Here is a 57,671-nt window from a genome sequence, read left to right as displayed (position 1 = left end):
AGTTTATACAGTCTCATTTATATCGGCAGCTCCGTAATGTAATGATTAAAAATTTTTTATTACAATTAAAAGACTAAGCGATTACAATTTACGGACATAAGCGGTTGGATTCTCTTTTTTTGATATGATACTGTTAACAACAAAGATAGATAGGGTGAACGTGATGATTGGTAATCGAGTCAAAGCATTAAGACAAGAGAAAAAAATGTCTTTATCAGAGCTTGCAGATCAAGCAGGAGTAGCTAAATCCTACTTAAGCTCATTAGAGAGAAATTTACAAACGAACCCTTCCATTCAATTCCTCGAAAAAATCGCAGCTGTACTCAATGTACCTGTTGATCACCTTATCCATGATCAAATTAATAAAGAAGAATTAGATACTGATTGGATAAATATAGTCAAAGAAGCGATGGAATCTGGGGTTTCAAAAGAAGAATTTCGGGAGTTTCTCGACTTTAATAAGTGGAAGACTAGAAATAAATAAGACAAGCTTACAAACGAATCTATAAAGATAAAAAGAGATATGAATGAAACCTCCGATAATCTTCGCGTTTATCGGAGGTTTTTTTCTTCTTATATTTTTTTTATTCCATTTTAACCATAATCTTGTAAGCTCATTAATTCGGAGGCCTCAATGTCATGTTATTCCTCTTCTTTAGCTTGTAGAAAAATTCTCACCTCTTCTTTATTTAAACCTAATTGTTTTGCTTCTTCAATAAGGGCAAGCCATTCTTCATCTAGTGTTTCTATAACTAAAGACCTTTCCAAATTAAATCCCCCTTTAGACTTGAAGCATATTCTCAATTAGTCCTATTTTGCAATAAATCCCGCTTTATTTTCAGACTATTGTAGATATTTACATTTTACTACTAGTTCATTCTAAAATCTGCTAATTTTTTTCTTCATTTTCAATCAAAAAACGACAAGTGTATAATGAAACTTGTAGAATAGAGGAAAAAATCGGAACTTTTGAGTCAAAAAATACCTACAAATAAAAAAACCGAACATCAATTCCTCCTTTAAAAGTTTGATTGATGTTCAGCTTCCTCTTTGATTTTTAAAATTGGATACTTTTATATCTTGAATTATAATTGCATAGCAAGTTTTGCCCCAATTTCGGCATTATGCTTAACTAATGCAATATTGGCTGCCAAGCTCTTACCACCGGTTAATTCTTTAATCATAGATAAGAGGAATGGTGTTATCTCTTTCCCTGAGATACCTTCTTCTTCTGCATGAACAAGAGCTTGATCAATCATCTCATTCATTTCCAGTTCATTCATAGCATCTGCTTCTGGTATTGGATTAGCAATAACTAGCCCTCCATTTAAGCCTAGTCCCCACTTTACCTTCATCATTTCAGCAATCTCTTTTATCTCATCTACACGAATATTGACATTATACGGGCTCTTTCTCGTATAAAAAGCGGGTATCTTATCTGTACGGTAACCGATGATTGGGACACCATATGTTTCTAGATATTCAGCTGTTAATTTAATATCCAGAATCGATTTAGCACCGGCACAAACGACAGCGACATTTGTCTTTGCTAATTCCTGCAAATCGGCTGATATATCCATTGTTTCACTTGCCCCTCTGTGGACACCACCAATACCACCTGTTACAAAAACTTCAATCCCAGCTAGTTCTGCACAAATCATCGTGGCAGCAACAGTTGTCGCTCCATGTTTCTTCGCTGCAATGACATAGGGAAAATCTCTTCTGCTAACTTTCATAATTGAATCGTTCGTTGCAAGTAGTTCAAGTTCTGCGTCTGATAGTCCGATTTTAATTCTACCTTCTATAATAGCAATGGTTGCTGGGATTGCCCCATTCTCCCTGATAATCATTTCAACTTCTTTGGCTGTTTGTACATTTTGAGGGTAAGGCATACCGTGAGAGATGATTGTTGATTCTAGTGCGACAATTGGTTTTAACTGTTTTTTTGCTTCGATCACCTCATCAGAGTAATCTAACCAATCTTTTCTCATTTGTAACAACTCCTCTAAAAATATTCTTGAAAGGCATGTTGTAGTTTCTTTGGGTTTAATTGTGGATGAACCGTTTCCTTACTTGTAAGCGTTACACTTGCACAGATAATTCCTATTTTACAAGCATCTTCTATATGCATTCCTTTATGATGTGCATAAATAATTCCTGATGCTAAGGCATCTCCAGCACCTGTTACATCAACGACATGAACAAAAGGGGGCATAATAGCTCCTGCCTCTCCATCTTGTGTGGCGAAAACAAGGCCATTTTCCCCTCTCGTTATTATCACTCTTTCTACACCTTTTGCTAAAATGATTTCACATGCTTTAAAGTAATCTCCTTCACTTGTAAGTTTTACTCCTGAAAGCAAACTTGCCTCATCTTTATTGGCAATAAGAAAACTCACACCTAATAGTTGAGCAGGGAGTCTTTTTATTTTCGATGTAGATACTGTTGTAATACATAATGGTGTGTTGAATTGTTTACATTTTTCTATTACTCTTGTCAATATAACACTTGGGAAATTCGTATCTAGAACAACCATTTTAGCCGAAGTAAAATACCCCCATCGTGATTCAATTATCTCCACATCGAGGTCATCGTTAATTCCCATATCAGATAATGCTAATTTCATTTCTCCCTTTTTATCCAACACTGCTGTATAAGTTCCTGTTCGGCAAGTAGGTATAATTATCGAAGGTGTTGTATCTACTAGTGGCTTTAGGCGATCTAACAACCATATACCTTCGTGATCTTCACCAATAGCAGATAATAAAGAAACGGACATTTCAAGTCTAGCCAAATTCTCCGCGATATTCCTTGCTACCCCTCCTCCTGATTGTTCAGTTTTCGCAGAATTCGATGTCCCTTCCTCTAAGCCGTCCACAGCTTGCAATTTTCTATCAATATTGGCAGCGCCCACACATAAAATAGATGGTTGCTTTGGTAAAATATAAGCCCTACCTAATATATAGCCATTTTTTGTAAGAGAGGAAATATAGCCTGCGACGGTAGAACGAGAAATGCTTAAGCTGTCTGCTAGCTCAGACTGTGAAATATAAGGATTATCTTTTATGGAATTTAAAATTTGCTGCTCTTTTTCATTCAATGGCTCCCCCTCCTGAGAACATTTGTCTATATTATAAACAATAGTTTGATATTTCTGCAAATTCTAATTATAGCTATACTATTTCTCATAAAAAAACAGATAAACTTTCTCAAAGTTTATCTGTTGGTTGTCAGTTCTCTCGGAAGTATTAAAATTTCTACTCTACGATTTCTTTCTCTTCCCGTAACCGTTTCATTCGATTCTTTAGGTTTATATTCACCAAACCCTTTGGCGCTAAACCATTCAGGATTAAGCTCTGGATTATGTAAAAGCACTTTCATGAAATTGACAGCTCTCATTACACTTAGTTCCCAGTTTGACTCAAAATTAGCATTTCGTATCGGTATATTATCCGTATGGCCACTAATAATAATATTTCTTGGAGGGTTCATCACAAGTAGATCAGAGATTTCTTCTGCTGTTTGTATATCTCTAGTTCTCACTTCTGCACTACCTGAAGAGAATAATACACTATCTCGAATCGTCACAAGCAGGCCTTCAGTTGTAAGCTCCGTTTCAAACTTATCAGTAATATCATTACTTATAATATAGTGATCAACTTTGGCTTTTAACTTTTTAAGTTCCTCAGTATCTTGTTCTTCATCAGATAGACCAGACAATTGACTAGCTGACACACTTTCTTTTTTTTGAGGGGCCATACTTCCTTCTGGCATTGGGCTAGGAAAATCAATTACACCATTACCTCCAGAAAAAACTTCATTAAAAGCTGTGGACATTTTTTGGAACTTTTGAACATCGATTGCACTAGAAGCAAATAAGACGATAAATAAAGCAACTAATAATGTAAGTAAATCCGCATAAGGCAGTAACCAGGATTCATCAACATGCTCATCTTCGTGACTCTTCTTCTTCCTTCTAGTCATGATTCTTTGCTTCCTTCATCTAGAAATTCTTTTCTTTCTTTTCCTGGTAAGTAGGAAGATAGTTTTTGTTCAATCACACGTGGAGATTCTCCCTCCAAAATAGATAAAATCCCCTCTATCATCATCCTCTTATGTTTAGCTTCTATTTTAGATTTCCTCTTTAACTTATTTGCGAATGGATGCCACAATACATATCCCGTAAAGATACCTAACATCGTTGCCACAAATGCAGCACTTATTGCTTCACCTAAAGCGTTAATATCGCTCATATTTCCTAATGCCGCAATTAATCCAATTACTGCACCTAATACACCTAGTGAGGGGGCATATGTTCCTGCTTGAGAAAATATTTGCGCTGCCGATTGATGGCGCTCTTCCATTGCATCAATTTCTTCATTTAATACGTCTCTAATATAATCGGCACTCTGTCCATCCACTGCTAGTGATAAACCATTCTTCAAAAAGGGATCATTGATTTCATTTATTCTTACTTCTAATGATAACAACCCCTCTTTTCGTGCAAGCTGAGCCCAATCAGCAAATTGGCTAATAATTTGAGACATCGGTAATGTCTCTCTTTCTTTGAATATGACGCTCATTATTTTAGGTATTCTTTTCACTTCAGAGACTGGAAAAGCGATTAAAACAGACGCTACTGTTCCAACGATAATAATCATAACGGCAGCGGGATTTACTAATACACCCAGTCCTACTCCTTTTAGAAACATACCTAACACAACTGCAATAATTCCTAATATGACACCTATCCAAGTTGTTTTATCCATCCTTATCACACCTACTTCAAAAAATACTTACTTCAAAACTTTTTACTCATTACTTTTTTATCAGATACTGGTTTCTTTGTTTTATTTCGACATATTTCTATGTAATTGAAGTAACTTAATAAGGTCTTTTATCCTATTTGTCTTTTTGTGTTTATATACATAAAAAAACCACACAAAATGAATGAATAGCATCATTTTTGTATGGTTATTTAAAAAGCTTGTTTTCGATTTTCTGTTCATAATTTTTGAAAATTTGTGTGTTTGTTGCCACTTTTCTTTCTGATAACAATGCTTGAAATTTTAACCTCTTTTCATTCAGCTCTTTTTTTAGTTCTCCTTCTTTCTCTTCATTCTCACAACTTGCAATTAATTGTTCAATTGTTAGCATCTCTTTCCTAAGATCAATTTCTTTTGTTGTATATCCTGCATTTTTCATTATTTTATAAGACATTCTTAGAGATTCTGGTACCCCGCTTAGTTCATCTTTCGGTAAAGGCTTACCATGCCCTTTTAAATGAGCAAACTCTCCCTGTCTTTGCGCTTGTTTGATTTTCTCTTCTGCTAAAATTGAGAATAAATCCATTAAATTATCACCTCATCTTCATCTTATTATACTCCATGCAGTTACATATCCCTAACGAATGAAGGGAAATATAAAATGGAAAGGAGCGATTCACTATGTCAAGAGGTAAACATTTTAATCATAAGAACAAACAGCATCCAGGTGCGTTTAATGAACAATATCAAAAAGAAAAATCAACTGAAGCTCAAGAAGACGAGGAGTTTTTAGTCGTTCAAGAAGCCTTTAAAAATCGCATTGAACAAAGTGAAAACCGTTAATATTTTTATTAGGCTGTAACCTTAGGGCTTACAGCCTTTTTTATAAAAAAAGTTAATGATAAGCTTTAATTTTTAGCCACTCTGTGCAATTTTCGATATCGTTAGAAAAAATACGATCCTGGTTAATTGTTGGTACAATTGTTCGACCTTGTTCATATAGTGAGCGGGTATGATTAGCCATTTTATCTATTCCCTTAAATTCAACCGCTTGCATAGCACAAATCAATTCAATTGCGATAACTTTATTTACATTTTTTATGATTTGATAGGCATGCCTTGCACCAATCGTTCCCATACTTACGTGATCCTCTTGATTAGCAGAAGAAGGAATAGAATCAACACTAGCAGGATGAGCCAGTGTCTTGTTCTCTGACACGAGTGAAGCTGCACAATATTGCATAATCATGGCACCTGATTGCAGCCCCGGTTCTGGGCTAAGAAAAGCGGGCAATTGATTGAGTTGTGGATTAACTAACCTTTCTATTCTTCTTTCAGATATATTCGCTAACTCAGCAACCGCAATTTTCAAAAAATCCATAGCTAACGCAATTGGTTGACCATGAAAATTCCCGCCTGAAATTACTTTTTCTCCATCATCAAAGATTAAAGGGTTATCTGTTGCAGCATTCATTTCAATTTCGAGCTTTTCTTTCACATAGTTAAGTGCTTGCCAAGTAGCACCGTGCACTTGCGGAATACATCTTATAGAGTAGGCATCCTGGACCCTCATTTCTCCTTGAACAGTAGTTAACTTACTACCACTTAAGTATGACCTCATTCGTTTTGCTGTTGCGATTTGTTCAGGATAACCACGAGCTTCATGTACTTTATGATCAAATGCATCGATTATTCCATTTAATGCTTCTACCGATATAGCTGCAATCTTTTCGCTTTCAAAAGCTAAGTTTTCTGCTTCAATATAGGCGATAACTCCTTGAGCGGTCATAGCTTGCGTACCGTTAATCAACGCAAGACCTTCTTTTGCTTCTAAAGTCAGCGGAGTAAGATCACATGCCTGTAGTACTTCTGCGCTCTTTTGTTTTTGTCCATTGAAAAAGACTTCACCTTCACCAACTAGTGTAAGTGCTAAATGGGATAGTGGTGCTAAATCACCACTCGCACCTAAGGATCCTTGCTGAGGAACGACAGGATGAATACGTTGATTAAGGTAAGTAAGTAGTCTATTAATTAATGCAAGACGAACCCCTGAATGCCCTTTTATAAGCGCATTAGCCCTTAACAATAACATTGCCCGAGAGACCTCCTCTGAGAACTCCTCACCCACTCCACATGCATGAGAGCGTATTAAATGGATCTGCAACTCCTCTACATGTTTGCGATCAATATGAACATCACTAAACTTTCCGAAACCAGTCGTAATCCCATATACAGTTTTACCTTCCGCAACTATTCTCTTTACAGCCATATGACTTCTTTCTACATTTTCTATACTCATACGGGCAATATTAACTTCTTCTCCGTGAAAGACCACCGCTTTCACTTGCTCTATCGTCAGGTGTTCCCCTGTTAATTCAATCATCTTATTACCTCCTTATCACATTAGCAAAATAAAGAAAAGACCCGAGTATCACCGAAATGATACTTGGGTCTTTTTATTAAAATAAAATTATTCTTATTTACGTTCATGATACTTCACCTATTTGATCTGTCTTATATCTATATTATAAAGCGGTGCTTACTCATGTCAATTGATTTTTACCATATTCTACCTGGTTACCATGTTAGCAAAATAAAGCACTAGAGCAACCCATATAAATTCATTCCATTTTCCGCTATAATAATTAACGACCCTTTAGTTTAGGAGATTGTTTTTTTTGGAAGGGAGAAAATATGAAATCATTAGTATTAGCCGAAAAACCAAGTGTCGGCAGAGAAATAGCCAGAGTATTAGGATGCAATCAGTCGCATAAAAACTATATAGAAGGCAAGCATTATATTGTTACATGGGCGCTTGGTCACTTAATAGAACTCAAGATGCCCGAACATTACGATAGCAAATACAAACAATGGAAACTAGAAGACCTGCCAATTATTCCTGATAAAATGGGCATCAAGGTAATGAAGCAAACAAGTCATCAATTTAAAACGGTCGAGCATCTTTCCAAGCGAAATGATGTAGGAGACTTTATTATCGCAACCGATGCTGGGCGTGAAGGTGAGTTAGTTGCTAGATGGATTTTAGAGAAGATTAAATGGAAAAAGCCAATCCACCGCCTCTGGATCTCATCTGTCACCGATCGAGCAATACAACAAGGATTTAAAAACCTTAAACCAGGGAAAGACTTTTTAAATTTATATGATTCTGCTGTTTGCAGAGCTGAAGCAGATTGGCTCATCGGATTAAATATTTCACGTGCATTAACAACGAAGTATCAAGAACCTCTTTCTGCTGGTAGAGTGCAAACTCCAACGCTTTCCCTTATTATGGATCGTGAGAAACAAATCCAGAAATTCACCCCACAGGATTATTGGATGATTCATGCAAAAGTGGGCGTATTAGAAACAGAATGGGAAAACAATGGTGAGAAACGAATCTTTAATAGTGATCAAGCTGAAACGATTAAAAAACAAACAGCAAAAGCAAAAGCAACAGTGCAATCGATTACTCGGAAAGAAAGAAGTGAAGCACAACCACTTCCATATGATTTAACTGAGCTACAACGCGATGCCAATAAAAAATTCGGCTTCTCAGCTAAAAAAACATCATCTGTACTGCAAAAATTATACGAACAACATAAAATCGTAACGTATCCACGTACAGACTCTCGTTATTTAACAAGCGATATGGAAAGTACAATGATGGAAAGATTAGAGGCAATTGCTGGTTCTTATAGTACAGAAGTAAAACCTTTGCTTGCGAAAAAGGGTAAGGTACTAGCCAAAAAGGTATTTAATAATAGTAAAGTGACGGATCATCATGCTATCATACCAACGGAACAAAGAGTACATCTCAGTGATTTATCAACAGATGAGAAAAAATTATTTGATATCATTGCTAAGCGATTCCTTGCTTTATTTTATCCGCCATATCAATATGAAAGTGTACTATTAAAGTTAGATATAGCTGGTGAAACGTTCGTAGCTAAAGAAACCCATATCATTGACTTAGGGTTTAAAACGCTCCATTCATCTACGAATGAACAAAATTCAAAGACTGCGTTGAATCAGTTACAACAAGGGAAACAGCTGCAAGTTCATACAGTCGAGACGATAAAAAAATTAACAGAGCCCCCTGCTCGCTTAAGTGAAGCCGATCTGTTACAAGGGATGGAGAAATTTGGTTTAGGTACACCTGCAACGCGTGCCGAAATTATCGAAAGACTTATCTCATCAGAAGTAGTAGAAAGACAAAACGGGCGCTTTCATTCCACCCAAAAAGGGAAGCAGTTAATGGATCTTGTAAATGATGAATTAACATCCCCAGCATTAACAGCTAAGTGGGAAAAAGAACTTGAAGCCATCGCACATGGAAAAGCAAAACGTGATGACTTTCTAAAGAAAATTAGACAACAAACGAAGCAAATAGTATCCGAAGTAAAGAAAAGTGATAAATCTTACCGCGCCCATAACTTAACCGGATCGAAATGTCCTGAATGCGGCTCTTTCTTAAAAGAACGGAATACGAAAGATGGGAAAATCCTCGTTTGTTCGAGTCTGGATTGTAACTTCAGAAAAAGAAAAGATCCAAAGCTTTCTAATCGTCGTTGTCCTCAATGTCATAAAAAGATGGAAGTTCACAACGGGAAAGCTGGAACATACTTCCAATGTCGCAAATGTAATGTGGTTGAAAAAGCGGCAGATAAGAAACAAAAAGTCAATAAACGTGAAGAAAGAAAGCTTGTTCAGAAATACTCTGCTAAAAATGATCAATTCGGTACGAGCCTTGGTGACTTGTTAAAACAAGCAATGGAAGATAAAGAGTAAACATACACTGTCAATCCAGTAAGAATCTTGCTGTTTTGGCAGTTTTTTTGTTATATCATGAACAACTTCTTGCTTATGTTTTACCATGTAAACCGTGTAGTTCTTCCCTCTATCTTGTCATAAAGATAAAAAGTTTCTTTTTTCCTATAGAAAAGTTACAATAAGTAAGAAGTTTTTGACAAAGGGAGTGTACATAGTATGAGTACTTTTGAAGAAAAGCTCGACAAATATGCAGAATTAGCAGTTAGAGTGGGTGTCAATATTCAAAAAGGTCAATCATTAGTCATCAATACTTCTATTGATTCTGCCCAATTGGTTCGAAAAATTGTAAAAAATGCTTATGAAGCTGGTGCTGATCAAGTTATTGTGAACTGGAATGATGATATTGTTTCTCGTACAAAGTATGAATTAGCACCGATTGATTCCTTTAAAGAGTATCCGAAATGGCGTGCGCGTGAAACGGAAGAATTAGCAGAAAACGGAGCAGCTTTTATTGCGATTGTCTCTTCTAGCCCTGACTTACTGAAAGGAATTGACCCTGAGAAAATCAGCACATTCCAAAAAGCATCAGGTCAAGCATTAGCAAAATATCGTAAAGCTGTGCAAACAGATAAAGTAAGTTGGACAGTAATATCCGCACCTTCTCAAGCTTGGGCGAATATGGTGTTCCCTGACGCAAAAGAAGAGGAACGAGTCAACTTACTATGGGATGCTATCTTTAAAGCAACACGAACTGATTTAGATGATCCTATCCAAGCATGGAAAGATCATGATCAAACATTACATGAAAAAGTAGAATACTTAAACGAAAAACGTTATAAAAAATTACATTACACCGCACCAGGAACAGATTTGACGATTGAATTACCAGAAAAACATTTATGGGTTGGTGCTGGAAGCGTCAATGAAAACGGTCATGAATTCATGGCAAACATGCCAACAGAGGAAGTGTTCACAGTGCCACATAAATATGGTGTAAATGGCACTGTCGCAAGCACAAAACCACTTAGTTATGGTGGTAACATTATTGACCGCTTCTCCATTACTTTTAAAGATGGAAGAATAGTTGATTATAAAGCTGAGGAAGGCGAAGCTATTTTAAAACAACTAGTTGAGACAGATGAGGGCTCTCATTATCTTGGTGAAGTCGCGCTTGTACCATTTCAATCACCAATTTCTCAATCAAACCTTCTTTTCTATAACACATTATTTGATGAAAATGCATCGAATCACCTCGCTATCGGCAGCGCCTACGCCTTCTGTGTAGAAGGTGGCAAAAAAATGAATAGTGAAGAGCTAGAAACAAACGGATTAAACGAAAGTATCACCCATGTAGACTTTATGGTCGGTTCCTCTGAAATGGATATTGACGGTATCCTTGAAGATGGTACAACTGAGCCTGTATTCCGTAAAGGAGATTGGGCATTTTAACAAAGAAATATTGCGTGAGCACTCTTCAGACCCAAACGCTAGCGTTTGGGTCTACTTTTCGTGATTTTTTGGGGATACAATATCTTTTGTGAATGAGCAAGCACGCCCCCTGAGCATTCTGTTTTTTGTGAATCATACTTTATTGTTATTCCTACTACTCTAAGTAATATTGCTATTTGAGGAACAGATTATTGCGGAGCGCTCATGCTCTGGTTTCTCTCTGAGTGACTTGCTAATCCCTTTTGCGTGGCGCTCAGTTCTTATTTTCTTGCTGAGTGACTTGCTGTTCCCTTTTGCGCGGCGCTCAGTTCTTGTTTTCTTGCTGAGTGATCTGCAAACTCCTTTTGCAAAGCGCTCACTCTCTAGTTTCTCTCTGGGTGACTTGCTAATCCCTTTTGCGAAGCGCTCATGTTCTGGTTTCTTTCTGAGTGACTTACTGTTCCCTTTTGCGCGGCGCTCAGTTCTAGTTTTCTTTCTGAGTCACCTGCAAACTCCTTTTACTAAGCGCTCACTCTCTCTTTTCTTTCTGAGTGACTTGCTGATCCCTTTTGCGTGGCACTCAGTTCTTGTTTTCTTGTTGAGTGACCTGCTAACTCTTTTTGCGAAGCGCTCACTCTCTCTTTTCTCTCTAAGTGACTTGCTAATCCCTTTTGCGTGGCGCTCAGTTCTAGTTTCCTTGCTGAGTGACCTGCATACTCCTTTTGCAAAGCACTCACTCTCTGCTTTCTCTCTGAGTGACTTGCTAATCCCTTTTGTGCGGCGCTCAGTTCTTGTTTTCTTGCTGAGTGACCTGCAATCTCCTTTTGCGAAGCGCTCATGCTCTGGTTTCTCTCTGAGTGACTTGCTAATCCCTTTTGCGTGGCGCTCAGTTCTTGTTTTCTTGCTGAGTGACCTGCTAACTCCTTTTGCAAAGCGCTCACTCTCTACTTTCTCTCTGAGTGACTTGCTGATCCCTTTTGCATGGCGCTCAGTTCTTGTTTTCTTGCTGAGTGACCTGCTAACTCCTTTTGCAAAGCGCTCATGCTCTAGTTTCTTTCTGAGTGACTTGCTGTTCCCTTTTGCGTGGCGCTCAGTTCTTGTTTTCTTGCTGAGTGACCTGCTAACTCCTTTTACTAAGCGCTCACTCTCTTTATTCTCTCTGAGTGACTTGCTAATCCCTTTTTCAAAGCGCTCCGTTCTTATTTTCTTGCTGAGTGACCTGCAAACTCTTTTTGCGAAGCGCTCACTCTCTCTTTTCTCTCTAAATGACTTGCTAATCCATTTTACAAAGCGCTCACTCTCTGCTTTCTCTCTGAGTGACTTGCTACACCCTTTTGCAAAGCGCTCAGTTCTGTTTTTCTTTCTGAGTGACTTACCATGCCAGAATCCTTTGAATTTAGGCAGCACAAATAGGCTGCTACTATCTTGTTTTTAAAAATTTCGCAGCCTACCTATGATCAAAATATAATGTTTTATTGCTTACTTAATGAGATTTGCTTGATCTCTCCTGATTCATCCGTATAGGTTTTAAGAACATATTTATCAGCAAGAAATTCAGAATAGATTAAACCGTTCTCCTCTTCTTGTCTAACTGGATCTCCTAATAACTTCTTGAGATCTGCTAATGAAGATTGTAATCTTTCCCCTGGGATGGCAACTGTAGATACAGCCCCATCTTCTCTGTTATAGTAGTAGATTGTTTCTGGATACATTAAATACTGTTGACCATGAAGTATTCCCTCTTGAATGTAATAAGGGTTAGATTTTTTAATGTCTTCTATGTTCGTACCAATTGGATAAGGGCCACCCATAGGTATACCCATTTTCGCTCTTTCAATTACTTCTTTAGTCAACTCAATATTTTCATAAGGATAAAACACTTCTTCCGTCTCGCTCCAAATATCCATCCAAGACTGATCTAATAATGATTGATAAGCACCAGAATCTTCAGTTACCGTTGCTTCATCATGGAGTGAAAGGACTAATGGATCATTTTGTAATTCCCAGCTGAGAAAAATCGATTCATTTTGATTAACCGGATAGGCCGATTGAAGGACATTTTGACTTAAGGATTTAAGTTTTCTATCTGTTAAGTTAAGCAATTCTCCACCTTCAATCGGTACCTCTCTTAATATCCCTTGGTCCATTGAAATAACTCGAAGTGACGATACTTCCTCACTCTTTTCAAGTGATAATATAATAAGAGTTTGTTTATTTGTATTCAGTGAATAGATATTATTTTTATTGAATTTCTCATAGGCAAGCTCTTGGCTATATGCCATTTTGCCGTTCTCTTCAGCAACAAAAAATGAATATTGATTGCTATCATCTTGATTTGAGGAAATATATACTTCATAACTTTTTTCCCCATCCACCATTGTTGTTTCGTAAATGGCATTTTCTTTAAGGACTGCCACCTGTTGTTTTTCTACTTCATCCGCTTCATGAGCAACAGTTGAACTTGGCTCCATTTCTTGTTTATTCACCTTTGACTCATTCATGCAACCAGACATGAGAGTAGTTAACATTAATATATATAAATATTTCTTCATTTAAATCTCCCTATCAACAAAAATCACTTGGCCCTTGCCAAGTGCTTAATATTCTAAGTAAAGTCCTTTTTATGAAAGACTAGTCGTCAATTCTATTTTTAAGCTATCATACATTTCTTTATTGACATTCTAAATTGTAACAAATCTGAAACAATACTACAAACAGAATAAATAATCGTAAAGTAAACTTAATGTCCTGATTTCTCCCGTTTACTATGTTTAAATATTTATATACAATGTTTCTTAAAGAATTCAACATAAGAACTACTTTTTGATTTGGAGGGATTTTTTGCTATGTTACAAGAATTTAAGAAATTTGCTATGAAAGGAAATGTGTTAGACCTGGCAATCGGGGTCATTATAGGGGCAGCTTTTGGAAAAATTGTTACTTCTCTAGTGAATGATCTGATTATGCCTATTCTTGGAATCTTTATCGGTGGAGTCGATTTCACAAAACTCTCTTATTCCCCTCCATTTGGGGAATCTGTTATACTATATGGACAATTTATTCAAACCGTTTTCGACTTTTTGATTGTCGCTTTTTCCATTTTTCTTTTTGTCCAATTTATGAATAAAAGAATTAGGAAGAAAGAAGAAGAGAGTACGCCTGAACCGCCAGAAAAAGATGCAAAAGAAGAATTACTAATCGAAATTCGTGACTTGTTGCAAAAACAAGAGCAGAACTCACTTGATATAACAAAAAAACAAAATCATGAGTCCTAAATAAAATCTAGGAATATTTATATGAGTGGCAAAAAGAACAAATGATAGACATCTCATCATATCATTTGTTCTTTTTCCTATTTGCCACATAAATGCTCATGCATCTATTCACACAGCTAATCTTATATAGAAAGAAGTGGTCCAATGCCATCATCTATTCAAAAACAATATTTTCGTCGTGTTATTATTATTTTTATGATTTCTCTTGCTATTGCCACTATTGGGGTCTTTCTTGGTACAGTTGTTCCAAGCCAGTATTTTCTACCGATCAAGATAATTGAAGTAATTATGTTAATCATCGCTTTTTTTCTTAGACGAAAAAAGGGGATTTCCTACTTTTTCTTATTCTTATTTACCTTTATATCTGGCTTGTCTATTTATCCAATTCTACATCAATATGTGTCTTCAATAGGTATGCAAACGATACTAATGACGCTCATAGCAACAACTATCATTTTTATTTTTATTGCGAGCTATGCCACTATTACAAAGAAAGATTTTAGTTTTTTAGGCGGTATATTATCAATTGCATTACTTGCCTTTATCATTATTGCTATCATACGAATCTTTTGGCCATTAGATGACACTTCACTACTCATATATTCATTTATAGGTGTTCTCATATTCAGTGGCTATATTCTATATGACTTTAACCGTTTGAAAAAATACGGTATTAAAAAAAGTCAAATCCCTACTTACACTTTGAATTTGTATTTAGATTTTATTAATCTCTTCTTAAACTTACTTAGACTAATTGGTTTACTGAAAGATAGAAAATAACAAGTAACATTATAAAAACGAAGAACGACAATGACAGATTACTTTCTGTCGTTTTTTTTATGCCCAAAAATGAATAAATCTGGATAATCGGAACACTTTATAAACATAATACGAAAAAAGGAGGTTTTTTTTCCAATGGCAGAACAACACTCTGAAAAGAAAATGTCAAGAAGACGCTTTATTAGAAACTCTGGATACGTAGCAGGTGGACTTGTCGGTGGAGGAATTATCGGTGGGCTCATTGGTGCCAATATGAATGATGAGCAAGAAGGTACAAATACACAAGGGGAACATCAAGGAACCAGCTATCTACAAGCACCTCTTTATTTTACAAACCCTGAAATGTTTGCCGTTTTAGTCGCTGCTTCTGAAAGAATTTTCCCAAGTGATGATAACGGTCCAGGAGCTGATGAATTAGGCGTTGCCTATTATATAGATCACTCGCTCGCTGGTTCTTGGGGGAACAATGCTCGTGAATATATGCAAGGACCATTCTTTCCAGGCTCTAACTTCCAAGGTTATCAATCCCCTCTTAAGAGACATGAAGTATTTGATACCGGGATAAAGGCACTGCAAAAAGTGGCTAATGAAAAACACGATAAGAATTTCCCTGACTTGGAAGGCGAACAACAAGATGCTATCTTAACTTCCTTCCAAAATGATGAGGTTGAGCTCAAAGGAGTAACATCCAAAACCTTTTTTAATATTCTCAGAGCAGCCACGATTGAAGGTGTATATGCTGACCCTGCATATGGAGGAAATATTAATATGGAAGGCTGGAAAATGAAAAACTATCCTGGGCATCAAATGAGTTATTACGACAAAATTGAATCAGATGAATTTATGGAAATTGAACCACAAGCCCTACATTCTTATACAAAATAAGTGGATTGAATAGGAGGAAATACAATGGCTGAAAAATTACCTAAAACCGATGTCGTCATCGTCGGTATGGGCTGGGCTGGTAGCATTATTGCTGCCGAGCTTGGTAAGGAAGGATTAAAGGTTGTTGGATTAGAACGAGGTAAAGAAAGAGGCTTGAAAGATTATTATGTCGTACACGATGAGCTTCGTTATGCTATTCGTTATGAATTAATGCAAGATTTATCAAAGGAAAGTTTAACTTTCCGTAATAACCAAAAGGAAAGGGCCCTTCCCATGCGTCAACTTGGTTCTTTCCTATTAGGTGAGGGTTCTGGTGGTTCTGGTGTTCATTGGAACGGCCAATCCTTCCGTTTTTTGCCTTATGATTTTGAAATACGATCAAAAACAATTGAAAAATATGGTGAAAGTAAAATCAAAGGATTACAAATTCAGGATTGGGGCATTACATACGACGAATTGGAACCATATTTTGATAAATATGAGAAGGTCGCTGGTATTAGTGGTGAAGAGGCTCATTTTGGACCGGAACGATCCAATCCATATCCAACACCACCGATGAAAGAGACACCATTAACCAAACGGTTTAAAGATGCAACAACCTCATTAGGTATGCATCCATACCATATGCCTTCAGCTAATTTAAGTGAACCATATGAGAACATGTACGGTGCAAAGATTGCTAACTGTCAATATTGCGCATTTTGTGAACGTTTTGGTTGCGAATACGGTGCAAAGGCAGACCCAACTGTTGCCGTCATTCCTTATGCTATGGAAACAGGCAATGTAGATATACGCAATTTTGCTAATGTAACTGAAATCATACATGAAGGTGGAAAAGCAACAGGTGTGAAATTCGTAGATGTATTAACGAAAGAAGAATTCATTCAACCGGCTGATACAGTCGTTCTTACGAGCTATGTCATGAATAATACGAAACTACTTCTACATTCAAAAATAGGCAAAGCCTATAACCCGGAAAACGGGACTGGTGTGATTGGTAAGAACTATTGTTATCAGATTCTCCCTGGCTCTACAGGCTTTTTTGAAGAAGAACGCTTTAACACTTTTATGGGAGCAGGAGCATTAGGTGCAACAATTGATGATTATAATGGTGATAACTTCGATCACTCAGATCTAAACTTTATCCATGGTGGCTCTATCTCCATTAATCAATCAGGTAAACGACCGATTGGCTCAAATACCGTTCCATCTGGTACACCAAACTGGGGAGCTGAGTTTAAAGCACAATCTATCAAGTATTTTACAAGATCACTCAATATTGGAACACAAGGGGCTTCCATGCCTGTACAACATAACTTTATGGACCTTGATCCGACGTACAAAGACGCTTATGGTTTACCATTGCTTCGCTTAACTTACGACTTTACAAAACAAGATAAAGAGCTTTATAACTATATCGGCAAAATTGCAGATCAAATTATGCTTGAAATGGGCGCAGATAAAGTAAATGAACGTTCGAATCTTGAAAGTTATGATATTGTGCCATATCAAACAACTCATAATACAGGTGGTGTTATTATGGGCGCTGAACCGGAAACATCTGCTGTTAATAATTATCTGCAAATGTGGGATGCTGAGAATGTATTTGTTGTAGGTGCCTCTGCTTTTGCACATAATGGGGGCTATAACCCAACGGCAACTGTCGGTGCACTCGCATTCAGAGCAGCAGAAGGTATCCTCAAATATAGCAAAGAAGGTGGCATGCTCGCCTAATTAGTAGGAAAGGGGTTGATTTGTAATGGGTTTAACAAATATCGGAATACCAGGTTTAATCATTATCCTTGTCATCACCTTGATTATATTTGGACCAAAAAAACTACCTGAAATTGGCTCAGCTTTCGGAAAAACATTAGCTGAATTTAAAAGATCGACAAGAGAAATTATGGACGATAGCGACAAGGAAACATTAACAGTGGCTGCTAAAAATGAAGAGGAATCTAAATAACATCTGTGATGGAGGCGTAAAGATGGAGAATAATGACCAAACACTAGTGGAGCATTTAACTGATTTAAGAAAAGTGCTCATTCGATCGATTGTCTTCTTTACCTTTTGTTTTATCCTTTGCTTAGTGTTTATTAACCACCTTATTCCCATTCTAGCTAATGACTATGATCTCGTCATGCTAGGGCCATTAGATGTAATTAGACTATACACAGGGATTGCCGGTAGCATTAGCCTCGGCATTTCCCTTCCCTTCATTGCGTTTCAAGCATGGCTATTTATTAGACCTGCATTGAATGATAAAGAAGCAAAAATCTCGATCATGTTCATTCCAGGAATTATTTGTAGTTTCGCCATTGGCTTATCATTTGGTTTATTCATTGTATTCCCAACCATTTATGGCTTTCTCATGCACCTTGGCGAAAGTAATTTTTCTATGATGATTACTGCTCGAGAATATTTCTCATTTTTATTGATTTCTACTATTCCGTTTGGATTTCTATTTGAAGTTCCATTATTACTAGTTTTTCTCACAAATATCGGGGTCGTATCCCCTGAAATGCTAAAGTCAGTAAGAAAATACGCATATGTGGTGCTTGCTGTCGTTTCTGCACTCATTACGCCACCAGACTTTTTCTCACAAATACTCGTACTCTTTCCATTAATTGGACTATATGAACTTGGACTGTTTCTTTCAAAGATTAGCTATAGAAAACGATTGGTCATGGAAGCAGAGTTAAATAAAGGGTAGTTTATTGATAAGTGAAAACGTTAGTATTCTCGTGGACATTTTTAAAATAGGTAAATGAAGGAATAATCTCTAATAAGGAACAAGGATTGTATGAAGAGGAATCCAATCTTAGTTATTTTTTAATTAGATTTCGATATTGCTCTATAAAATGCTTAGGTACATCTTTCATATAAAAAGGATATACACCACGATTAGTATGTAAATACAATGTACCTAGCTTTTTTTTCGATTCTCTAAATGAAATATCAAAAACAGCTTGAATATCTATTTCGTCTTCACTCCATATAATTTTCTCATCGAAAAGTTTGATTTCACTTTCTATTTCCTCATACTTTTGGACATTCCAATCAATTTTACGCACAACTTTTATATAAGTAAGACTAGCTATAAGTTCCAATGGCGAACCCCCAATATTTAATATCTCCATTCTATTGGATTGTTAGTGAAAACGATAATAATTTGCTTAAAAGTAAAGAAACCATTTTAGCAACGTTAAAAATGTTACTATTTATTGTTTCAATTCGAGCTGATACCTACTCCCCTATGTAACTTCTCAAATAAATCTTAACTGTATTCTAGCCAGTTAAACTTAATATCAAAAGCAAAGAAAGAATGGATGCTCTTCTTTTTGCATTTAAGAACCAGCTTCCGATTCTTTCATTTGATTACGAACAGTTCAAAACAATGTTCCGAATTAAAGTACACCAGAAAATAATCTCGCAAATGACTCTTTTGTTCTTTCTAATAATCCTCTTTTGTAAAACTGTACCGGACTTATTTTAAAACTATCTTTCATATCATCTTCATAATGAGCAACTAAATCTCTAATAGAACTTGTCCCGTAAAGAAAAACATTCACCTCGAAGTTCAAATGGAAACTTCTCATATCCATATTAGCAGTACCAATACTGGCTAAATTCCCATCAATAATAATTATTTTTTGATGAAGAAAACCTTTTTTATATGAATAGATCTCTACTCCATAGCGAAGAAGTTCAGAAAAATAAGAACGGCTAGCATATTGCGTAAAAAAACTATCATTGATTTCAGGGACGAGAATTCTCACTTCAATCCCTTTTGCCGCAGCTACTCTTAATGCCGTACGAATGGCTTCATCTGGTACAAAGTAAGGGGTAGCAATCCAAATGGAATAATCAGCAGACGAAATCATCGAATAATAAAAATCCCCCATAATACCCTGTTGCGTATCTGGTCCACTGGCAACGACCTGAAGCGCTCCGTCTACCACATCATCTTTTTTATGTATAGGCTTCCTATCATTACGATATTTATCCAACACCTCTTCATTAGCAACATATTCCCAATCTAATAAAAATATCGTGTGTAGTATATAGACAGCTTCACCCTTTAATAAAAGATGGGTATCTCGCCAAAATCCAATTTGCTTATCTTCACCCAAATATTCATTTCCAACATTCAATCCACCCGTAAAGCCGATTTCTCCATCAATGATGATAATCTTACGGTGATTTCTAAAATTAAATTTCTGATTAAAAAAACCATACTTTAAAGGCGAGAATGGTTTTACTCGGATGCCAGCATCTAACATCTGGTTGATATCTTCCGCATGCAGTGTTAAGCTCCCAGCTGCATCGTAAATAAATAACACCTCTACTCCTTGCTTGGCTTTATCCATCAATATCTTCATTATTTCTTTTCCTAAGCGATCAGAACGAAAAATGTAATATTCCATATGAATGAATTTTTTTGCCTGTAACAGCCTTCTCTTAATTTCAAAAAAAGTTTCATCACCGTTTTTTAAAATGGTTGCTTTAGACTTCGTACTTATCGGAGTTAATGATGAATGATTAGCAAATTCCGCAAATCGAAGCTGGCCATCTTGGAGGAATGATATGTCTTGTTCTTCTTCTCTATGCATTAAGCGTTTCCATTCATCTCTATCTCTGCTACGTTTACTTTTAAATAAATACCCTTTCATATATAATTGCCCTGAAAATAAATAAAATAAATATCCAAACACCGGAAAGAATACGATTACATACATCCATAATAATGTATGCTGTGGGGTTCGATCTTCCAGCATAATGGAATAGCATATCACTAATATTGCCAAACTATAAAATACAAGGCACATTATCGTAGTCATTATACTTGTTGCCATAAAAAGTCCGATATATAATGTAACCATCAGAATGAATACAAATAAAAACTCTACTCTTCTTCTACCTTTCATTACCATGCCCCATCCCGTAAGTTGCTGTTATTATTAGTACCCTAATTTTCATTTAAAGAAACGAGCTCTATCATAATTTTTATAAACGTTGAGGAGAATAAAATGAAAGTCATACCTTTACATAAAGAACATGCCGAAAGTTTCAAACAAATACGTCTCATTGGACTTAAAGAACATCCAGAAAGTTTCGCCTCTAGTTTTGAAGAAGAAGTACAGCAATCATTACTAGATATCGAAAAGAAATTGCTCTCTAGTCAAGCAATCACTTACGGTGCTTTTCATGAAGGTAAATTAGGCGGCATCATCACTTTGTTATATGAAAGTAAATTAAAAATGCGCCATAAAGCACATATCGTTGGTTTATTTGTACGAGAGGAATTTAGAGGGCTTGGGATGGCAAAACAATTAATGAACACGGTCATAGAAAAAGCACAAGGTAGTACGACTATTGAACAATTACATTTAACTGTCATGGCTGATAATCAACCTGCAATAAAATTATACAAAAAACTAGGATTTCGCTCATATGCTCATGAACCTCGTGCTTTAAAAGTGGTCGGACATTATTATGATGAAATTCATATGGTCTTACAATTAAAATGAGTTTGAGGCAGGTGTTTACTTGAACGCCTGCCTTAAACATTACCTCTTATAAAGATTGATATTTTTTTAATATTTCCTGAAGCTTCAATGCTAACCCAACATTACCTTCAACCTTTAAACCACCTGTCATAAACGCTACCGTCGTGTTTAAATCACCTTTTAATAGACTAGAAAAGTGACTATCACTCATTCTTAATTTAACCGCAGGATCGTCAGCTTCCCCTTCAATTACACTTACCTTTCCATCGCATAAAACAATTTGAATGGGGCCACTTTCTTTTAAATCCACTTGAAACACTCTATTTTTTTCATTTACAATATACTCTGGTTGATTATTCATTTTATCCGTCATTTCTTCAAGTTCAAGTAATACAGACATGTTAAGCCTCCCTTTTATCAATAAAATACCTTAAGCTGTAGCAAGGACATGGAAATGCAAACATAAAATAGAAAGAAATTCGTTACTCTAAAATTCACATGATTTTTCAATAGGATTACAGTATAGCGGTAATGATTTCAGTATCTAATTGTCCTCGAAATCTTTCATTTCATCGCAGTAACTTTATTAATATTCTATGTGGTAAATGAATCTTCCTGCCTAAAATGAATAATTATTCATTTTTCTTATTTTACATGAGGAAGTTCTTTTCAAATAAAAAATAACTCGCCAATTGGCAAGCTATTTTTAGTACTCATTCATATAACCCGTGTTATTACACTAAAGAAAGGAATCTATTCTCTCCACGGTAGTTCTGTTCCAAAGCTTTGTGCCCTTTTTTCGCTATCCTTCCTTCTACGCTTTCTATGTTCCGCTCTTTCTTTTGCACTTTCATATAAACTCATTTCTTCGTCAGTCACTGGTACAATTTTAGGAATCGGTGCTGGTTTCCCATCTTCACCAAGTGCTACCATTGTAAGGAAAGATAGTGCACAAATATTTCTATCTCCTGTTAAGAGATCTTCTGAAATAACCTTTACAAATATCTCCATTGAGGACCTGCCTGTATATGTAACAAATGCTTCTAAACAAACCGCATTACCAGCGTAAATAGGATGTAAAAAATCAACTGAATCAGTTGACGCTGTTACAACCGCTTTTCTTGAATGCCTCATAGCTGCAATCCCAGCAATATCATCTATATAAGCCATTAACTTCCCACCAAACAGCGTCCCATGTCCATTTGTATCTGGTGGTTGAACAATACTTGTTTTTACAACATATGATTCTTTACAAAACTTTGATTCACTCACACTATTTTCTCCCTTCATAAAAGTATCAAAGGATACCTTTATATATCATACCTCATTACCGTTATTTAAAAAATGAATTCTTCTTTTTTGGCCTGAGTGTGTCCCCTGTCCATCCTTTTTTCACCAGCAACATATAAACAGCTACAGTAGATAGAATAATAACGATTAATGCACCTGCGTAACCCCATTTCTCATCTAATTCCGGCATAAATGTGAAATTCATACCCCAAAGAGCTCCCCATGCACTAATTGGTGTAAATAGTGTCGTAATAACTGTTAAAGTTTTTATGACTTCATTTCCCCTATGGGAGGATACCATTTCTTCAAAATGTACAAGATGATCAATTTCTTCAATATACTCTTTCGTTAACATACTTCCTCTCTCTAATCTTTTTCTCATATTTTTATAATGCTTTGTCTCAACAATTTCTCTTGAAAATGCTTCTTCCAAACCAAACGATAATTCTATAATTGGAATCATAAAGTTTTTCCAAACTAACACTTCATGCCTTAACTGAAAAATTTCTTCTAATCGATCAATACTGTTCTTTTGTTTGATTTCCCAAAGTAAATCGTTTAATTTCAGCTCAAAATCATCAATTCTTTTAATACTATTCTTTAATATCTCAGCTAAAAGAATAGAGAAACCAGCAACTGCATTTTCAGCTTCCATCATATCATCATTAATATGACTATCCTGTTCAAATTCACTCGTTATCAATACATGTTCTGTTAGAAAATAATGGAGAAGTTTATATTCATTTTGTTGATTAAGCTTTTGTTCATAAATGAGCGATCCACAAATGTAGCTTTTCCCTTCCGTTGAACGCAAATGGAGATGATTTGATTCTTGCGAGGAAATATGCTCAATCCACATTTCTATCTCTTCTTTATAAAAAGGGAATACTAGATGTTTGTTTGCTTCTGGTTCAAAAAAATTAAGCCATCGCCAATTATTCATCTCTTTTGTATCCATTCATTCTCACCCTCCTACTTTAACATTCCCTGAAAATGAACATAACAAAACCATATGTTTATATATAAATAAAACGGGTAATTATATTACATGCAAGAAATAAACTTTCCATAAAATGAAGGAGGAGTTAATATGAAATCTCGTCCAAAGAACTTTATTATTGCAGGAGTTGGCGTAACAAGTTTACTATTACTTGCTAAGAAGGAAAATCGTGAAAAGTTACAGACACTCACACATAAAATGAAAAGTTATCTTCCAACTAATAGTGAGAATCAATATGAAATGAAAGCCGGACATCCCGATCCACAAGACACCCGCGATAATGAAATGGTCAGTGAAGGTGCTATGACTTCCGTTAATTATTATAATAATCAACAAGAAGAAAAATAACCTAGGGATTTCTCCTTAGGTTATTTTTCTTCTACAATCATTGGGTGAAGTTTTGCCTTCCCCCTCCTCAACCTTGTCTTAATTGTCGAGAGAGGTAGCTTTGTTGCTTCACTTATTTCCTTTAATGACATTTGTTCGAAGTAATAAAGATATAGTGGTTCTTTATATTTTTCAGGTAGACAAAAGATAATCCTCTCTACTTCTTCTCGATTACTTTTTTTAACAAACAATTCATCGGCCCCTGGAGATTTGGCTTCCTCATATAGAGCAGGTAGCCTCTCTTCTAAAAATTGTCGTTCACTTTGTTGTTTTCTCCATTGATCCCTACATTTGTTTAATGCAATTTTATATAGCCAATTTTTAATATTTGTTTCTTCTTTCAAGGAAGGGAAAGCTAAATAAGCTGAAATTAAGGCTTCTTGGAGTAAATCCTCCGCTCTTTGGGGATGTTTAATTAAAGAATAAATGTATCTGTATAATGATTGAGCATACTCGCTCACATAATTTTCGAATGTGTAGTTAATTGTTGCTTCCATACTTCATCTGGGTCTATTACCCTTTCCTCCTTTATTTCTTTTCTTACCCTAATAGACGAATGATAGATCTTCTTCCCCTACAGTGTTTTTTATTTTTTTAAGAAAAACTTGTTTGTTTTGTAAGAAACCAAGTAACACCAATCTTCTTACATATCGTCATGTAATGCATGAACATTAATAAAATGGCTCCCATATTTATGCCTAAAATTACGCCATGCATTTGCAGACTTTCCATCGAACCAAATACATACATCGCAACAAAAGATATAAGTGTTGACCACACAGCATGATAAAAGGCATCTTTCATAAGCCCCAAACCGATAAGAAATGCTTGCATAGGGAAAATAAAAAAGTGTAACAGAAAGAATGGCCACAGTAATTGCACATATATACTTGCTTCTATCGAATGGAAAAATGTACTAGTTAAAGGTTCGGCAAAGAAATAAAAAATGGTAACAGAAGGAACGCCATACAAGAAGGTGATAAAAAATACTTGTTGAAGTAACCGCCGTAAGTAATTATGCTTCTCTTCAGCATATGCTCTTGAAACAGTAGGAATGAGCATAACCATAAAGGAATGAGCAATAAAAGCGGGAAACATTCCAATTGTCATTGCTACACCTGCAACCATCCCAAAATGTTCAGTGGCAATATCCGTACTGATTCCAGACTTTAGCAATGCTGCTTTTATTAAAAATGGTTGGATCGCATGGGTTAAAGCATGAAATATCCGTAGACCTGTTGTAGGGATAGACACCCCCATCAAGTTTTTCCACACACTCATACCAGACATCGGCTCAAACGGCAATTTCTTCATCCTTTGATACTGGATGACAAATAAATGAATGAAGTAAGCAAAAATCGCTATTTCACTGCCAACAAATGTACAAACAGCTATAAAAACTGCCGTTTCCGTTTCAAAGCGAAACAAATGAAAAAGTAATACCAGCAATGAAAGCTGAATGAATTTTCTCAAAAAATTGGCAGAAGCAATCTTCCCCATTTGTTCGTTGCCCATAAAATAACCTCTAGCAATAGAAGAAAATGAAATAATCGGTATGAGAATAATAGCCATCCACCTTAATAGTGGATGATAATCATCAAAAACAGTAATAAATGGGAGAATCGCTGATGCTAACGGGATTAATATAAGTGAAAAGATAACCGTCATTCTAATCACATGATTGAGCATACTATAGTGATATTTTCTATCCTTTTCTGCAATAAATTTAGAGATGGAAACAGGCATTTCAAAACTAGCTAATAAAACAATCAAAAAAATGGTTGGAAGAATAGACATATAAAGCCCTAAACCATGTTCACCTAACTGCCTAGCAAGCACCATATTAATCAGAAATTCAATACATTCACCTGCAAAAGCCGCTAGAATTAATAAAAGCAATCCCTTGAAGAACTTGTTCATTTCGCCTCTCCTTTTTGTTCCCACAAATAAATAATCTCTTCTATCCTATGAGACAACCCTTAAAATTATTAACCTAGTTGAATATTTGTTTGCTGATCACTTCACTCTATTTTTGTTTTTTTCTAACCTAAAAAAGGGACATACATATGGAACAATGAATGGTAGATAAAGTCGATATAGCCACTGCAGGGGCGGTTCACTTGCATTTGCTAGAGAAGGGATATTTTTGTCTTTCATCAAATATTAATGAAGAAAAAGGGTAAGAAACCTCATGGATAATTCTGTAAATTGAACACTTCATTTTTAGTATCTTTGTCCTATACGAAGGCTTTGAAAAGAGTAAAAGGGTTGCTCAAAAGTCGAAGAAGTGACTTTTTGGACAACCCTTTTTAATGTGATATTCTGTTTGCTAATCCATCAACTGCCTACACACCATAAATGGACAATGGATGTGTGGCGATGTTTCTTACATCAACACTTTTTGCTGATTTTTATCCATATACACAGGTATAGTCAGTCTGATTTCCAATCTTCAGCTTGCATGCTACCCATGTATAACTGGCACAGATAGTACCGACCTTTCTATCTATTCTTCCAATAAAGATGCTGACCACTTCTTATATAAGTAATCCAGTTCTATTTGACATTGTTCCTTCTCATATTGTAAGTCTTGCAACATGCTCAAGGCTTCACCAGTCATCATCTTTCTTTCTATTATCTGTAATCTTTCTTCTAGCTTTTCCAATTCCTCTTCTATATCATCTGTTTGATGAATATTTTGTTTTACTGTACTTTCCCTTTCAACCTTTTTTATCGCTCCCTTAATTGGAGGTGCCAACTGTTGAATTTGGTTGCACCACTTTTCCCATGCATATGTGAATGAACCATTAAAATAGGAAAGCCTTCTCTGATTCAATATATACGTTTGGTTGAATAATAGCTCGATGAAATAACGATCATGAGAAACAGCTAAAATGGTTCCTTGAAATTCCTGCAGTGCCTGTTCAAGTACTTCTCTCGATTCAATATCGAGATGATTTGTGGGTTCATCAAGGATAAGAAAATTCACATTTTGATACATGAGTTGTGCTAAACGCAGTCGCATGCGCTCACCACCACTTAACTGTTTCACCTTCTTATGAACGGCATAACCATAGAAAAGAAAATTTGCGAGAATCCCTCTCGCTTCTCCCTCCGCTACAGCATGTATTTCCCTGAACAATTGTAGTACGGTTTTTTCTTGGTTTTCTCTCTCTGTAAATATTTGTTGAGCTAAGTAGCCAATTTTACAATTACTACCTACTCGCACTTCTCCTTCATCTGGAAGTAAACGTTGTAAAATTAATTTTATTAATGTAGTTTTACCGCTGCCGTTTTCTCCAACAAGCACTGCACGATCTTGAAAGCGTAAATGCATGTCAATACTTTCTAACACAATCTCTCCACTAAAAGACTTTGTCATATTTTCTATAACTAACGTGTCTTTCCCACTTCTCTCTTCTGCTGCCAAATGCAAATGTAGTTTGCGATGAGAAACGGGTTTTTTTATCTTTTCCATCCGATTTAGTGCCTTTTCCATACTACTTGCTTTTTTATGGAGCCCGGCATTAGGTGGGTTGGCTTGATTTGCCCACTCTCTTAACCTTTTTATCGATTCTTTCATCTTTTTTATTTTCTTCTGTTGATCTTCATACTTTTGAAATTCCTGTAATAGTCGACTTTCCTTTTCTTTTACATAATCAGAATAATTGGTATGATAATTCGTTAATTCTTCATCTTCTAAATCCATAATCATCTTCACAGTTTGATCGAGAAAGTACCGATCATGTGAAACCATAACAATTGTCCCCTCATAATCTTTAATAAAACTTGTTAACCAATCAACAGCTTGGAGATCAAGATGATTTGTCGGTTCATCCAATAATAATAAATCTGGTTTCTTAAGTAGCTCTTTGGCTAAGCAAACTTTTGTTTTCTCTCCACCACTAAGCATTTGAAACTTTTTCTCCATTAATGTTTCTATACCAAGTCCATTAATGACTACTTTTATTTTTCCTTCTATTTCATAGCCGCCGTCATTCATAAAATAATCTTGTAACTTCCCATATTCATTGAGTAGTTGTTCAACCCCATTCGAGGTGTGTGATTGAGCTAATTTTTGTTCCATATCTGTTAGTTTTCTTTTTACCCCAAGTAAATTAGAAAAGGCTTCCTCCACTACATCCAAAGCAATAACTGATTCATTATATTCTGGTATTTGATGTAAATAGCCAATCACAATATGTTTACGCCAATGTATTTGACCTTGGTCAGGTTGTTCTACCCCAGCCATGATTTTTAATAACGTAGACTTTCCACTACCATTTCTCCCAACAATACCTACTCGCGAGTGGTTCCGTATGTCAAAACTAATATTAGTGAAGACTGTATCACCACCGTACAATTTCGTTATATTTTGTCCGCTCGTTATCATTTCATTTTCCTCCATATTAAGAATAGCTCATTTCGTCACTTGTCAGCGTTAAAGCTCATTTTTTCCTACCACCGTAAGCAACATGAGCTAGACAGAAATTTGATTAAATGAAAAGAAGGGCCACAGAGAATAAACTTCTCCTGTGACCCTTTTCTCATTTAAATATAAATACTCACCTGTATCCATACAAGAAAATATTCAGTATTATGATTGTGCTCTTTGACGGGTGTAAAGAGATGTTTCACTGCTTATTTTAGCTATGCAATTGTTATAAAAGGACAGACGTATCCCGTTAGCAGTCATTGCGCCAAAAATTGCACAGAAAATAGTTAAATGTTCAAGCCATTTTCCACGCGTTAAAACAGTTCCTCTCATCTCTTCTACACCTCCTTTTTCCATTCAGTTACTACTAGTTTAAATGAAATATTCTAAAATAACAATCATTTTCAAACATATATTTTATCGATTTTTTGATTTTCTGTGCTGTGGGAAAAGGCTAATATACCCATCTACATTGGCTACTTTCAAATTTATAAATATCATGATCATCTACTCACTGTTATGAATGTAGGCTTGGTTAAGTACCCTTGCTCGTTTATTCTGAGTAAAATTTTCTAAGTTAACTATCCTATTAAAAATCCCCAGTAAATAGCAGTGCAAAAGCTAGCTCAATATCCCTTTCCCTTTATTAATTGACTAAAAGGACATCAACATTTGACTTAGAGTTAAGATAAATGCATCTCTACACCAATCAGGTTAAGACCAAAAAAAGAGAGCTTCATCACAAAACTCTCTCTAAACTATTCTTTCACTATATGATTCTTAAATGCATAGATTACGGCTTGAGTGCGATCTTGGACATCAAGTTTACTTAAGATATTACTTACATGTGTTTTAACCGTTTTTAAAGCAATGTATAGTTCATCAGCAATCTCTTGATTAGTTTTTCCTTGCGTCATATGAAGTAGAATTTCCATTTCTCTACTGGTTAATTCTTCATGGAGAGGTTGTTCTTTTTTTCCTCTCATCTTTAACATCATTTTTCCAGTGACCTCAGGTTCTAAAACAGATTCTCCTTGTTGTGTTCTGCGAATCGCGTGAGCAATTTCACTTGCTTTTGATGTTTTTAACATATAGCTAGTAGCTCCTGCCTCAAGTGCTGGATAAACCTTTTCATCATCTAAGAAGCTCGTTACAATTATTATTTTTGCTTCTGGCCATTGCTCAACAATTTGCTTTGTCGCTTCAATCCCATCCATTTCTTTCATCACTAGATCCATTAGAATAATATCTGGTCGTAATTCCATTGCCAGCTCGATCGCTTGTTTACCGTTATCCGCCTCGCCAATTACTTCTATATCAGGTTGAGCTGATAAATAAGCGGTCACACCAATCCTCACCATCTCATGGTCATCTACAAATAATACGCGTATCATTTTTCATCGCCCCCTCCACCTTCAATAATTGGTACTTTTACTTCTAATCTTGTTCCTTTATTAGGAAGGCTGATCATTTTTAATGTACCACCAATCTCTAGTGCTCTTTCATACATATTTTGAATACCGTATGAACCTGCTTTTGCCTTATCTACATTAAAACCGATGCCATCATCAATAATACGTAGAATAGCAAATCCGTCACGTTGAATAAGTAATACATCTAAGGTGTCTGCTTTTGCATGACGCAAAGTATTGGAAACAGATTCTTGTAGAATGCGAAAAAGGTGATCCTCAATCCCTTTATCTAAATAAAAGTCCTCTGCTCTCCATTTGATATTCATTGTGACTTTTTGTTTTAACTCAAGCAGCAGTTCCTCGATACCTTCTATTAGCTTTTTTCCTTTTAAGGCAACAGGGCGTAGGTGAAGCAATAAAGCACGCATTTCTAGCTGGGATTGGTGAATCATCCCTTCTACTAACTGCAATTGCTTAACCTCATTGGCCGATTTTTCCTCTGTTTGTTCCATAATCGCTGACATTAACATAGATGCAGCAAATAACTGTTGACTGACTGAATCGTGTAATTCTCTTGCCAAACGATTTCTTTCTTCATATATAATTTCTTGCATACGATTATCAATATCTTTCGCTTTTTCATTTGCGAGCCGTTGCGTATACTTTGCCTGTTCTGATATTTGCTTCTGTATTTTAATCATTCTTTGATATATGTTTTGAACATCAGCACTTACTTCCTCATGATTAACCGTGAGTACTCTTCCTTCTTCTACCTCATGAAGCCAGCCTTCCATCTCTTTCAGTTGCTTCTGCCATCTATAACCAGATAATAACCCATAAAAAACACCTAATAAGATGCTTATCATTGGTGCAAACAATGCAAAGGGAATATCAACTACTTTAAAATGCCAGAAATCAATCAGGCGAATAGGGAAAATAAAATAAAACGACAACATCATGCTGATAAGTAATAGTAATGAAAGAAGCACTCCATATAAGATCTGACGTTGAGCCATATTCATGAGCGCTTCACCTCTATATCACCCACAATTAAAGAGGTGACGATTTTCACCTTTTGTTCAGTTTGGTTATAATTTTCCGTCTCAAAAATATAATTGCGGTTAAAAGCTCTTTTCTCTACCAAATCGAAAATTTGGCTAGAGCCAACAATAACAGAATGATTGATTGACACCTCTACATCATAAGGAATATATATGCGTACATTTCCAATAAGGTTTTTGATAAATATGATATTCTCTTGATTAGGTAATACCGTATAGCTCAAATCAATTTCAGTATCCCCTAAGCCACATTGGATATTTATATCTCCCCATTCATATACCTCTTCAGAAGTATTTTGATGCCCACTGATTTTATTCGTTAATAAGTTCTTCTTCTGAACCACAGCCTCTTTTCGCTCATCTGCTTTCCGCTGTTCTGCTCTAGGCTGAACCTTCTTTGGTTTCTTTTTCGTTAAGTAAAATTGATAACCAAAATGAACAATAAGTGCAAGGATTAACAACTTGAATGCCATCATATTAAAAATAGTAATCGCAAAAAGTAAAATCCCTAGCCAAAAAAGGACCTTGCCCCTAGTCTTCGGCATCCATTTACGACCAATATAGATCATACCAATTTCAATGATAATTGAGAAGATCAGCCCATGATTAAAAAAGAACATTTCTAAAATAATCATTGCCAAGGCAATGAATATCCACATTTTATAGTCCTCATTCCATTTTTCAAACATGTGACATCCCTCCTAATCATGTTGTTTAAAAGGCGCAAGTCGGCCTTACGCCTTTCAATGCTTGTTTCTCGGTCAATTATCTTTAGCATACCATGTTTTTATGACTGCAAGGAATCATCCTTTTTCATTTTCAATTCTAAATCAGCAATTTTTTTATCAATATGATTATGGAAGTATTGATTTTGCACTTTTTGTTCTAACTCTGAAATATATTTCTCCATATCATTAAACTTATCATAAGCAGTTTGCTGGGAGTGTTCTTCTCCTAATACTTTATTCATTTTTACTTGGGCACGGGTTACATTTTCTCTCCCCATTAATTGCATCCGGCGAATTTGCATATCCTTTAGTTTATGCTTCATTTCTTCATACTGTCTTTCTAACTTTCCAAGCTCCTCTGATGCTTCTGCCACCATCGTTTGTAATTTATCTGCTCTTTCAGAAAAGTACTGTGCTTCTGTCTTCGCAAATGTTGCTAGCTCCTCTTCACCCGCTCGTTCAGCAACTTCCGCTTGTCCTTTTCTTTTAGTAGCCATATCCATGGCATGGGCAAGTTCTTTACGAAATTCTTCTCTCAGCTTAAATTGTCTTTCGATATATTTTTTCACTTTTTCTGTTTCTTGCTCACTTTGCCTCAAATACTGATTTAATAACGCTATTGGATTTTTACTTTCCTTTTTGTCGAGCACCTCATTGATATCTGTTACAATCGTGTTTTTAATTCTTGTTAATAGATTTACCATATTGTCTCCTCCTATTGTTTCAAAGCTTATTTATGAAGATCGGACCATTGCTTCTCAAAGTTCACAAATGGATCATCACTTTGTCTTGTTTTTGGCTTTTCTTTATTCCAATTTTTGTAAATCAGGTAAATGACATAAAGAGCTAGAACAGCTAAAATTGCTGGGATATTACTGATAGAGAACAATAGTAAAACGACACCTACAGTACCCCAAGCTACTTTTTCCCAACCATCTGTTTTGATAAATTGTTTAAATACTAAATAAAGTAATGCAGCTGTAATCGCTAATGCGATAAGTGAACCTAAATTCGCCAATACAACTATTGCCGCAATTCCACCTGCTATGATTAAAAGAAATTTTTTCATTTCTCATCCTCCTTTCACTATTTATCTTACCTATTTATAAGATCGTACATAACGTGCCACAGCTTGATTTTGCTCTAAGACTTAAGTCTGAACGAGAGCTGAGTCCATTTTATTCTATACATGTAAAACTAATTTAAGTTCATACTACAATTGGGAGGTGTGACAATGTCTCATTCTTGGTTGCTTTCATTTTTGTTAATGATTTCACCTATCAATGATGATTCCATATTCACAATTAAAAAAGAAGATAAAGTAATTACACAAATACAGAGAGAGGACTTTGCTATTCCACAGTCCAATTTGCCATTTATTGAAATGAAAAAATTCGAGACATTTATGGAAGATCTCGATAAAAAAACATTTATTGCCCCTAAAGACGCCTATATTAAAGGAAATATGATTATCTCAGAAATTGAAGGAAAGCGTTTATACCGTAAAGAATTCAAGAATCAATTTTTTCGTTATTATTTCTCCAAAGGAGTCTCAACTATCCAGCTTCCTCTTATATCTGTACCAGCAAGAGTGGATAAAGACTTAATCAGTCAAATCAATGTGAAAACAATTGGACAGTATGTCACTTACTTTAATAGCAATAATCAAAATCGCTCTCATAATATTTCATTAGCTACTGAGGCTATTAATAATTATGTCATTTTTCCTGAAGAAACATTTTCTTTTAATGAGGTTGTTGGGAGAAGAACGAAGGATAAAGGATACCTACGTGCGCCCGTAATTGTAAGAGGGGAACTATCTGAAGATATTGGTGGCGGGATATGCCAGGTCTCTTCTACACTATTTAATGCCGTCGATCGTGCCGGTGTTGAAATTGGCGAGAGATTCTCCCATAGCAAAAGAGTCCCTTATGTACCAAAAGGAAGAGACGCAACAGTAAGTTGGTATGGACCAGACTTTACCTTTACAAACCCTTATGAGTTTCCTTTACTTATAAGCGCACACGTTTATGGTGGTCAAATGATTGTTGTAATCAAATCTTCAGACGAAATTGAGACTTCACCACGCCATGTTCCCAACGCTTCAAAGATATTACCAAAAGAAATACGTGCAAACGGAGATACTTAAAACGGAGAATTATTATCCGACCTTATTTTATACCCTCTGGGGATTAAAAGTGACAGCCTAAATTCTTAAATAACGAATGTTCATGTCCCCTTCAAGTAGATAAAAAACCTTCATGATTCCATGAAGATTAGAATACTACTTGGAGGATTTTTTCTATGCCAAAGAAACCTAAAACAGCCGTCCCCTGCCGATTTAAATGAATGTGGGTGCTTAATTACACAGATTAATGACGGCAATGAACATACCACTCATCATTCGAAAGCTATCCAACAGAAATGATTTAACTTACATTAGCTGTTCTTCGTTCAAATCAAGGCTTTGAATATAACTTAAAGCTATTCAGCTGCCGATTAGGGGGATTTACAAAATTAAGAGCAGCCACTCACGCAAAGGAAGGCTGTATAGAATCACTCTTTTCACCTCACCCTAAAAAAACCGCATAGCTGTATATAAGTAATTGGGAGGCAGGAGACAAACTACCCGAGGATTACATTTACTATTACGATTACAAAAGGAGATAAAGAAACGCGTGCCTAATGAATATTATCGACACGCGTTCTTTGATTTGTTTTTTTATGTTGACTACTTGAAAGGGGCAAGACCAAGGATTATTTTTATTATTCCCTTTTATAACAATGGCTTTTCTGAAACAATGACACCATCTTCATCAGCGTATACATATTCGTCTGGCAACCAATCAAGCCCCCCAAATGTCACGATCGTATCCCTATCTCCTTTGCCAGCTTTTCTACTTTTTAATGGACTACTACCAATTGCTAATACACCAATATCCATTGATGCTATATCTGCTGTATCTCGCACACAACCATATATAATGACACCCGCCAATCCGCGCGTTTCTGCAATTTTTGCTAATCGATCGCCCATAAGTGCACATCTCCTTGACCCGCCACCATCAACAACAAGCACATGACCTTCTGGGATACTTTCCAGTGCTTCAAGTACAAGTACATTATCTTCAAAAACCTTAACTGTTGAAACCTTACCATGGAATCTCTTTTTCTTACCGTATGAATATAATACTTCTTGATTTACCTTTACATATTCATGATGGTCGTCACATAAATCTGCTGTTTTAAAAGACATGATATCCCTCCTCACTCTACTAATTAATTTCGTCATCCGATGAAAAGTTTCCTTTGTCTAATGGAAAGAAAAAGTGATGACTTGCATATAAGTGTAATGAAAGGGGTGGATCATTATCGCTTATTTATGGATAGCAACAAGCGCTTATTTACTCATCGTTGGTTTGGCTGCTGGCGTTTTTGTTTACACATTAAGGTACGCGCTTCATTCAAAAGATTCTACCCAAATAGATGAAAAAAAAGAAGAGATAGATGACCTCTTAAATTAAATATTTTAAGGCTGTGACCACCACCGTCACAGCCTTTCTTTTTACTTATTCATTGCTTTTTCAATAGCCATGGAAAGCTGTGAAATAATATCTTCGTAATGTTCAATACCAATGGAGATTCTAATCAAATGCTCATTAATGCCTAACGCCTCACAAGTTTCTTCTGGTACCGCACGATGCGAAGTTGTAATTGGATGTGAAACAGAAGATTCAACACCAGCTAAAGTAGGAACAATTTTTATCCACCCTAGTGAACGGAAAAAAGTTGATACATCAGCTTGTTGTTTCAGTTCGATCGTGACCATTGCCCCGTATCCATATGCTCCATTTTGTTCGAAGGGATAATAAACTCTCTCCACTCCTTCATGAATAAGTAAAGCTTCTGCTACTTTTTTCGCATGATAAGATTGTTCCTTCATCCTTAATGCTAATGTCTTTGCTCCCCTTACTGTTAACCATGCTTCAAAAGGACTTAAGTTCACGCCAAGATTTACGACTTTTGCTGCAGCCAGTTCGATTAACTCAGTACTACCAACAATGACACCAGCAGTGACATCACTATGCCCACCAATATATTTGGTCGCACTATGAACAACCATGTCTACCCCAAGCTCAATCGGCTGACAATGAAACGGTGAAGCAAATGTATTATCAATCAATGTCTTCAGATTGTATTTTTTCGCCAATGATACAACAGCTTTAAGATCTTCTACTCTTAATAAAGGATTAGTAATTGATTCTGTATATAAAAGCTTCGTGTTCTCTTTGATTGCCGCCTCGACTTGCGTCATATCGCTAAAAGGAACAATTGTTACGTCAATACCGAATTGCGTGAGCTCTTCCACAATAAGATGAAAACTTCCTCCATACACATCATCAGTAGCAATAATATGATCACCATTTTTAGCCACTGCTAATATTCCTACCATAATGGCACCTAAACCTGATGCAGCTGCAACTCCTGATGCTGCACCTTCTAATCTTGCGACAACTTCTCCTAACTCATCAGTGTTTGGATTGCCTGATCTCGTATACAAGTAGTTGCCGTTTCCACTATAAAAACCCTCTAGTTCTTCTAAACTTTTAAAAGTAAATGCAGATGTTTGATAAATCGGTGTTGCTTTACTTTGAATTGTGCGCTTTTCTTTTTTATCTCCATGTAATAATGCCGTCTCAAATTTCATCCTATTGAATCTCCTTTTTATACACTAAAAGTATAAATCACCTTGTTTTATTTTCATAAATTTCTTAATTCTATCATTATAGCTCACTGTACTTTTTTACGTCAATTGAGGAAAGAAGTATAAGAAACATCCATAAGGCTATATTAAACGGAGATATATATTTTAGAGGTGATTGTATGAATAATGAAAAAAATAATATGCCGAAATACCCTCAATCGTACTGGTTGGAAGCAAAACAACTCCAATATCAATCATTGGACGGTAACACTAAAACAGATGTAGTTATCATTGGCTCTGGTATAACAGGGATTACTTCAGCTTACTTATTGGCTAAAGAAGGGTTGAAAGTGATTTTATTAGACGCCGGGGAAGTTTTAGCAGGAACGACTGGCCATACAACTGCAAAAGTGACTGCACAGCATGGTTTAATATATGACGAGTTGATTGAACATTTCGGCATAGAGCAAGCAAGACTGTATTATGAAGCCCAAGCTGACGCAATAAAAATGATTGAAAAAGAAGCAGCAAATATAAATTGCGATTTTAGTAATGAAAGCTCTTTTATCTATGCAACCAATGATCAATACAGTGAAAAATTAACTTTTGAATATGACGCCTATAAAAGATTGGGGATTATAGGGCAATTAAAAGAGAGTATCCCATTCTCCATTCCAACTACAGGTGTGCTTGAAATGAACAATCAAGCACAATTTCATCCGGTTAAATATTTAGAAGGCTTACTTAAGCGTTTCATCGACTTAGGAGGTACTGTTTATGAACAAACAACGGTCGTTGATATCGAGGAAGGTAAACAACCTGTTGTCATAACAAATAAAGGGCATCGTATTTTATGTAACTATGTTGTTATGGCATCCCATAGCCCATTTTTAAAATGGAAAGGTTTATATTTCTCCAGGCTTTTACCTGAACGGTCCTATGTAATTGCTATCGAAAGTGACGACGATTTTGAAGGAAACATGTACTATTGTGCCAATAACCCTGTCCGTTCGATCCGTGCTACAACTTCAGAGGAGACTGGTAAGAAACTTATTCTTATTGGCGGAGAGGGTCATAAAACAGGAAAAGGCATTAACACTTATCAACATTACGAGACATTACAGGCTTTCTCTAATGAGGTCTTCGGGGAAAAGCCAATCACCTTTCGCTGGTCTGCACAAGATTTAACTTCATTAGATAAAATACCTTATATTGGTCCTATCACATCTAATGAAAATAATATCTTCGTGGCTACTGGTTATCGCAAATGGGGTATGACAAACGGTACAGCTGCCGGAATTTTGTTAAAAGATTTAATAACTGAACAGCATACACCTTATCAGGAACTTTTTAACCCATCGAGATTTCATGCGAACCCTAGTATTAAAAACTTTATCACTTATAATGCAGATGTTGCAGGACAATTAATAAAAGGGAAACTCGAGCCAGAATTTAAGCACCCTGAGGATCTAGCAAATAATGAAGGCGGCCTGGTGAAAGTGGATGGAAAACGCCGAGGCTGTTACCGCGATGATGATGGCCAACTTCATATTGTTGACACAACTTGTACTCATCTAGGTTGTGAAACAGAATGGAATGCCGGCGATCGCACTTGGGATTGTCCATGTCATGGATCCCGTTTTTCATATGATGGCGAGGTCATTGAAGGTCCAGCAACTGAACCTTTGGAAAAGATGGATTAACGCATATGACCATAAAGGTAAGGTAAGCTAAGTTTTGGAAACTTTTTAAATGTTTTTCTTTTAACTGGATTAGTGCGGCTTCCAGATAGAATAATGTCACATAAGTGGTTGAAAAAAATTGTACATTCTTAATTAATCAAAATCGGCATCGATAGATTGAAGATGTTTCCATTTCATCTTGAAATGTAGCGATATAGAACAAAAAGAAAAAAATCCGCAACCATCAAACCTTGTTGCGGATTTTCTATGATTTCTTATTGTAGCGTCTTACACCATTACTCCTTAGCGTCTTTTTTCGTTTGATTGATGTTCTGGATTGACGATTTTTCCGCCGTGCATTATTTTCTCTTCTAATTGAAGATTTAATTCTTTAGCAAAGCGCTTTAAATCTCTTTCTTCATTCATGGTAACAAGTGATACCACTGTTCCATCTGCACCAAAACGTCCTGTTCTCCCTGAGCGATGGATATACTGCGTTTTCTCACGTGGTAAGTCAAAGTGGATGACATGAGTAATTCCCTTAATATCTAAACCTCTCGCTGCTACATCTGTTGATAAAAGTAAGCGAGCATCCTTTTTCCTAAAGCCATTCAAATTTTTAGATCTTTCGAATTTATTTAAATCACTGTGAAGTACATTTACGTGAATATGGTTATACTCTAGCTTTTCTTTCATAATCATGATATTGGGGATATCCTTAACAAATACCAGCGCCTTCAAATGATCCATTCGAGAAAGCTTTTCCAATACTTTAACTTTTTCCCGTTGTTCCACGTTAAAGTATATATGCCCCACATCACCTGCTGTAATCGTCTCATCTTTTTCAATGGTGATAACTTCTGGTGATTTCATCCAACCTTTAGCTTCTACTTCTATTGTTTTAGGTAAAGTAGCAGAAAACAGCACTACTTGTCTTTCCTTTAAAGTCGCTTTTATTATACTTTTCACATGCTCAAGATGTTCGGGAATGAGAAGCTGATCGCCTTCATCAAGGACAACTGTTTTCACCGCATGCATTTTTAATTTCTTTTGCTTAATCAATTCAAGTATTCTGCCTGGGGTACCCAAAACGATATGTGGACGTTGTTTTAATTTTTCTAACTGTCTCTTTACATTCGCACCACCGATAAACGATGCACTACGGATATTACTATCTCTTCCCCACTTTTGTGCTTCACTTAAGATTTGCATAATTAACTCTTGGGATGATGCGAGAATAACTACCTGCACATCCTTGCTTTCTGGTTGAATCTTTTCTAAAACAGGTAATAAATACGCTAACGTTTTTCCGGTACCTGTTGGGGATTGAGCAATAAGATCTTTTCCCTCTAATACTACTGGAATCGCCTCTTGCTGTATATTTGTTGGTTGTTTAAATTGCGATTGTTCCCATACTTTTTTAATAAACGGCTTTAGTTCGCCAATAACTTCCATAGATGATATAACTCCTTTATTTAACGATAAACAGTTTAAAACGACTTCATGCAGATGAAATACGTTTATAATACATAATATAAAGGTATCCTGTTCAAATAACAATGGCTCATGTTAAATCGACTTTCGTTATTTATAAGGTAATGTCGTATAAAAACCTTTTCCTTTTTATTTTGGTTGAGTTCGTTTATGATAAATTTAGTGTTACGAAATGTTCAAATGAGAAAGAAGTGTTCGTTCATGATCCATCCACAAGTAAAGACAAATATTAAAATTATGTGGTTTGCCAACTTCTTTGTTTCAGCTAGTATGACGATGGTCTTGCCCTTTATATCATTATATATTGAAACCTTTGGTCAGTTTTCCGACGCTTATATTCAAAGATGGTCGGGTTGGATTTTTGCCATTACATTCGTTACTGCCTTTATTGTAGCTCCAATTTGGGGAAGAATTGGTGATTTGTATGGAAAGAAAAAGGTGTTAATCATTTCTGCTTCAGGAATGGCCCTTTGTATTTTCCTATTAGGTTTTGCGACAAGCGTATGGCATTTGTTTTATCTAAGGCTATTTATGGGTATCTTCACAGGTTTTATTCCCCTTTCACAAGCTTTTATTTCTACACAAACACCAAAAAGAATGGCAGGACAAGTGCTTGGCACCTTACAAACAGGAAGTATCACAGGCTCTCTTTTAGGACCTTTAATAGGTGGTGCACTAGCTGACATGGTCGGTTTTTCTTCTACTTTCAATTGGACATCATTAGCCATTTTTATTTCTGCGATTCTTGTTATCTTCACGAAAGAATTTCAAATCAATGAAGTGAAGAAATCAGAGAAGCAGAATTATACGAGTAAAGAAGTATTAAAACATATACTTACAAACCCTGTCCTTGTGACTGTTTTAATCTTATCGATGTTGATCCAAGTCGCTCATTTTAGTATTCAACCGATTCTGTCCCTTTATGTCAGCGAAATACATGGCCCAGAAAATTTAGCTCTATATGCAGGTATTGCTTTTTCCGCAGCTGGTGTAGGTAACTTAATGATGTCAAAAACTTGGGGAAAGCTTGGGGACAATTATGGTTATATTAAAATATTAATGGCCTTATTGTTTTTAGCTGGTATCGTCTATTTTCCAGGTGGATTTGTCACTGAAATGTGGCAGCTTATTATCATTCGTTTTGCACTCGGGGTAACTATTGGAGGAATTATACCTGTGCGTATTGCCTATATTAGACAGGCTGCACCTATAGCCATGCAAGGAGAGGTGCTGGGATATAATACTAGTTTAAGATTTCTAGGAAATGTCATCGGACCAGTTATGGGAGGAATGGTTGCTGGGGCCTTTGGGTTTACTGCCGTTTTTATTACTACAAGTCTATTACTGATTGCAAGCGGGGTTATCCTTCTCGTTTCGGTTATGAAAAATCCTAAGTATTTAAAGAATTCTAGCACGTCATAATCATATATAAAAGAGGTTGCTACTTGAATATAGCAACCCCTATTTTAATTATTTTACTCTAGGGTAACCAAATCCTGATGCATAGTCATCGCCTGTTGTTGCACCAACTCCACCTTTAATATCATAAACCTTGGCACGATTTTGTAATTCTGTTCTTAAAGTAGATTTACTCCAAGAAGGATTCGCAGCCCAAATCTTTGCTGCTAAACCAGCTACATGTGGTGTAGCCATTGAAGTACCACTGATTGTGTTATAACCGCCATTATACCAAGTGGATTCCACTGCTGCACCTGGGGCAGACACTTCAATATCACGCTCTTGAATGACATAATCTCCATCAGTTGATGGGTTACCTCTTGATGAGAAATTCGCTACGCGATAAGTCCCATTTTGTTGCACATTCTCTAAAGCTGCAACGGCAACTGCATTGACCAATGCTCCTGGATAACCAATTGTATTACTACCTGAACCACTGTTTCCTGCCGCAGCAACAACTAATACACCTTTATTGTATGCATAGTCTACTGCACTTGAGATGAGTGAATCTTTACCGGAAGAGCCAAGAGACATATTAATAACTACTTTAGAGCCTGTGCTAGTTGCTTGATCTGCTACGTGTCTAATCGCTGCAGCGATATCATCTGAATAACCAGAACCGTTATCACCTAACACTTTATATGCCCATAGCTTCGCATCAGGAGCTACTCCGTAAACACCTTGTCCATCACTACCACCATGTGCTAAAACAGTTCCTGCTACATGTGTACCATGTCCTTGACGATCAGTACAAGAGCCATTTACAAGTGGGCTTGATTGTGTAAAGTCTTTACACTGTTCTGCTGATCCTGCTAAATCAATATGATTTGTATAAACACCTGTATCAAGCACAGCTACTTTGATACCATTACCACCTGATGTTGCTGTTAAAGATTGATTATTATAGATTGATTTTATTCCCCAAGGTGTTTGTGAACTTGGCACAGCTGTTACTTCTGCTTTCGACACTTCTCCTGTTACTGTTGCTATATTCATTTCATTTACCTTTTGTACTTCGACATTTTTTGTCGCTTGTAATGTTTGTAACTCCTTAGCACTCACATCTGCAGTGAAGCCTTCTTTACCAAAGTCCCATCGTTTTTCATACTTTGTTTCTAATGCATTAACAGAATTGCTAGGGGCTTGTATCAATACGCGATATGTTTCACTCCCTTTTGCTTCATCTGAAACTTGTGCAGAAATACCTGATGTAAATACGGACATCCCTAACGTAAGACTAAGTAGTGCAGCTGCTACTGTTTTCTTTTTCGTCATTTACTTGTTCCTCCCCAAATTGTAATGTCTTACTTAGGGGTAATTATATTTCAAAAATTCAGACTACAACAATGTGTAAAATTCAGCATTTATTTATTTGTAAAAAACAGTAAATTTGACATATTTTTTTCCAAGTAGCAGGCCATCAGACATTTTTTTCAACATTAAATCAGGTATTTTTTTCCATAAAATCAATATTCATGATAATTACCCTTTTTATTACTCGGAATTAAAAGTGAATTTAGGTCTCTAGAAAGGTATAAAAGTGTAATATTACATCATTATCTTCCATTAATTTGAAGGAAAAAGTGATTTTTGAGCTCCTTCCCTTTAGAAAAGCACTCATTTTTTTAGTGGATACAATATCCGACGATTTTTTATGTTGGATAAAAGAAAGAGTGAACGAAGTTTTTTAGTTTCTTCGTTCACCCTTATTACTCATTTACCTATTTGAAAAACGATTTTTCCTAGTTGTTTTGCTTGTTCTAATCTGGCAAATGCCTTTTGATAATCTGCTAACTGATAAACTTGATCCATTACTGGCTTGATTTTATGATCGTTCATAAACGTAATCATTTCTTTGTATTCTTCAGCACTTCCCATTGTACTACCAAGAATGTTTTGCTGTGCGTAAAAGAATTGTCGAAGATTTACTGTCACCTCGTCACCTGTAGATGAACCGAAAATTACTAGTGTGCCTCCTTTACGAAGAACAGCTAAGGATTGGTTGAAAGTTGCAGCTCCAACTGATTCGATGACTAGATCCATTTTGCCCCCAATTTCCCCTTGCCAATCTGCCCCACTATCCAGAGCTTCTTTAGCACCTAATGATAAAGCTTTTTCTCGCTTTTCTTCTGAACGAGAACTAACGTATACTTCCGCACCAGCTGCTACAGCAAATTGTAAAAGAGAAGTAGCCACTCCTCCACCAATGCCAGGGATAAATACTTTCATCCCAGACTTTACTTGCCCTCTTGTAAATAAGGCACGATAAGCAGTTAAACCTGCTAATGAAAACACGCCTGCCTCTTCCCATGACATATGTGGAGGTTTAGGGAAAGCATTAATGGCAGGAATAACAATATGATCGGCAAAAGTACCGTGATACGGAAAGCCAACAATTTCAAACCCCTCTGGTGGTGCGTCACTATTTTTTTCCCAGCCTAATCCTGGATTAATGACAACCTCATCTCCGACTTTAATACCCGTCACCTCTGCACCAATTTCCACCACGACCCCCGCACCATCAGAACCTAATACAAGTGCTGGTTCAGTTGATTGATGTCGATGAAGAATAAATAAATCTCTATGGTTTAATCCAGCCGCCTTTAATTCAACTTTTACTTCTTTATCACCAACAGTAAAATCATTTACGTCCTGATAACCCGTTCCATTCAATCCTGCTTCACCTTTATGTATCACTGCTTTCATTCGTTCCCACACTCCTTTTTTATATCTATCATAAGGGTAATCTATTGTTGTGAAAAGTGATAAACCTTAAGAAAATTGCATATCTCATCCAGTCAGTTTCAACAAACACAGGGAGATTCTAATTAAAGCAATTCAATAGCTCATCTTAAAAAAACAAAAAAAGAACGGCACGACTAGATATCGCTACCGCTCTTCATTTGATTTACTTCGTAATAATAATCGGGCCTTCCTTCGACACGATAACTGTATGTTCACATTGCGCAACAAAGCTTTTATTAGGTGTAATGAAAGTCCAGCCATCACTTTGTTCACGAACTTCTTCATCTCCAGTGGAAATAAAGGGTTCGAAAGCGATAACCATCCCTTCACGTAATAATTGATTATCCCAGTTATCAAAATAATTAAGAATATGATCTGGCTTTTCATGTAAAGAACGACCAATTCCATGGCCAGTTAAATTCATAATAACATTAAAACCATTATTTTTTGCTGTTTGGTAGACAGATTTTCCGATTCGATTAAGTTTCGTACCTGGCTTTATTTTTTTTAGGCCCTCATCAAAAGCTTTTTGCGCTGTTTCACATAAAGACTGTAGTTTCTCATCCCCATTACCTACAACGATTGATAAACCTGTATCAGCGAAATAACCATTTTTTGATCCAGATACATCAATATTAACTAAATCTCCATCTGCAATGACTCTATTTCCAGGGATACCGTGTGCTACTTCCTCGTTTACACTAATACAAGTATATCCTGGAAAGTCATACTCACCCTTTGGACCAGATAATGCCCCATGCTCTTCAAACATCTTTCCAGCTATCTCATCCAATTCTTTAGTTGTGACGCCAGGCTTTGTTTGAGCAATCATTTCATCTCTGATTAAAGCAACAATTTTCCCAATTTCCTTTAAACCCGCTAAATCTTCTTCAGTTTTTACAATCATAACGATTCCTACCTTTATTTAGTCTCTATCTATATTATAGTCTATTTATCATTAAGAAAAAAAGGATTCCAGTAAGTTTGTAATTGTACTATTTTTTAGAAAACAACCGCTTGTTTTCGCCAAAAAAAATACAAGCCCTTCATCAGGCTTGTATTTCAAGCATATTATAGTTTAACTACATTAGAAGCTTGTGGGCCACGTTGACCTTCTTCCACTTCAAATGTTACGCTTTGTCCTTCATCAAGCGTTTTGAAACCTTCCGTTTGGATAGCTGAATAATGTACGAACACATCTTGTCCTTCTTGTGTTTCAATGAAACCAAAACCTTTTTCTGCATTAAACCATTTCACTTTTCCTTCTGCCATGAATAAATCCTCCTTATGTATAACACATAAATTATGACTATTCTTGTGGAACATACATGAAGCAAACGTCTACAAACGCATCCTACTTACATTCCGAACAAAAATAATTTCTTTCATAATAGCAGAAAGTGGAAAAGAATGCAAAGGTAAAAGCGGGAATTTTTCGAAAATTTTTATGATACTTAGATATTTTACCCTTTTAATGTATGATAGATGTATATATGACGAAGGAGTTTTCTTATGTTTGAATTGTTCATTACTATGTTAGAGAGGCTAGGTATTATTGTTACCATAGCCTTTATTCTAACACGGTTCCAATTTTTTCGAGATATGATTTATAAGGAAAATGTAAAAAAAGATCTACAATTAAAAGCGATCTTATTTTTTGGTTTTTTCGGAATAATCGGGACGTACACAGGTTTATCTTTAAATGCTGAGACATTTAATATAGACAGATGGGCATCTAATTTAACAAGTGAAGAAGCAATTGCTAACTCACGCGTAATAGGTGTTGTTTTAGCTGGGCTTTTCGGTGGTTATAAAGTAGGTTTGGGTGCTGGATTAATTGCTGGAATCCATCGTTTTACACTAGGTGGTTTTACTGCCTTTTCATGTGGATTAGCAACGATTATATCCGGACTAATAGCAGGCTATTTTCATAAGAAGAAAGACCATGTAAAGCTATCTTCTGCCTTTTTTATAGGAGCTACTGCAGAAGCCGTTCAAATGCTTCTTATTCTCCTTCTTTCGAGGCCGTTTGAAAAGGCCGTCTCTTTAGTTGAAGTAATTGGTGTTCCAATGATTATTGCAAACGGTGTAGGATCAGCCTTATTCCTCCTTATCATTAAAAATGTAGTGAATGAAGAAGAAAAGGCAGGAGCACTACAAGCGCAAAAGTCATTACGAATCGCTGATCAAACTTTATCACATCTTAGGAAAGGAATGACACAGGTCTCCACTAATGCTGTGTGTACCATATTATTAAGGGAAATACATGCAAAGGCAGTCGCCATTACAAATAAACATGTGATTCTTGCCCATGTTGGTTCAGGTGATGATCATCACCGAGTAGACCACCCCATCCAAACAGAAATCACAAAGGAAGTAATTAATAATGGTAAACTAATAGTAGTAGGTAATGAAGAAATACAATGTCAAAATGAGCATTGTCCACTTGGAGCAGCTGTCATTGCTCCCCTAAAGCAACGCGGGCAAATCATCGGTACTTTAAAGGTATATTTCACCTCTGAGAAGGAAGTGACTAATTTAGAAATTGAGTTGATCTCAGGTTTAAGTGTGTTACTAAGTAATCAGCTAGAAATAGCCGAAGCAGATAAAGCATTTCAATTGGCTAAAGAAGCAGAAATTAAAGCTTTGCAAGCGCAAATTAGTCCCCATTTTCTTTTTAACACATTAAATACCATTGTCTCTCTCGTCCGTATTGATGCCGATAAAGCAAGAAAACTGCTTATTACTTTGTCTCAATTTCTAAGGCAAAACTTAAATGCAACAACCGCAAACCGTATCACTTTGGAACAAGATATTCTTCATATGAAAGCCTATTTAATGATAGAACAAACGAGATTTGAAAACAGAATTCAAGTCGATTATTATATTGAAAATGAAGTTCTTAATAGTAAGATTCCACCGCTCACCTTACAGCCTATTGTAGAAAATGCAATTAAACATGCATTTAAGCAAATGAACAAAAATTGTATGATTAAAGCACAAATTAAACAAATGAACAATGAAGTTGCTATATCTATTAAAGATAATGGTCTTGGTATTGATCATGATCGGTTAAAGCAAATTGGGAAAGAACCAATCGCATCAAAAATAGGCACAGGTCTTGGATTATACAATGTAAATAGAAGGTTAATCATGACATTTGGGGAGAACGCCCGATTACACATAAATAGTGAAGAAAACAATGGAACGGAAATAACTTTTAATATACCAATGGGGGAAAAAAATGAAGACAAAGATTAAAGTGCTCGTTGTAGATGATGAACCGTACAGCCGGGAAGAATTAAAGCATTTGTTATCCATATTTGACTCTATTCATATTGTTGGCGAAGCTGATTCTGGAGAAGATGCCATCATACAAACGATTCAATTACAGCCAGATATCGTTTTTCTTGATATCGAAATGCCCAAAATGGATGGCATGCAAACAGCTAAAAGTTTAATGGAATTCAAAAATCCACCTAAAATCATATTCGCAACAGCTTACCCTCAGTTTGCTGTAGAAGCTTTTCGTTATGAAGCGATTGATTACTTACTGAAACCATATGATGAAGAGCAAATCTCTGAAACGGTCAGCCGGATCATCAAATATTTAAAACCAATAGATCTACCTAAGCAAAGTAAATTAGCTGGAAAGCTAGCAATTGAAGACAATGGAGAAATTATTTACATCGAACCTAAAGATATTATTTATGTTTATAAGGAAGATAAATTTTCACGAATCATAACTGTAGATAATGCCTATGAGACAAAAGCATCATTAAAAGAGCTAGAAAATCGACTATCTACTTATTCTTTCTGTAGAATACATAAAAGCTATTTTGTTAATTTAAGATATATTAATAAACTTTCTCCTTGGTTCAATGGGGCATTTCAGTTAGAGCTAAAAGGATCGAATGAAAAACTTTCTGTCAGCAGAAATTATGTAAAAGATTTAAGAACAAAACTAGAAATATAGGTCATGGAGCTCAATTAATTATCAGACTATTTACACTAAAAAATGCATCTTAATTTAATTTAAGGACCTCTTAATCACGGATTTATACATGTTATGCTCAAAATACTCAACCTTGAATCATAGTCATTTATAATAAATGAAAACGTATACATTAACAAAGGGGGCAATGCTATGATTACATTTTTTTCTTGTATTATCTTATTAATTATTGGGTATTTCACCTATGGTAAGTATGTTGAGAAAGTTTTTGGGGTGAAAGGAGCTAGAGCAACACCTGCATTCACACACAAAGATAATGTCGACTATCTACCTATGAGTACATCTAAAAACTCACTTATTCAATTACTTAATATTGCTGGTACAGGTCCAATTTTCGGGCCAATTTTAGGTGCTTTATATGGACCAGTCGCGTTTGTTTGGATCGTTATCGGTTGTATCTTTGCAGGTGCTGTACATGACTACTTAACAGGTATGATTTCTATAAGAAATCGCGGAGCTCACTTGCCTGAGTTAGCTAGTAAATTTTTAGGAAAAGTTATGAAGCATGTCGTAAATGCTTTTGCAATACTATTGTTATTATTAGTAGGTACAGTCTTTGTTTCTACTCCTGCTAGTTTATTACACCTTTTAATGGACGGAAAAGTCGCACTAGGTCTTATTATCGGATTTATTTTTCTTTACTATATTTTAGCAACACTCTTGCCTGTTGATAAAATCATTGGTCGTCTTTATCCTTATTTTGGTGCGTTATTAGTAATTAGTGCATTGGGGGTTGGTATCGGTCTTTTAGTCACAGGTGCACCTATTCCTGAGCTTTCTTTTCAGAATTTTCACCCTGACAATGCTCCTTTGCTACCTTTATTATTCTTTACCATTTCATGTGGGGCGCTATCTGGATTCCATGCTACCCAAACACCCATCATCTCTAGAACAACTCAAAATGAGACGCAAGGAAGAAAGATTTTCTATGGAATGATGATTGCAGAAGGTATTATTGCCATGATTTGGGCCGCAGCTGCAATGAGCTTATTTAATGGTTATGGTGGCTTAAATGAAATGCTTGCTGCCGGTGGTCCTGGTGCAGTAGTTAGTGAAGTATCTACAACTTTACTTGGAGCAATCGGTGGTACATTAGCTGTGTTAGGGGTAGTGGTACTTCCTATCACTTCAGGCGATACCGCATTTAGAAGTGCTAGAATGATAATTGCCGACTATATTAAGTTTCCTCAAGTTAAGTTCTCTAGTCGATTATGGATTGCTGTACCGTTATTTGGAATTTCCATGGTACTTACCCAAGTCGATTTTAATGTATTATGGAGATACTTCAACTGGGCAAACCAATCAACAGCTGTAATTGCATTGTTTGTCGGTGCTATGTACTTATATATTGCTAAAAAGAATTACTTTATCGCTTTAATACCAGGTAGTTTTATGTTAGTGATGGTAATTACGTATATCTTAAATGCCCAAATCGGCTTTGGTCTCTCTATGACTACTTCTTGGATAGGTGGAGCTATAGGCGCTATCGTTTTAATTACAATATTCTTTATTGCTGCACGGAAAGCTAGAGCTAATAAAATTCCATTGGAAGAAGATATATCTAATTGGAATAATAGTGTAGCTTAATGTTTCATATCTTTATATGAGTCTCTGATTAACAATCAGAGACTCTATCGTTAGTAATGTCAGTTCTATATTATTACACTTTAAATGGACATAGGCTCATAGTAAAAAAGGTGCTTTCACAACGATCATTTACAGTGAAAACACCTTTTTATACGATAGATTTGATATTATTTATGAGGAAATCAAATATACTTCTTGACTTTAGGCTGATACTTACGCATCGGACCTTTCCTTAAAACATCCTTTAAATATGATTCTCCATTTGGATTTTTGTTTTTCAGTAATTCTAGTAAATATGTAATATCATCCATTGCTCTATGATTTTGATAGTTTGTGATTTGGTGACCTTTTAAAAGCGTCAATAATTTACTGTTATAGAAACCATATTCTTTCCACGGGACCCCTCTCATCGTACAATACCATTTCAGTTCATTTACATCATTAGGGTACATTTGATAGAGAAAGCTTCTATCAAATGATGCATTATGAGCAAGTACGATATCCGCATATGCGAACATCTTCTTTATTTCACGATCATCAAAGCTTTTCCCCACCACTTCTTCAAAAGGGATGCCGTGAATTTTATAAGCTTGATTATAATTTCTTAATGCACTGGTGGTTTCCGGCTCTCTTAAATAGCTTCGTTCGTCTTTTATGGTAAGAATATCACCTGTCTGTTGATCAAATGAAAATAACTTCAAGGCGATTTCAATTACTTCATCATTAATTGGCGACAAGCCCGTTGTCTCTACGTCAAGAACAAGCCCTAACCCCTCATGTATTTGCACACTAACCCTCCATTTTCTTTTTTTGTTTAGCATATAATAGAAAAATAAAAATTGCTAGGAGAAAAAGAAAGGAAATCTTTTATTCTTTATCTAATTCATATTCATTATGGTTTTTAGAAAATAGTAGGCATCACCTATTATATTTTTCTTAATTTTCCGCATTTTTATTGTCAGATGCAAGGAAAACATATAAAATTTTCCTATACACTAAAAGGGATGTGAAAAAATGGTCATTACCACTCATTTTTTCCTTAATCTATCACTGTTAATTGTCATCCTATTTTTTCTGCTTGTATGGACTGAAAAAAATCTCGGTTTTCATTTTTCAAGAACATCGGCAACTATTAGTCTGGCATTGATGATTGGTATTTGTTATATTTTTTCATTTGAACCTGTGCCTGGTTTAATGATGGACCTAAGGATTATACCTGTAATATTAGGTGGATTGTATGTTGGTGTCGGCCCTTTACTCATAATTGTCGTTATTGCTGTAAGATGGTTTTACGGAATGAATTTAGGATTCTATGTAACTATGTTTGAATACCTTTTGCTGGGATGTTTGTTTTTATATTTATACCCAAGATTTAAACAGATTTCTGCCAATAAAAGAATTATTCTAGCTGTTCTTATTACGTTTATCTCTAGTATCGTTTCACTAATTTTATATGAATTATATGTACCACAATTACACTCACTTGATTTATGGTTTGCTCTTCTTACCATTCCAGCTCTTGGTGTAGGAATGGCAGTATATATTATTGAATTTGTCTTCAAAACAATCGATATGCAGAAAAAGCTTATTATCGCAGAAAAATTAGAAGCCGTTGAGCAAATGGGGGCAGCGATTTCACATGAAATTAGGAATCCACTCACAGCTGCTGCAGGATTTGTTCAATTATTAAAAGAACAAACACTTTCCCCTTCAAAAAGAAATGAATACTTAGAAATCGTCCAACATGAACTGGCATCAGCAGAACGTGTCATTCAAAACTATCTAACTTTTTCTAAACCTGGACTAGATAAAATTGAAACAATGAACGTAAAGAAAGAACTAGGTCATGTCATTAGTATACTACGCCCAATAGCTAATCAAAATTCGGTAGAAATAACAACTAATTTTTCTATCATAGGTGACATCGAAGGCGATCGACAAAAGTTTCAGCAATGCTTCTTAAACGTTATTAAAAACGCCATAGAATCGATGCCAAGAGGTGGCCAACTATACATAAGCTCTAATTATTCCTCTACGCACATTAGAATCGAAGTTCAAGATACAGGGCTCGGTATGACAGAAGATCAAATTCGTCGCCTAGGAGAGCCTTACTATTCCACAAAAGGAGCAAAAGGGACTGGATTAGGAATGATGGTTGTTTTTAGCATCGCCAGAGCAATGAAAGGAACAATAAAAGTACAAAGTAAAATTAATGAAGGAACCGTATTCATCTTTACTTTTCCCTCCGTCCATCCCCATTCTTCCTAACTTCAATATTATAAAGAGCAGGGAATCCTAGCATAGCTAGTAAATCCCCTGCTCTTAGCGCTTCAATATTTGCTGACTTTTATTTATGATAAACCCTTTAGAACGAACCAAGCATGTGACTCTGCATAAGTTCGAACTTCTTCAAAGTCTTTAACATAGCCTTTATGGTGTTGAATAAAACCATGTAGGGCAATGAAGGCAGAATAAATAAGTGATTCTTCAGTTTGTTGATCTTTTAATTGTAGAACAGCATATTCAAACCGGTAATAAGTTTTTTGGGCCATTTCTGTAATCGAATGCTTATCGTTGCTTGTATAAAAAGCAAATAACCCATCGTAACGGTGATGAAGGTTTATACCAAATTCCATGAAAGTAATTAAGATTTGTTTAAGCTTATCTATTTTATTATCATCACCATATTGAATAGTGACTAACATCTGCGTTAAATCATTGAAGTCTTCCTCAATTATTCGATATAATAAACCATCGATATGATTAAAATGAACCGTCAGATCCTTCACTTGGCATCTCATTTTCACAGCAATATCTTCTAAAGTAATATTCTGAAATGCATTATCAGTGACGAGCTCTTTAGCAACAGCCACTATTTTATCCGCAGATATGTTTTGATCATGGAAATGATTTGATGGCATATGTACACCCCCAACCCTATCAAATAGTAATTAAATTTTAGCATCAGGGTTGGTAAGAAACAATCATTAATCTACATATAAGATAATATTTGCTCAGACATTTTCTTTCCTTGTTTCTGTTCTCTTTCATCTACTACCCACCCATCGCCTACATGTTTTAAAGTAATCATCTCATTCAATCCTATTTTATTTTTATAGAGAATTAAGATTTCCTCTTTATTAAAGTAGATGAGTGGTTGAATGGTATTTTTATACTTTGATGTTGCTTCTTCATTAATATCCTTAACTAATTGCGTTACTGGTCCAAGACGATCATTCCAACCATTGTTGCTAGCTAGAAATTGAAATTGGTTAAATCGTGTTTGACGATAACTGCGCCATTTTTTTTTGAAGCTATGTTCAATGTCCTTTGCAACTTTCCGGTAGAAGTGATTCACTTTTTTCTCCTCCGCGTCTCCTATATGTTTATAGGTAATGACCTTTGCTCCTAAAGGCGTTAAGTCCAGTACAAGAGAATCTTGTCCATAAGGAGGTAAATACTCTTTTTCATAGGTAGTTATTTCAAGTTTGACAATAATATGATACCCTTTTCGATTACGTTTGATTTTCTTTATCTCCGTGTCATACAGATTGTATTGTTTTTCATACCCATAAAATTGATGAATTTCTTCGGTAAGCACAGGAGCGAGAGAAGTTAAAAGGGCCTCAGATACGATGGAAGAATCTTCATTAGCTAATATACTATTAGGAAAAAGAATGAAAATAAGTAATAAAATCATTACTGTTTTCTTCATGTGCAAACACACTCCTTTATCCTTTATCCTCTCCCGCATTTGTATAAGTAACGGCTGTAATTTCTTCCTATTTACTGTTTGACATTAATCTCCTTCGACCACTTATTTTCCGGGAAATTTTTAAAAATAAAATAGAAAAAAGGCGATTAATGTAAATCCCCTAAGTTCTTTTGTCATATTCACCTTAAAACAAAAAGAAAAAAGCTATAGTAAAAAAGTCTATAGCTCTCAAACACCCAAGAAATTTAGTTTTTATATCAGTTTTCTGACAATCTCCTTGCCAATCTCAATAGACGCCGTTGCAGCAGGAGATGGTGCATTTAATACATGAATCGCACGCTTGCTCGGCAGTATGTAAAAATCATCCACTAATGAGCCGTCATCCTTCAATGCTTGTGCTCTTACTCCTGCTGGTCCAGTTTTCAAGTCTGCCGCTTGTATTTCTGGCATAAGTTTTTGTACATTCTTTAAGAAAAGCTGTTTAGAGGCTGAACGGATCATTTCCTCAATCCCTTCCTTCATATAACCACTTGCCAGCTTCCAAAAGCCCTTATATGCTAACACTTCAAATAAATCCGGTAAGTGAATATCTGTCTTCCGGTAACCTTCGCGTTTGAAGCCTAATACTGCATTTGGACCGACATCAATCGCACCGCCAATCATTCTCGTAAAATGAACGCCAAGGAATGGGAACTTTGGATTGGGAACAGGATAAATTAAATGCTTCACTAGATGACGTTTTTCCTCAACCAGTTGATAGTATTCACCACGAAAGGGGACAATTTTCATATCAGTTAATAATTTTGCCTTTTTCGCAATCCGATCCGAGTGTAGCCCACCACAGTTGATATAAAATTGACCTTTTATATCTCCTTGATCAGTGATAACAACCACTTCATTATTATCCTCTTGAATGGCCACAACTTCATGATTAAGGAGAATATCTCCACCTTTATGGCGAATGATATCCGCCATTTTTTCAGACACTTGTCTATAGTTAACAATTCCTGCCATTGGTACATGAATGGCTCTTTTCCCATTTACATGTGGTTCTCTTTCCAATAATTCTTCTTTTTCCATTAATTGAATATCAAGTCCGTTCTGTAGCCCTCTTTTATAAAGGTTATCTAATAGTGGCAACTCTTCTTCTTCACTAGCGACAATTACTTTACCGCAAATATCATATTCGATATCATTACTTTCGCAAAAATCCTTCATGGATTGTCCGCCGATTTTAGCTAATCTCGCTTTCTCACTACCTGGCTTATAATATATGCCAGAATGAATAACACCACTATTATGCCCTGTCTGATGTGCCGCTACATGGCTTTCTTTTTCAACGATAGCAATCTTTAGTGCCGGTTTTTGTTCAAGTAGTTCTAATCCAACGGATAGACCAACAATTCCTCCACCAATAATAATATAATCATACATCCTTTTCACCTTCTATCATTACTTTAAACCACATGCTTCTGCTAGTATCTCGACAATATGAACGACTTCAACCTTACTTTCTAATCCTTCACGCTTCACACCCATGCACATCTGCAAATGACAACCAGGATTAGAAGTGACAATTACTTCTGGAATCGTTTCTTTTACATAGGACATTTTTTCATCTAATATTTCCATTGATTCTTGATAATGAAAAACATTGTACGTACCTGCTGAGCCACAACACATATCCATTTCAGGGAGGGGAATATACGTTGTTCCTGGTATACGATAAATTAACTCTAATGGCGATTTTTTTACTTTTTGCACATTTGATAAATGGCATGAGGGTTGATATGTAATTCTCTTTTCAACCTTCTTCGTAAATTCAATATCCAACTCTGCTAAAATCACACTAATGTCTTTACTTTTTTCAGCAAATCGTTTTGCTCGTTCAACCCATTCTGGTTCAGACTGAAGCAATTGATCATATTCAACTAACATCGCACCACATCCACCAATACTATTAACAATATAATCATAGTGCTCTTTTTCAAATGCAACGATGTTTTCTTTTGCTAATTGTTTAGTGGTCTCGCTATCACCCTCATGATGCTGTAGAGCTCCACAACATGTTTGGTTTTTTATTACGGTTACTTCACATCCAGCATGCTGAAGCAACTTTATACTTAGATCATTGATCTTAGCAAAAAACACATCCATGATACATCCAGTAAAAAAGGCGACTTTTAGTTTTGTTTCAGTATCTGGGATAAGTGTGCCTTTTCTAAGTTCCTTATCAGGCTTTGTTATATTAGGTATAATGGCTTCAAATGCACGTAAATTCTCAGGTAGTACCCGAATCCCTTTTGTTACTTTGCCTAATTTTTCAATCCCAGATTGTTGATAAAACCTCAAGGAAAGATTCATTGTATTCAACATGCTCTTATTCGCAAGACCTTTTTTCATCGCCAAGCGATTGATAAGTGAACTACCTTCCTGCTCCATTTTCACTTCTTTATAAGAAGATAAAATTTTCCCGTATTGAACATTGGTCGGACAAGCAGTCTCACATGCTCTGCAGCCAAGGCATAATTCCATCGAATCTTCTATTTCTTGAATCGAAATTTTACCCTCAGAAGCCATCTGTACTAAATTAATTCTTCCTCTAGGCGAATGCCTTTCTTTTCCCATTGTCGTATAAGTCGGGCAGGCAGGTAAGCAATACCCACATTGGACACAATCAAATGTTTCTTCGTATGCTAATTGATTATTCATCGACTAATACGAGCCTTTGATTTTCATTTTCGGGAAAAACCTTACCAGGATTCATGATATTTTTAGGATCCCATGCGCTCTTCATTCTTTTCATCATATCTAATCCAGCCTCCCCTAGCTCCATTTTCATAAACGGTGTCTTCATTGTGCCGATGCCATGTTCGCCTGATAAAGTCCCACCTAATTGTATAGCTGTTTCGAATATCTCAGCTACAGCAAGTTCGACTCTTTTCATTTCCTCTTTATCCCGTTTATCAGTAATAATATTTGGATGGAGATTGCCATCACCTGCATGCCCGAATACTACTAGATCTATATTGTATTTTTCTTTAATTTGTTTAAGCCGTTTAAACATTTCTGGGATTTTACTTCTTGGGATTGTCGCATCCTCAGAAATCTTCGTTGGTTTTTTTCTAACAATCGCTGGGGAGACAAGTTTCCTCGCTTTCCAGAGTTTCGCTGCAGCCACATCATTCGCTGCTATCTGAACTTCTCGTGCTCCTACCATTAGGCAAACTTGTTCTACTTGTTTACACTCATCAGCAATCGCCACTGGATGACCATCTAATTCTATAAGAATAATGGCATCAACATCGGTCGGAAGTCCGACTGATTCATATTCTTCAACAGCTATAATAGATGCTTGATCCATAATCTCCATCTTAGAAGGTAATATCCCAGATGTGAGAACTTTTGATATGGCTCTCCCTGCATCGACAATATCATCGAAAATGACCATCATCGTTCCAGTTGCTTGTGGCCGTGGAACTAGTTGTAGTGTTGCTTCAGTAATAATTCCTAAAGTACCTTCAGATCCGACTATCAGCTTAGTTAAGTCATAGCCAGTAACATTTTTAATTGTACGACCACCTGTTTTAATGACCTCTCCCTCAGGTGTAACGACTTCTAACCCCAACACATAATCCTTTGTTACCCCATACTTTAAGCCTCTTGGTCCACCAGCATTTTCAGCTAAGTTACCACCTATCGTTGACACATGCGCACTACTCGGATCAGGGGGATACATCAGCCCATATTTTTTCGCTGCTTTGTCTATTTCAGCTGTCAATACTCCTGGCGAAACAACAGCAATTGTATCATCACTATCTATTTCTAATTTTTGATTCCACTGTGAAAAGTCCAGGACCACTCCGCCATGAACAGGCAAGGGTCCACCACTTAGACTTGTTCCTCGACCTCTTGGATATAAAGGCACTCTATATTGATTGGCCACCTTTACGATAGACACAACTTCCTGTGTTGACATTGGCTGTATGACTAATTCAGGTAAATAAGTACCGAACGACCCATCATATGAATAAGAGACTAAATCCGCTTTTTCTTTTAACATTCTCGTTGGTGAATTTATGGCTTTTTGAAATTGTTCGACCATCTCATCTGTCAACATGATGGCACCTTCTTCCTTTACTTTTCTTCCCTTAATTTCTTTCGTACATTTTGTAGATGATTCTTCATTGCCTTTCTTGCATTTTCTTCATCTTGACTTTCAATCGCTTTATATATAGCTTCATGCTCAAGATAAACGCTTTCCCTTTTTCTTTGTAATCCTAAGTTCTTCTTTAATGAAAAAGCGACAGCCTTACGGTAAAGGTCACCGATATTATCCATGACCCCTACCATAAAGCTATTCTTTGTTGCTTCAATCATATATTTATGAAAATCTAAATCAGCTTGAAGACCCACTTCATCAGGGTTAGTAAGTGTCTCCTCTAGCCCTTTTAGCGCTTTCCTTATTTTCTCTAAGTCGGAAGAATCACGACGATTAGCAGCTAGAGCAGCGGCCTCTGTTTCCATTATCATCCTTAATTC

At 36.0% G+C, this 57,671-nt stretch carries 56 protein-coding genes (1 of these 56 cut by a window edge); 19 read left to right on the top strand and 37 right to left on the bottom strand.

The features are described 5' to 3' along the window. Window positions 1-163: 163 nt before the first annotated feature. Window positions 164-484: a helix-turn-helix domain-containing protein gene (locus tag MKX78_RS06605; protein ID WP_095370084.1), complete on the top strand. Its 321-nt coding sequence runs from the start codon at window positions 164-166 to the stop codon at window positions 482-484. A gap of 158 nt (window positions 485-642) precedes the next feature. Here MKX78_RS06605 and sinI read toward each other — a convergent pair whose 3' ends face one another. From sinI to MKX78_RS06575, 6 genes are all read right to left on the bottom strand, one after another. Next, a complete protein-coding gene (gene sinI / locus MKX78_RS06600; protein ID WP_157733760.1) occupies window positions 643-768 on the bottom strand; it encodes a DNA-binding anti-repressor SinI in 126 nt (41 codons plus the stop codon). A 317-nt stretch (window positions 769-1,085) separates the two neighbouring features. Then, window positions 1,086-1,991: a pseudouridine-5'-phosphate glycosidase gene (locus tag MKX78_RS06595; RefSeq protein WP_095370086.1), complete on the bottom strand. Its 906-nt coding sequence runs from the start codon at window positions 1,989-1,991 to the stop codon at window positions 1,086-1,088. 14 nt (window positions 1,992-2,005) lie between these two features. Then, entirely contained in the window at window positions 2,006-3,100 is a 1,095-nt protein-coding gene (locus tag MKX78_RS06590) for a carbohydrate kinase (protein ID WP_341050311.1), read from the bottom strand. Between the two features lie 116 nt (window positions 3,101-3,216). Continuing rightward, complete coding sequence (gene motB, locus MKX78_RS06585) at window positions 3,217-3,984, bottom strand: flagellar motor protein MotB (protein ID WP_341050308.1); 768 nt, start codon at window positions 3,982-3,984, stop codon at window positions 3,217-3,219. Next, on the bottom strand, window positions 3,981-4,769 hold the full coding sequence (motA, locus tag MKX78_RS06580) for a flagellar motor stator protein MotA (protein WP_095370088.1): 789 nt from the start codon (window positions 4,767-4,769) through the stop codon (window positions 3,981-3,983). Before motA ends, motB begins: the two co-directional genes overlap by 4 nt. A gap of 205 nt (window positions 4,770-4,974) precedes the next feature. Continuing rightward, on the bottom strand, window positions 4,975-5,352 hold the full coding sequence (locus tag MKX78_RS06575; protein ID WP_095370089.1) for a DnaJ family domain-containing protein: 378 nt from the start codon (window positions 5,350-5,352) through the stop codon (window positions 4,975-4,977). Between the two features lie 95 nt (window positions 5,353-5,447). Here MKX78_RS06575 and MKX78_RS06570 point away from each other — a divergent pair, with 95 nt between their 5' ends. After that, window positions 5,448-5,609 (top strand): hypothetical protein, encoded by a 162-nt coding sequence (locus tag MKX78_RS06570; RefSeq protein WP_224935434.1) that lies wholly within the window; start codon window positions 5,448-5,450, stop codon window positions 5,607-5,609. A 52-nt stretch (window positions 5,610-5,661) separates the two neighbouring features. Here the strand turns inward: MKX78_RS06570 and hutH are convergent, their stop codons facing one another. After that, the gene (gene hutH / locus MKX78_RS06565; protein WP_307319365.1) at window positions 5,662-7,149 is read right to left on the bottom strand and encodes a histidine ammonia-lyase; all 1,488 of its coding nucleotides are present in this window, start codon (window positions 7,147-7,149) and stop codon (window positions 5,662-5,664) included. A gap of 311 nt (window positions 7,150-7,460) precedes the next feature. Here hutH and MKX78_RS06560 point away from each other — a divergent pair, with 311 nt between their 5' ends. Together MKX78_RS06560 and MKX78_RS06555 are read left to right on the top strand one after the other, a co-directional pair. Further along, complete coding sequence (locus tag MKX78_RS06560) at window positions 7,461-9,554, top strand: DNA topoisomerase III (protein WP_095373503.1); 2,094 nt, start codon at window positions 7,461-7,463, stop codon at window positions 9,552-9,554. A 198-nt stretch (window positions 9,555-9,752) separates the two neighbouring features. After that, window positions 9,753-10,985 carry an aminopeptidase gene (locus tag MKX78_RS06555; RefSeq protein WP_095370091.1) on the top strand — a complete coding sequence of 411 codons (1,233 nt, stop codon included), beginning with the start codon at window positions 9,753-9,755 and terminating at the stop codon, window positions 10,983-10,985. 500 nt (window positions 10,986-11,485) lie between these two features. Here the strand turns inward: MKX78_RS06555 and MKX78_RS06550 are convergent, their stop codons facing one another. Together MKX78_RS06550 and MKX78_RS06545 are read right to left on the bottom strand one after the other, a co-directional pair. Further along, on the bottom strand, window positions 11,486-11,905 hold the full coding sequence (locus MKX78_RS06550; RefSeq protein ID WP_341050306.1) for a hypothetical protein: 420 nt from the start codon (window positions 11,903-11,905) through the stop codon (window positions 11,486-11,488). Between the two features lie 531 nt (window positions 11,906-12,436). Continuing rightward, window positions 12,437-13,516, bottom strand: coding sequence for a hypothetical protein (locus MKX78_RS06545; RefSeq protein WP_095370093.1), 1,080 nt, complete (start codon window positions 13,514-13,516; stop codon window positions 12,437-12,439). A 294-nt stretch (window positions 13,517-13,810) separates the two neighbouring features. Here MKX78_RS06545 and mscL point away from each other — a divergent pair, with 294 nt between their 5' ends. From mscL to tatC, 6 genes are all read left to right on the top strand, one after another. Continuing rightward, a complete protein-coding gene (mscL, locus tag MKX78_RS06540) occupies window positions 13,811-14,239 on the top strand; it encodes a large conductance mechanosensitive channel protein MscL (RefSeq protein WP_095370094.1) in 429 nt (142 codons plus the stop codon). A 144-nt stretch (window positions 14,240-14,383) separates the two neighbouring features. Beyond that, on the top strand, window positions 14,384-15,019 hold the full coding sequence (locus MKX78_RS06535; RefSeq protein WP_322910032.1) for a Bax inhibitor-1 family protein: 636 nt from the start codon (window positions 14,384-14,386) through the stop codon (window positions 15,017-15,019). Between the two features lie 135 nt (window positions 15,020-15,154). Then, window positions 15,155-15,904, top strand: a complete 750-nt coding sequence (locus MKX78_RS06530; RefSeq protein ID WP_095370096.1) for a gluconate 2-dehydrogenase subunit 3 family protein — start codon at window positions 15,155-15,157, stop codon at window positions 15,902-15,904. A gap of 24 nt (window positions 15,905-15,928) precedes the next feature. Continuing rightward, window positions 15,929-17,638 (top strand): GMC family oxidoreductase, encoded by a 1,710-nt coding sequence (locus MKX78_RS06525; protein ID WP_095370097.1) that lies wholly within the window; start codon window positions 15,929-15,931, stop codon window positions 17,636-17,638. 25 nt (window positions 17,639-17,663) lie between these two features. After that, complete coding sequence (tatA, locus tag MKX78_RS06520; RefSeq protein ID WP_095370098.1) at window positions 17,664-17,870, top strand: twin-arginine translocase TatA/TatE family subunit; 207 nt, start codon at window positions 17,664-17,666, stop codon at window positions 17,868-17,870. A gap of 22 nt (window positions 17,871-17,892) precedes the next feature. Then, entirely contained in the window at window positions 17,893-18,618 is a 726-nt protein-coding gene (gene tatC, locus MKX78_RS06515; protein ID WP_224935404.1) for a twin-arginine translocase subunit TatC, read from the top strand. A 112-nt stretch (window positions 18,619-18,730) separates the two neighbouring features. Here the strand turns inward: tatC and MKX78_RS06510 are convergent, their stop codons facing one another. Both MKX78_RS06510 and cls read right to left on the bottom strand, forming a co-directional pair. Continuing rightward, on the bottom strand, window positions 18,731-19,015 hold the full coding sequence (locus MKX78_RS06510) for a hypothetical protein (protein WP_095370100.1): 285 nt from the start codon (window positions 19,013-19,015) through the stop codon (window positions 18,731-18,733). Window positions 19,016-19,312: 297 nt separating this feature from the next. Next, complete coding sequence (cls, locus tag MKX78_RS06505) at window positions 19,313-20,833, bottom strand: cardiolipin synthase (protein WP_095370101.1); 1,521 nt, start codon at window positions 20,831-20,833, stop codon at window positions 19,313-19,315. Between the two features lie 102 nt (window positions 20,834-20,935). Here cls and MKX78_RS06500 point away from each other — a divergent pair, with 102 nt between their 5' ends. Next, window positions 20,936-21,436 (top strand): GNAT family N-acetyltransferase, encoded by a 501-nt coding sequence (locus MKX78_RS06500; RefSeq protein WP_340978193.1) that lies wholly within the window; start codon window positions 20,936-20,938, stop codon window positions 21,434-21,436. 46 nt (window positions 21,437-21,482) lie between these two features. On the opposite strand, the gene MKX78_RS06495 is transcribed toward MKX78_RS06500, so the two are convergent. The 3 genes from MKX78_RS06495 to MKX78_RS06485 all read right to left on the bottom strand — a co-directional run bounded on the left by MKX78_RS06495 (window position 21,483) and on the right by MKX78_RS06485 (window position 23,663). After that, a complete protein-coding gene (locus MKX78_RS06495; RefSeq protein ID WP_095370103.1) occupies window positions 21,483-21,815 on the bottom strand; it encodes an SCP2 sterol-binding domain-containing protein in 333 nt (110 codons plus the stop codon). A 353-nt stretch (window positions 21,816-22,168) separates the two neighbouring features. Next, window positions 22,169-22,687: an acyl-CoA thioesterase gene (locus tag MKX78_RS06490; RefSeq protein WP_095370104.1), complete on the bottom strand. Its 519-nt coding sequence runs from the start codon at window positions 22,685-22,687 to the stop codon at window positions 22,169-22,171. Window positions 22,688-22,748: 61 nt separating this feature from the next. Then, complete coding sequence (locus MKX78_RS06485; RefSeq protein WP_341050299.1) at window positions 22,749-23,663, bottom strand: magnesium transporter CorA family protein; 915 nt, start codon at window positions 23,661-23,663, stop codon at window positions 22,749-22,751. A 132-nt stretch (window positions 23,664-23,795) separates the two neighbouring features. Here MKX78_RS06485 and MKX78_RS06480 point away from each other — a divergent pair, with 132 nt between their 5' ends. Then, a complete protein-coding gene (locus MKX78_RS06480; protein WP_095370106.1) occupies window positions 23,796-24,053 on the top strand; it encodes a hypothetical protein in 258 nt (85 codons plus the stop codon). 20 nt (window positions 24,054-24,073) lie between these two features. On the opposite strand, the gene MKX78_RS06475 is transcribed toward MKX78_RS06480, so the two are convergent. From MKX78_RS06475 to MKX78_RS06435, 9 genes are all read right to left on the bottom strand, one after another. Further along, window positions 24,074-24,589, bottom strand: a complete 516-nt coding sequence (locus MKX78_RS06475; RefSeq protein ID WP_095370107.1) for an RNA polymerase sigma factor — start codon at window positions 24,587-24,589, stop codon at window positions 24,074-24,076. A gap of 97 nt (window positions 24,590-24,686) precedes the next feature. Further along, on the bottom strand, window positions 24,687-26,012 hold the full coding sequence (locus tag MKX78_RS06470) for an oligosaccharide flippase family protein (RefSeq protein ID WP_095370108.1): 1,326 nt from the start codon (window positions 26,010-26,012) through the stop codon (window positions 24,687-24,689). Between the two features lie 586 nt (window positions 26,013-26,598). Further along, the gene (gene abc-f / locus MKX78_RS06465; RefSeq protein WP_340978190.1) at window positions 26,599-28,485 is read right to left on the bottom strand and encodes a ribosomal protection-like ABC-F family protein; all 1,887 of its coding nucleotides are present in this window, start codon (window positions 28,483-28,485) and stop codon (window positions 26,599-26,601) included. A 204-nt stretch (window positions 28,486-28,689) separates the two neighbouring features. Further along, the gene (locus MKX78_RS06460) at window positions 28,690-28,860 is read right to left on the bottom strand and encodes an RAxF-45 family protein (protein ID WP_307317536.1); all 171 of its coding nucleotides are present in this window, start codon (window positions 28,858-28,860) and stop codon (window positions 28,690-28,692) included. Window positions 28,861-29,285: 425 nt separating this feature from the next. Continuing rightward, window positions 29,286-29,921, bottom strand: a complete 636-nt coding sequence (locus tag MKX78_RS06455; RefSeq protein ID WP_095370110.1) for a response regulator transcription factor — start codon at window positions 29,919-29,921, stop codon at window positions 29,286-29,288. Continuing rightward, window positions 29,918-30,961, bottom strand: coding sequence for a sensor histidine kinase (locus MKX78_RS06450; RefSeq protein WP_307317538.1), 1,044 nt, complete (start codon window positions 30,959-30,961; stop codon window positions 29,918-29,920). The genes MKX78_RS06455 and MKX78_RS06450 overlap by 4 nt, the downstream gene beginning before the upstream one ends. Next, a complete protein-coding gene (gene liaF, locus MKX78_RS06445; RefSeq protein WP_095370112.1) occupies window positions 30,958-31,689 on the bottom strand; it encodes a cell wall-active antibiotics response protein LiaF in 732 nt (243 codons plus the stop codon). Before liaF ends, MKX78_RS06450 begins: the two co-directional genes overlap by 4 nt. Before the next feature lie 98 nt (window positions 31,690-31,787). After that, a complete protein-coding gene (locus MKX78_RS06440; protein ID WP_307317542.1) occupies window positions 31,788-32,432 on the bottom strand; it encodes a PspA/IM30 family protein in 645 nt (214 codons plus the stop codon). Between the two features lie 26 nt (window positions 32,433-32,458). Beyond that, the gene (locus MKX78_RS06435) at window positions 32,459-32,797 is read right to left on the bottom strand and encodes a lmo0954 family membrane protein (protein ID WP_307317545.1); all 339 of its coding nucleotides are present in this window, start codon (window positions 32,795-32,797) and stop codon (window positions 32,459-32,461) included. Between the two features lie 165 nt (window positions 32,798-32,962). Here MKX78_RS06435 and MKX78_RS06430 point away from each other — a divergent pair, with 165 nt between their 5' ends. Beyond that, window positions 32,963-33,877: a VanW family protein gene (locus tag MKX78_RS06430; protein ID WP_322910031.1), complete on the top strand. Its 915-nt coding sequence runs from the start codon at window positions 32,963-32,965 to the stop codon at window positions 33,875-33,877. Window positions 33,878-34,504: 627 nt separating this feature from the next. On the opposite strand, the gene rraA is transcribed toward MKX78_RS06430, so the two are convergent. Both rraA and MKX78_RS06420 read right to left on the bottom strand, forming a co-directional pair. After that, window positions 34,505-34,984: a ribonuclease E activity regulator RraA gene (rraA, locus tag MKX78_RS06425; protein ID WP_095370115.1), complete on the bottom strand. Its 480-nt coding sequence runs from the start codon at window positions 34,982-34,984 to the stop codon at window positions 34,505-34,507. Between the two features lie 309 nt (window positions 34,985-35,293). Beyond that, complete coding sequence (locus MKX78_RS06420) at window positions 35,294-36,436, bottom strand: trans-sulfuration enzyme family protein (protein ID WP_307317550.1); 1,143 nt, start codon at window positions 36,434-36,436, stop codon at window positions 35,294-35,296. Window positions 36,437-36,612: 176 nt separating this feature from the next. On the opposite strand from MKX78_RS06420, the gene MKX78_RS06415 reads away from it, so the two are divergent. Next, window positions 36,613-38,136, top strand: a complete 1,524-nt coding sequence (locus MKX78_RS06415) for an FAD-dependent oxidoreductase (protein WP_095370117.1) — start codon at window positions 36,613-36,615, stop codon at window positions 38,134-38,136. Between the two features lie 282 nt (window positions 38,137-38,418). Here MKX78_RS06415 and MKX78_RS06410 read toward each other — a convergent pair whose 3' ends face one another. Beyond that, complete coding sequence (locus MKX78_RS06410; RefSeq protein WP_341050292.1) at window positions 38,419-39,570, bottom strand: DEAD/DEAH box helicase; 1,152 nt, start codon at window positions 39,568-39,570, stop codon at window positions 38,419-38,421. A 150-nt stretch (window positions 39,571-39,720) separates the two neighbouring features. Here MKX78_RS06410 and MKX78_RS06405 point away from each other — a divergent pair, with 150 nt between their 5' ends. Then, entirely contained in the window at window positions 39,721-41,031 is a 1,311-nt protein-coding gene (locus tag MKX78_RS06405; protein ID WP_307317688.1) for an MFS transporter, read from the top strand. A gap of 48 nt (window positions 41,032-41,079) precedes the next feature. Here MKX78_RS06405 and MKX78_RS06400 read toward each other — a convergent pair whose 3' ends face one another. The 4 genes from MKX78_RS06400 to MKX78_RS06385 all read right to left on the bottom strand — a co-directional run bounded on the left by MKX78_RS06400 (window position 41,080) and on the right by MKX78_RS06385 (window position 45,084). After that, window positions 41,080-42,342 (bottom strand): S8 family peptidase, encoded by a 1,263-nt coding sequence (locus MKX78_RS06400; protein ID WP_341050290.1) that lies wholly within the window; start codon window positions 42,340-42,342, stop codon window positions 41,080-41,082. Window positions 42,343-42,780: 438 nt separating this feature from the next. Beyond that, window positions 42,781-43,773 (bottom strand): zinc-binding dehydrogenase, encoded by a 993-nt coding sequence (locus tag MKX78_RS06395; protein ID WP_095370121.1) that lies wholly within the window; start codon window positions 43,771-43,773, stop codon window positions 42,781-42,783. 202 nt (window positions 43,774-43,975) lie between these two features. Further along, window positions 43,976-44,719, bottom strand: a complete 744-nt coding sequence (map, locus tag MKX78_RS06390; protein ID WP_095370122.1) for a type I methionyl aminopeptidase — start codon at window positions 44,717-44,719, stop codon at window positions 43,976-43,978. Between the two features lie 164 nt (window positions 44,720-44,883). Continuing rightward, window positions 44,884-45,084, bottom strand: a complete 201-nt coding sequence (locus tag MKX78_RS06385; protein ID WP_095370123.1) for a cold-shock protein — start codon at window positions 45,082-45,084, stop codon at window positions 44,884-44,886. 240 nt (window positions 45,085-45,324) lie between these two features. On the opposite strand from MKX78_RS06385, the gene MKX78_RS06380 reads away from it, so the two are divergent. From MKX78_RS06380 to MKX78_RS06370, 3 genes are all read left to right on the top strand, one after another. After that, a complete protein-coding gene (locus MKX78_RS06380; protein ID WP_341050289.1) occupies window positions 45,325-47,073 on the top strand; it encodes a sensor histidine kinase in 1,749 nt (582 codons plus the stop codon). Next, entirely contained in the window at window positions 47,057-47,788 is a 732-nt protein-coding gene (locus MKX78_RS06375; protein ID WP_307317561.1) for a LytR/AlgR family response regulator transcription factor, read from the top strand. Before MKX78_RS06380 ends, MKX78_RS06375 begins: the two co-directional genes overlap by 17 nt. 171 nt (window positions 47,789-47,959) lie before the next feature. Further along, window positions 47,960-49,414 (top strand): carbon starvation CstA family protein, encoded by a 1,455-nt coding sequence (locus MKX78_RS06370; RefSeq protein WP_095370126.1) that lies wholly within the window; start codon window positions 47,960-47,962, stop codon window positions 49,412-49,414. Between the two features lie 182 nt (window positions 49,415-49,596). Here MKX78_RS06370 and MKX78_RS06365 read toward each other — a convergent pair whose 3' ends face one another. Continuing rightward, window positions 49,597-50,202: an exonuclease domain-containing protein gene (locus tag MKX78_RS06365; RefSeq protein ID WP_095370127.1), complete on the bottom strand. Its 606-nt coding sequence runs from the start codon at window positions 50,200-50,202 to the stop codon at window positions 49,597-49,599. A 226-nt stretch (window positions 50,203-50,428) separates the two neighbouring features. Between MKX78_RS06365 and MKX78_RS06360 the strand changes: the two genes are divergently transcribed. Beyond that, entirely contained in the window at window positions 50,429-51,682 is a 1,254-nt protein-coding gene (locus tag MKX78_RS06360) for a sensor histidine kinase (protein WP_307317566.1), read from the top strand. Between the two features lie 83 nt (window positions 51,683-51,765). Here the strand turns inward: MKX78_RS06360 and MKX78_RS06355 are convergent, their stop codons facing one another. From MKX78_RS06355 to MKX78_RS06330, 6 genes are all read right to left on the bottom strand, one after another. Beyond that, entirely contained in the window at window positions 51,766-52,335 is a 570-nt protein-coding gene (locus MKX78_RS06355) for a TetR/AcrR family transcriptional regulator (RefSeq protein ID WP_095370128.1), read from the bottom strand. 71 nt (window positions 52,336-52,406) lie between these two features. Continuing rightward, on the bottom strand, window positions 52,407-53,129 hold the full coding sequence (locus MKX78_RS06350) for a DUF3888 domain-containing protein (RefSeq protein WP_341050287.1): 723 nt from the start codon (window positions 53,127-53,129) through the stop codon (window positions 52,407-52,409). A gap of 252 nt (window positions 53,130-53,381) precedes the next feature. Continuing rightward, window positions 53,382-54,563 (bottom strand): L-2-hydroxyglutarate oxidase, encoded by a 1,182-nt coding sequence (gene lhgO / locus MKX78_RS06345; RefSeq protein ID WP_341050285.1) that lies wholly within the window; start codon window positions 54,561-54,563, stop codon window positions 53,382-53,384. 18 nt (window positions 54,564-54,581) lie between these two features. Continuing rightward, a complete protein-coding gene (locus MKX78_RS06340) occupies window positions 54,582-55,841 on the bottom strand; it encodes a (Fe-S)-binding protein (protein ID WP_341050283.1) in 1,260 nt (419 codons plus the stop codon). Beyond that, window positions 55,834-57,249, bottom strand: coding sequence for an FAD-binding oxidoreductase (locus MKX78_RS06335; RefSeq protein WP_095370131.1), 1,416 nt, complete (start codon window positions 57,247-57,249; stop codon window positions 55,834-55,836). Before MKX78_RS06335 ends, MKX78_RS06340 begins: the two co-directional genes overlap by 8 nt. A 17-nt stretch (window positions 57,250-57,266) precedes the next feature. Then, window positions 57,267-57,671 carry the 3' portion of a FadR/GntR family transcriptional regulator gene (locus tag MKX78_RS06330; RefSeq protein ID WP_341050281.1) on the bottom strand. The gene runs 291 nt beyond the window's last position, so 405 of the gene's 696 nt are visible here — the last part of the coding sequence; its start codon lies off the right edge, out of view; it ends in the stop codon at window positions 57,267-57,269.

Source organism: Cytobacillus sp. FSL R5-0569 (genome assembly GCF_038007265.1).
In the GTDB taxonomy this organism is placed as follows: Bacteria; Bacillota; Bacilli; order Bacillales; family Cytobacillaceae; genus Cytobacillus; species Cytobacillus kochii.
Note: the sequence above shows the minus strand (reverse complement) of the source record. Positions and strands in the feature narration are given on the sequence as shown.

What these genes read in the sequence shown, in the direction of transcription:
- MKX78_RS06605 (WP_095370084.1), top strand. Translation starts at nt 164, where the DNA reads ATGATTGGTAATCGAGTCAAAGCATTAAGACAAGAGAAAAAAATGTCT.
- MKX78_RS06595 (WP_095370086.1), bottom strand. Translation starts at nt 1,991, where the DNA reads ATGAGAAAAGATTGGTTAGATTACTCTGATGAGGTGATCGAAGCAAAA.
- motB (WP_341050308.1), bottom strand. Translation starts at nt 3,984, where the DNA reads ATGACTAGAAGGAAGAAGAAGAGTCACGAAGATGAGCATGTTGATGAA.
- motA (WP_095370088.1), bottom strand. Translation starts at nt 4,769, where the DNA reads ATGGATAAAACAACTTGGATAGGTGTCATATTAGGAATTATTGCAGTT.
- MKX78_RS06575 (WP_095370089.1), bottom strand. Translation starts at nt 5,352, where the DNA reads ATGGATTTATTCTCAATTTTAGCAGAAGAGAAAATCAAACAAGCGCAA.
- MKX78_RS06570 (WP_224935434.1), top strand. Translation starts at nt 5,448, where the DNA reads ATGTCAAGAGGTAAACATTTTAATCATAAGAACAAACAGCATCCAGGT.
- hutH (WP_307319365.1), bottom strand. Translation starts at nt 7,149, where the DNA reads ATGATTGAATTAACAGGGGAACACCTGACGATAGAGCAAGTGAAAGCG.
- MKX78_RS06560 (WP_095373503.1), top strand. Translation starts at nt 7,461, where the DNA reads ATGAAATCATTAGTATTAGCCGAAAAACCAAGTGTCGGCAGAGAAATA.
- MKX78_RS06555 (WP_095370091.1), top strand. Translation starts at nt 9,753, where the DNA reads ATGAGTACTTTTGAAGAAAAGCTCGACAAATATGCAGAATTAGCAGTT.
- MKX78_RS06545 (WP_095370093.1), bottom strand. Translation starts at nt 13,516, where the DNA reads ATGAAGAAATATTTATATATATTAATGTTAACTACTCTCATGTCTGGT.
- mscL (WP_095370094.1), top strand. Translation starts at nt 13,811, where the DNA reads ATGTTACAAGAATTTAAGAAATTTGCTATGAAAGGAAATGTGTTAGAC.
- MKX78_RS06535 (WP_322910032.1), top strand. Translation starts at nt 14,384, where the DNA reads ATGCCATCATCTATTCAAAAACAATATTTTCGTCGTGTTATTATTATT.
- MKX78_RS06530 (WP_095370096.1), top strand. Translation starts at nt 15,155, where the DNA reads ATGGCAGAACAACACTCTGAAAAGAAAATGTCAAGAAGACGCTTTATT.
- MKX78_RS06525 (WP_095370097.1), top strand. Translation starts at nt 15,929, where the DNA reads ATGGCTGAAAAATTACCTAAAACCGATGTCGTCATCGTCGGTATGGGC.
- tatA (WP_095370098.1), top strand. Translation starts at nt 17,664, where the DNA reads ATGGGTTTAACAAATATCGGAATACCAGGTTTAATCATTATCCTTGTC.
- tatC (WP_224935404.1), top strand. Translation starts at nt 17,893, where the DNA reads ATGGAGAATAATGACCAAACACTAGTGGAGCATTTAACTGATTTAAGA.
- cls (WP_095370101.1), bottom strand. Translation starts at nt 20,833, where the DNA reads ATGAAAGGTAGAAGAAGAGTAGAGTTTTTATTTGTATTCATTCTGATG.
- MKX78_RS06500 (WP_340978193.1), top strand. Translation starts at nt 20,936, where the DNA reads ATGAAAGTCATACCTTTACATAAAGAACATGCCGAAAGTTTCAAACAA.
- MKX78_RS06495 (WP_095370103.1), bottom strand. Translation starts at nt 21,815, where the DNA reads ATGTCTGTATTACTTGAACTTGAAGAAATGACGGATAAAATGAATAAT.
- MKX78_RS06485 (WP_341050299.1), bottom strand. Translation starts at nt 23,663, where the DNA reads ATGGATACAAAAGAGATGAATAATTGGCGATGGCTTAATTTTTTTGAA.
- MKX78_RS06480 (WP_095370106.1), top strand. Translation starts at nt 23,796, where the DNA reads ATGAAATCTCGTCCAAAGAACTTTATTATTGCAGGAGTTGGCGTAACA.
- MKX78_RS06475 (WP_095370107.1), bottom strand. Translation starts at nt 24,589, where the DNA reads ATGGAAGCAACAATTAACTACACATTCGAAAATTATGTGAGCGAGTAT.
- MKX78_RS06470 (WP_095370108.1), bottom strand. Translation starts at nt 26,012, where the DNA reads ATGAACAAGTTCTTCAAGGGATTGCTTTTATTAATTCTAGCGGCTTTT.
- abc-f (WP_340978190.1), bottom strand. Translation starts at nt 28,485, where the DNA reads ATGATAACGAGCGGACAAAATATAACGAAATTGTACGGTGGTGATACA.
- MKX78_RS06460 (WP_307317536.1), bottom strand. Translation starts at nt 28,860, where the DNA reads ATGAGAGGAACTGTTTTAACGCGTGGAAAATGGCTTGAACATTTAACT.
- MKX78_RS06455 (WP_095370110.1), bottom strand. Translation starts at nt 29,921, where the DNA reads ATGATACGCGTATTATTTGTAGATGACCATGAGATGGTGAGGATTGGT.
- MKX78_RS06450 (WP_307317538.1), bottom strand. Translation starts at nt 30,961, where the DNA reads ATGAATATGGCTCAACGTCAGATCTTATATGGAGTGCTTCTTTCATTA.
- liaF (WP_095370112.1), bottom strand. Translation starts at nt 31,689, where the DNA reads ATGTTTGAAAAATGGAATGAGGACTATAAAATGTGGATATTCATTGCC.
- MKX78_RS06440 (WP_307317542.1), bottom strand. Translation starts at nt 32,432, where the DNA reads ATGGTAAATCTATTAACAAGAATTAAAAACACGATTGTAACAGATATC.
- MKX78_RS06435 (WP_307317545.1), bottom strand. Translation starts at nt 32,797, where the DNA reads ATGAAAAAATTTCTTTTAATCATAGCAGGTGGAATTGCGGCAATAGTT.
- MKX78_RS06430 (WP_322910031.1), top strand. Translation starts at nt 32,963, where the DNA reads ATGTCTCATTCTTGGTTGCTTTCATTTTTGTTAATGATTTCACCTATC.
- rraA (WP_095370115.1), bottom strand. Translation starts at nt 34,984, where the DNA reads ATGTCTTTTAAAACAGCAGATTTATGTGACGACCATCATGAATATGTA.
- MKX78_RS06420 (WP_307317550.1), bottom strand. Translation starts at nt 36,436, where the DNA reads ATGAAATTTGAGACGGCATTATTACATGGAGATAAAAAAGAAAAGCGC.
- MKX78_RS06415 (WP_095370117.1), top strand. Translation starts at nt 36,613, where the DNA reads ATGAATAATGAAAAAAATAATATGCCGAAATACCCTCAATCGTACTGG.
- MKX78_RS06410 (WP_341050292.1), bottom strand. Translation starts at nt 39,570, where the DNA reads ATGGAAGTTATTGGCGAACTAAAGCCGTTTATTAAAAAAGTATGGGAA.
- MKX78_RS06400 (WP_341050290.1), bottom strand. Translation starts at nt 42,342, where the DNA reads ATGACGAAAAAGAAAACAGTAGCAGCTGCACTACTTAGTCTTACGTTA.
- MKX78_RS06395 (WP_095370121.1), bottom strand. Translation starts at nt 43,773, where the DNA reads ATGAAAGCAGTGATACATAAAGGTGAAGCAGGATTGAATGGAACGGGT.
- map (WP_095370122.1), bottom strand. Translation starts at nt 44,719, where the DNA reads ATGATTGTAAAAACTGAAGAAGATTTAGCGGGTTTAAAGGAAATTGGG.
- MKX78_RS06385 (WP_095370123.1), bottom strand. Translation starts at nt 45,084, where the DNA reads ATGGCAGAAGGAAAAGTGAAATGGTTTAATGCAGAAAAAGGTTTTGGT.
- MKX78_RS06380 (WP_341050289.1), top strand. Translation starts at nt 45,325, where the DNA reads ATGTTTGAATTGTTCATTACTATGTTAGAGAGGCTAGGTATTATTGTT.
- MKX78_RS06375 (WP_307317561.1), top strand. Translation starts at nt 47,057, where the DNA reads ATGAAGACAAAGATTAAAGTGCTCGTTGTAGATGATGAACCGTACAGC.
- MKX78_RS06370 (WP_095370126.1), top strand. Translation starts at nt 47,960, where the DNA reads ATGATTACATTTTTTTCTTGTATTATCTTATTAATTATTGGGTATTTC.
- MKX78_RS06360 (WP_307317566.1), top strand. Translation starts at nt 50,429, where the DNA reads ATGGTCATTACCACTCATTTTTTCCTTAATCTATCACTGTTAATTGTC.
- MKX78_RS06355 (WP_095370128.1), bottom strand. Translation starts at nt 52,335, where the DNA reads ATGCCATCAAATCATTTCCATGATCAAAACATATCTGCGGATAAAATA.
- MKX78_RS06350 (WP_341050287.1), bottom strand. Translation starts at nt 53,129, where the DNA reads ATGAAGAAAACAGTAATGATTTTATTACTTATTTTCATTCTTTTTCCT.
- lhgO (WP_341050285.1), bottom strand. Translation starts at nt 54,563, where the DNA reads ATGTATGATTATATTATTATTGGTGGAGGAATTGTTGGTCTATCCGTT.
- MKX78_RS06340 (WP_341050283.1), bottom strand. Translation starts at nt 55,841, where the DNA reads ATGAATAATCAATTAGCATACGAAGAAACATTTGATTGTGTCCAATGT.
- MKX78_RS06335 (WP_095370131.1), bottom strand. Translation starts at nt 57,249, where the DNA reads ATGTTGACAGATGAGATGGTCGAACAATTTCAAAAAGCCATAAATTCA.